Annotated in this window: 58 protein-coding genes (2 of these 58 cut by a window edge); 21 read left to right on the forward strand and 37 right to left on the reverse strand. The window is 65.4% G+C overall.

Annotated features, from left to right (window positions below):
• Both E1748_RS22935 and E1748_RS22940 read left to right on the forward strand, forming a co-directional pair.
• On the forward strand, positions 1-186 hold the end of the coding sequence (locus tag E1748_RS22935) for an isovaleryl-CoA dehydrogenase (protein WP_133649579.1). 1,503 nt of this gene lie to the left of the window's left edge; the window shows 186 of its 1,689 coding nt (coding positions 1,504-1,689); its start codon lies off the left edge, out of view; it ends in the stop codon at positions 184-186.
• A 76-nt stretch (positions 187-262) separates the two neighbouring features.
• Complete coding sequence (locus E1748_RS22940; protein WP_133649580.1) at positions 263-1,681, forward strand: coniferyl aldehyde dehydrogenase; 1,419 nt, start codon at positions 263-265, stop codon at positions 1,679-1,681.
• 14 nt (positions 1,682-1,695) lie between these two features.
• Here E1748_RS22940 and E1748_RS22945 read toward each other — a convergent pair whose 3' ends face one another.
• From E1748_RS22945 to fliE, 5 genes are all read right to left on the reverse strand, one after another.
• The gene (locus E1748_RS22945; RefSeq protein WP_133649581.1) at positions 1,696-2,019 is read right to left on the reverse strand and encodes an EscU/YscU/HrcU family type III secretion system export apparatus switch protein; all 324 of its coding nucleotides are present in this window, start codon (positions 2,017-2,019) and stop codon (positions 1,696-1,698) included.
• On the reverse strand, positions 2,016-3,629 hold the full coding sequence (fliK, locus tag E1748_RS22950) for a flagellar hook-length control protein FliK (protein ID WP_133649582.1): 1,614 nt from the start codon (positions 3,627-3,629) through the stop codon (positions 2,016-2,018). Before fliK ends, E1748_RS22945 begins: the two co-directional genes overlap by 4 nt.
• 51 nt (positions 3,630-3,680) lie before the next feature.
• Positions 3,681-4,013 (reverse strand): flagellar protein FliT, encoded by a 333-nt coding sequence (locus E1748_RS22955; RefSeq protein ID WP_133649583.1) that lies wholly within the window; start codon positions 4,011-4,013, stop codon positions 3,681-3,683.
• Positions 4,010-4,444, reverse strand: coding sequence for a flagellar export chaperone FliS (gene fliS, locus E1748_RS22960; RefSeq protein ID WP_133649584.1), 435 nt, complete (start codon positions 4,442-4,444; stop codon positions 4,010-4,012). The genes E1748_RS22955 and fliS overlap by 4 nt, the downstream gene beginning before the upstream one ends.
• Before the next feature lie 289 nt (positions 4,445-4,733).
• On the reverse strand, positions 4,734-5,078 hold the full coding sequence (fliE, locus tag E1748_RS22965; protein ID WP_133649585.1) for a flagellar hook-basal body complex protein FliE: 345 nt from the start codon (positions 5,076-5,078) through the stop codon (positions 4,734-4,736).
• A 257-nt stretch (positions 5,079-5,335) separates the two neighbouring features.
• Here fliE and fliF point away from each other — a divergent pair, with 257 nt between their 5' ends.
• From fliF to fliR, 13 genes are all read left to right on the forward strand, one after another.
• The gene (gene fliF / locus E1748_RS22970) at positions 5,336-7,102 is read left to right on the forward strand and encodes a flagellar basal-body MS-ring/collar protein FliF (RefSeq protein ID WP_133649586.1); all 1,767 of its coding nucleotides are present in this window, start codon (positions 5,336-5,338) and stop codon (positions 7,100-7,102) included.
• A complete protein-coding gene (gene fliG, locus E1748_RS22975) occupies positions 7,092-8,087 on the forward strand; it encodes a flagellar motor switch protein FliG (RefSeq protein WP_133649587.1) in 996 nt (331 codons plus the stop codon). The genes fliF and fliG overlap by 11 nt, the downstream gene beginning before the upstream one ends.
• The gene (gene fliH / locus E1748_RS22980) at positions 8,074-8,760 is read left to right on the forward strand and encodes a flagellar assembly protein FliH (protein WP_133649588.1); all 687 of its coding nucleotides are present in this window, start codon (positions 8,074-8,076) and stop codon (positions 8,758-8,760) included. The genes fliG and fliH overlap by 14 nt, the downstream gene beginning before the upstream one ends.
• Positions 8,754-10,334: a flagellar protein export ATPase FliI gene (gene fliI, locus E1748_RS22985; RefSeq protein ID WP_133649589.1), complete on the forward strand. Its 1,581-nt coding sequence runs from the start codon at positions 8,754-8,756 to the stop codon at positions 10,332-10,334. The genes fliH and fliI overlap by 7 nt, the downstream gene beginning before the upstream one ends.
• A gap of 2 nt (positions 10,335-10,336) precedes the next feature.
• On the forward strand, positions 10,337-10,786 hold the full coding sequence (gene fliJ, locus E1748_RS22990) for a flagellar export protein FliJ (RefSeq protein ID WP_133649590.1): 450 nt from the start codon (positions 10,337-10,339) through the stop codon (positions 10,784-10,786).
• A 72-nt stretch (positions 10,787-10,858) separates the two neighbouring features.
• Positions 10,859-12,370 carry a flagellar hook-length control protein FliK gene (locus E1748_RS22995; protein ID WP_133649591.1) on the forward strand — a complete coding sequence of 504 codons (1,512 nt, stop codon included), beginning with the start codon at positions 10,859-10,861 and terminating at the stop codon, positions 12,368-12,370.
• Positions 12,371-13,250: 880 nt separating this feature from the next.
• Complete coding sequence (fliL, locus tag E1748_RS23000) at positions 13,251-13,760, forward strand: flagellar basal body-associated protein FliL (protein ID WP_133649592.1); 510 nt, start codon at positions 13,251-13,253, stop codon at positions 13,758-13,760.
• A 53-nt stretch (positions 13,761-13,813) separates the two neighbouring features.
• Positions 13,814-14,812 carry a flagellar motor switch protein FliM gene (gene fliM / locus E1748_RS23005; RefSeq protein WP_133649593.1) on the forward strand — a complete coding sequence of 333 codons (999 nt, stop codon included), beginning with the start codon at positions 13,814-13,816 and terminating at the stop codon, positions 14,810-14,812.
• On the forward strand, positions 14,805-15,245 hold the full coding sequence (gene fliN / locus E1748_RS23010; RefSeq protein ID WP_133649594.1) for a flagellar motor switch protein FliN: 441 nt from the start codon (positions 14,805-14,807) through the stop codon (positions 15,243-15,245). The genes fliM and fliN overlap by 8 nt, the downstream gene beginning before the upstream one ends.
• Complete coding sequence (gene fliO / locus E1748_RS23015; protein WP_133649595.1) at positions 15,242-15,790, forward strand: flagellar biosynthetic protein FliO; 549 nt, start codon at positions 15,242-15,244, stop codon at positions 15,788-15,790. The genes fliN and fliO overlap by 4 nt, the downstream gene beginning before the upstream one ends.
• A gap of 65 nt (positions 15,791-15,855) precedes the next feature.
• Positions 15,856-16,602, forward strand: coding sequence for a flagellar type III secretion system pore protein FliP (gene fliP, locus E1748_RS23020; RefSeq protein WP_205965308.1), 747 nt, complete (start codon positions 15,856-15,858; stop codon positions 16,600-16,602).
• 47 nt (positions 16,603-16,649) lie between these two features.
• Positions 16,650-16,919 carry a flagellar biosynthesis protein FliQ gene (gene fliQ / locus E1748_RS23025; protein ID WP_133649597.1) on the forward strand — a complete coding sequence of 90 codons (270 nt, stop codon included), beginning with the start codon at positions 16,650-16,652 and terminating at the stop codon, positions 16,917-16,919.
• Positions 16,920-16,944: 25 nt separating this feature from the next.
• Complete coding sequence (fliR, locus tag E1748_RS23030; RefSeq protein WP_133649598.1) at positions 16,945-17,727, forward strand: flagellar biosynthetic protein FliR; 783 nt, start codon at positions 16,945-16,947, stop codon at positions 17,725-17,727.
• Between the two features lie 75 nt (positions 17,728-17,802).
• Here fliR and flgL read toward each other — a convergent pair whose 3' ends face one another.
• The 12 genes from flgL to flgB form a co-directional block, all read right to left on the reverse strand.
• Entirely contained in the window at positions 17,803-19,023 is a 1,221-nt protein-coding gene (flgL, locus tag E1748_RS23035) for a flagellar hook-associated protein FlgL (RefSeq protein WP_133649599.1), read from the reverse strand.
• Positions 19,024-19,034: 11 nt separating this feature from the next.
• Positions 19,035-21,059, reverse strand: a complete 2,025-nt coding sequence (gene flgK / locus E1748_RS23040; RefSeq protein WP_133649600.1) for a flagellar hook-associated protein FlgK — start codon at positions 21,057-21,059, stop codon at positions 19,035-19,037.
• Positions 21,060-21,185: 126 nt separating this feature from the next.
• On the reverse strand, positions 21,186-21,962 hold the full coding sequence (locus tag E1748_RS23045; RefSeq protein WP_133649601.1) for a flagellar brake protein: 777 nt from the start codon (positions 21,960-21,962) through the stop codon (positions 21,186-21,188).
• Between the two features lie 388 nt (positions 21,963-22,350).
• A complete protein-coding gene (gene flgJ, locus E1748_RS23050; RefSeq protein WP_133649602.1) occupies positions 22,351-23,280 on the reverse strand; it encodes a flagellar assembly peptidoglycan hydrolase FlgJ in 930 nt (309 codons plus the stop codon).
• An 11-nt stretch (positions 23,281-23,291) separates the two neighbouring features.
• Positions 23,292-24,464, reverse strand: coding sequence for a flagellar basal body P-ring protein FlgI (locus E1748_RS23055; protein ID WP_133649603.1), 1,173 nt, complete (start codon positions 24,462-24,464; stop codon positions 23,292-23,294).
• A gap of 2 nt (positions 24,465-24,466) precedes the next feature.
• Positions 24,467-25,096, reverse strand: a complete 630-nt coding sequence (gene flgH, locus E1748_RS23060; protein WP_240766826.1) for a flagellar basal body L-ring protein FlgH — start codon at positions 25,094-25,096, stop codon at positions 24,467-24,469.
• Positions 25,097-25,236: 140 nt separating this feature from the next.
• Positions 25,237-26,025 (reverse strand): flagellar basal-body rod protein FlgG, encoded by a 789-nt coding sequence (flgG, locus tag E1748_RS23065; RefSeq protein ID WP_133649605.1) that lies wholly within the window; start codon positions 26,023-26,025, stop codon positions 25,237-25,239.
• Between the two features lie 119 nt (positions 26,026-26,144).
• Positions 26,145-26,903 carry a flagellar basal-body rod protein FlgF gene (gene flgF / locus E1748_RS23070; protein ID WP_133649606.1) on the reverse strand — a complete coding sequence of 253 codons (759 nt, stop codon included), beginning with the start codon at positions 26,901-26,903 and terminating at the stop codon, positions 26,145-26,147.
• 23 nt (positions 26,904-26,926) lie between these two features.
• Positions 26,927-28,165: a flagellar hook protein FlgE gene (flgE, locus tag E1748_RS23075; RefSeq protein ID WP_133649607.1), complete on the reverse strand. Its 1,239-nt coding sequence runs from the start codon at positions 28,163-28,165 to the stop codon at positions 26,927-26,929.
• A 43-nt stretch (positions 28,166-28,208) separates the two neighbouring features.
• Positions 28,209-28,922, reverse strand: coding sequence for a flagellar hook assembly protein FlgD (locus E1748_RS23080; protein WP_133649608.1), 714 nt, complete (start codon positions 28,920-28,922; stop codon positions 28,209-28,211).
• A 10-nt stretch (positions 28,923-28,932) separates the two neighbouring features.
• Positions 28,933-29,358, reverse strand: coding sequence for a flagellar basal body rod protein FlgC (gene flgC / locus E1748_RS23085; protein ID WP_133649609.1), 426 nt, complete (start codon positions 29,356-29,358; stop codon positions 28,933-28,935).
• A 68-nt stretch (positions 29,359-29,426) separates the two neighbouring features.
• The gene (gene flgB / locus E1748_RS23090; protein ID WP_133649610.1) at positions 29,427-29,915 is read right to left on the reverse strand and encodes a flagellar basal body rod protein FlgB; all 489 of its coding nucleotides are present in this window, start codon (positions 29,913-29,915) and stop codon (positions 29,427-29,429) included.
• Positions 29,916-30,172: 257 nt separating this feature from the next.
• On the opposite strand from flgB, the gene flgA reads away from it, so the two are divergent.
• The 5 genes from flgA (at position 30,173) to E1748_RS23115 (ending at position 33,414) form a co-directional block, all read left to right on the forward strand.
• The gene (gene flgA / locus E1748_RS23095) at positions 30,173-31,543 is read left to right on the forward strand and encodes a flagellar basal body P-ring formation chaperone FlgA (protein WP_133649611.1); all 1,371 of its coding nucleotides are present in this window, start codon (positions 30,173-30,175) and stop codon (positions 31,541-31,543) included.
• A gap of 108 nt (positions 31,544-31,651) precedes the next feature.
• Positions 31,652-31,996 carry a flagellar biosynthesis anti-sigma factor FlgM gene (gene flgM, locus E1748_RS23100; RefSeq protein WP_133649612.1) on the forward strand — a complete coding sequence of 115 codons (345 nt, stop codon included), beginning with the start codon at positions 31,652-31,654 and terminating at the stop codon, positions 31,994-31,996.
• 103 nt (positions 31,997-32,099) lie between these two features.
• Positions 32,100-32,540, forward strand: coding sequence for a flagella synthesis protein FlgN (locus E1748_RS23105; protein WP_133649613.1), 441 nt, complete (start codon positions 32,100-32,102; stop codon positions 32,538-32,540).
• Positions 32,541-32,830: 290 nt separating this feature from the next.
• On the forward strand, positions 32,831-33,013 hold the full coding sequence (locus tag E1748_RS23110; RefSeq protein WP_133649614.1) for a type II toxin-antitoxin system HicA family toxin: 183 nt from the start codon (positions 32,831-32,833) through the stop codon (positions 33,011-33,013).
• Positions 33,010-33,414, forward strand: coding sequence for a type II toxin-antitoxin system HicB family antitoxin (locus E1748_RS23115; RefSeq protein ID WP_133649615.1), 405 nt, complete (start codon positions 33,010-33,012; stop codon positions 33,412-33,414). Before E1748_RS23110 ends, E1748_RS23115 begins: the two co-directional genes overlap by 4 nt.
• 31 nt (positions 33,415-33,445) lie before the next feature.
• Here the strand turns inward: E1748_RS23115 and E1748_RS23120 are convergent, their stop codons facing one another.
• The 20 genes from E1748_RS23120 to flhD all read right to left on the reverse strand — a co-directional run bounded on the left by E1748_RS23120 (position 33,446) and on the right by flhD (position 54,947).
• Positions 33,446-34,180 carry an RNA polymerase sigma factor FliA gene (locus E1748_RS23120; protein WP_133649616.1) on the reverse strand — a complete coding sequence of 245 codons (735 nt, stop codon included), beginning with the start codon at positions 34,178-34,180 and terminating at the stop codon, positions 33,446-33,448.
• Between the two features lie 27 nt (positions 34,181-34,207).
• Positions 34,208-35,092 carry a P-loop NTPase family protein gene (locus E1748_RS23125; protein WP_133649617.1) on the reverse strand — a complete coding sequence of 295 codons (885 nt, stop codon included), beginning with the start codon at positions 35,090-35,092 and terminating at the stop codon, positions 34,208-34,210.
• On the reverse strand, positions 35,085-36,812 hold the full coding sequence (gene flhF, locus E1748_RS23130) for a flagellar biosynthesis GTPase FlhF (protein WP_133649618.1): 1,728 nt from the start codon (positions 36,810-36,812) through the stop codon (positions 35,085-35,087). The genes E1748_RS23125 and flhF overlap by 8 nt, the downstream gene beginning before the upstream one ends.
• Positions 36,813-36,962: 150 nt before the next feature.
• Positions 36,963-39,071 (reverse strand): flagellar biosynthesis protein FlhA, encoded by a 2,109-nt coding sequence (gene flhA / locus E1748_RS23135; protein WP_133649619.1) that lies wholly within the window; start codon positions 39,069-39,071, stop codon positions 36,963-36,965.
• On the reverse strand, positions 39,068-40,288 hold the full coding sequence (flhB, locus tag E1748_RS23140) for a flagellar biosynthesis protein FlhB (protein ID WP_133649620.1): 1,221 nt from the start codon (positions 40,286-40,288) through the stop codon (positions 39,068-39,070). Before flhB ends, flhA begins: the two co-directional genes overlap by 4 nt.
• A 185-nt stretch (positions 40,289-40,473) precedes the next feature.
• Positions 40,474-41,700: a DUF3443 domain-containing protein gene (locus tag E1748_RS23145; RefSeq protein WP_205965310.1), complete on the reverse strand. Its 1,227-nt coding sequence runs from the start codon at positions 41,698-41,700 to the stop codon at positions 40,474-40,476.
• Between the two features lie 59 nt (positions 41,701-41,759).
• Positions 41,760-42,311, reverse strand: a complete 552-nt coding sequence (locus tag E1748_RS23150) for a DUF2844 domain-containing protein (RefSeq protein WP_133649621.1) — start codon at positions 42,309-42,311, stop codon at positions 41,760-41,762.
• A 176-nt stretch (positions 42,312-42,487) separates the two neighbouring features.
• Positions 42,488-43,213 carry a protein phosphatase CheZ gene (gene cheZ / locus E1748_RS23155; protein WP_240766767.1) on the reverse strand — a complete coding sequence of 242 codons (726 nt, stop codon included), beginning with the start codon at positions 43,211-43,213 and terminating at the stop codon, positions 42,488-42,490.
• Position 43,214: 1 nt separating this feature from the next.
• Positions 43,215-43,610, reverse strand: a complete 396-nt coding sequence (gene cheY, locus E1748_RS23160; RefSeq protein WP_133649623.1) for a chemotaxis response regulator CheY — start codon at positions 43,608-43,610, stop codon at positions 43,215-43,217.
• A gap of 61 nt (positions 43,611-43,671) precedes the next feature.
• Positions 43,672-44,760, reverse strand: a complete 1,089-nt coding sequence (locus E1748_RS23165) for a protein-glutamate methylesterase/protein-glutamine glutaminase (protein WP_166653644.1) — start codon at positions 44,758-44,760, stop codon at positions 43,672-43,674.
• A 5-nt stretch (positions 44,761-44,765) separates the two neighbouring features.
• A complete protein-coding gene (cheD, locus tag E1748_RS23170; protein ID WP_133649625.1) occupies positions 44,766-45,569 on the reverse strand; it encodes a chemoreceptor glutamine deamidase CheD in 804 nt (267 codons plus the stop codon).
• Positions 45,566-46,528, reverse strand: coding sequence for a CheR family methyltransferase (locus E1748_RS23175; RefSeq protein ID WP_133649626.1), 963 nt, complete (start codon positions 46,526-46,528; stop codon positions 45,566-45,568). Before E1748_RS23175 ends, cheD begins: the two co-directional genes overlap by 4 nt.
• A gap of 127 nt (positions 46,529-46,655) precedes the next feature.
• The gene (locus E1748_RS23180) at positions 46,656-48,497 is read right to left on the reverse strand and encodes a methyl-accepting chemotaxis protein (RefSeq protein WP_133649627.1); all 1,842 of its coding nucleotides are present in this window, start codon (positions 48,495-48,497) and stop codon (positions 46,656-46,658) included.
• 18 nt (positions 48,498-48,515) lie between these two features.
• A complete protein-coding gene (cheW, locus tag E1748_RS23185) occupies positions 48,516-49,037 on the reverse strand; it encodes a chemotaxis protein CheW (protein ID WP_133649628.1) in 522 nt (173 codons plus the stop codon).
• A gap of 51 nt (positions 49,038-49,088) precedes the next feature.
• Positions 49,089-51,467, reverse strand: coding sequence for a chemotaxis protein CheA (gene cheA / locus E1748_RS23190; protein ID WP_133649629.1), 2,379 nt, complete (start codon positions 51,465-51,467; stop codon positions 49,089-49,091).
• A 64-nt stretch (positions 51,468-51,531) separates the two neighbouring features.
• The gene (locus tag E1748_RS23195) at positions 51,532-51,909 is read right to left on the reverse strand and encodes a response regulator (protein ID WP_133649630.1); all 378 of its coding nucleotides are present in this window, start codon (positions 51,907-51,909) and stop codon (positions 51,532-51,534) included.
• A 31-nt stretch (positions 51,910-51,940) separates the two neighbouring features.
• Positions 51,941-52,915 (reverse strand): flagellar motor protein MotB, encoded by a 975-nt coding sequence (gene motB, locus E1748_RS23200; RefSeq protein ID WP_133649631.1) that lies wholly within the window; start codon positions 52,913-52,915, stop codon positions 51,941-51,943.
• A 21-nt stretch (positions 52,916-52,936) separates the two neighbouring features.
• Positions 52,937-53,797 (reverse strand): flagellar motor stator protein MotA, encoded by an 861-nt coding sequence (motA, locus tag E1748_RS23205; protein ID WP_133649632.1) that lies wholly within the window; start codon positions 53,795-53,797, stop codon positions 52,937-52,939.
• Between the two features lie 220 nt (positions 53,798-54,017).
• Positions 54,018-54,575, reverse strand: coding sequence for a flagellar transcriptional regulator FlhC (gene flhC, locus E1748_RS23210; protein WP_133649633.1), 558 nt, complete (start codon positions 54,573-54,575; stop codon positions 54,018-54,020).
• A gap of 51 nt (positions 54,576-54,626) precedes the next feature.
• Positions 54,627-54,947, reverse strand: a complete 321-nt coding sequence (gene flhD / locus E1748_RS23215; RefSeq protein WP_133649634.1) for a flagellar transcriptional regulator FlhD — start codon at positions 54,945-54,947, stop codon at positions 54,627-54,629.
• Positions 54,948-55,556: 609 nt separating this feature from the next.
• Between flhD and E1748_RS23220 the strand changes: the two genes are divergently transcribed.
• Positions 55,557-56,123, forward strand: partial view of a glycosyltransferase family 4 protein gene (locus E1748_RS23220; protein WP_133649635.1) — the 5' portion only. The gene runs 498 nt beyond the window's last position; the window shows 567 of its 1,065 coding nt (coding positions 1-567); the start codon lies at positions 55,557-55,559; its stop codon lies off the right edge, out of view.

Here is a 56,123-nt window from a genome sequence, read left to right on the forward strand (position 1 = left end):
ATCGCGCAGCAACTCGTACTCATCGCGCAGGCGACGTTGCTCGTGAAGCACGCGCCGTCTTACGTCGCCGATGCGTTCATCGCGACGCGGCTCGCGGATGGTGCCGGCGACAGTGGTCGCGTGTACGGCACACTGCCGGCGTCGTTCGATCATGCGGCGATTGTGGCGCGGGCGTTTCCGGCGTGATGTTGCAGCTTGACCAACGTAACGCAGGCACATGCGTTCGTCATAGAGATTCGAACAAGAGGAGGAGAGAGAACACATGAAAAACGATCTACCCGACACCGCCGCACTCGACGCACTGCTGCGCGAACAACGCCTCGCCTACCTGCGCGCACCGTTCCCGTCATGGGAAACACGCAAAGGTCATCTAAAGGCCTTGCGCGCAATGCTGCTCGACAACCGCGACGCACTCGCCGATGCGATGCACGCGGACTTCGGCAATCGATCGAAAGCCGAGGTGCTGCTCGCCGAGTTCTTCGTCGCGAAAGAAGAGATCGATGCCGCGCTACGACACGGCAAACGCTGGATGCGTCCGCAGCGTCGCAGCACCAACAAATGGCTGATGCCTGCGCGCGCGCGCGTGGTGCCGCAACCGCTTGGTGTCGTCGGCATCATCGTGCCGTGGAATTATCCGGTGCTGCTCGCGGCCGGTCCGCTGATCAGCGCGCTCACCGCCGGCAATCGCGCGATGATCAAGATGTCCGAACTCACGCCGCGCACGTCCGCGCTGTTCGAACAGCTGATCGGCCAGACCTTCGCGCGCGATCACGTCGCGGTCGTGAACGGCGATGCACAAATCGCCGCCGCGTTCAGCGCGCTGCCGTTCGATCATCTGCTGTTCACCGGCTCGACGAAGGTCGGTCACGACGTGATGCGCGCCGCCGCCGAAAATCTCACGCCGGTCACACTCGAACTCGGCGGCAAGTCGCCGGTGATCGTCGGGCCGCATGCGCGCTTCGACTACGCGGTCGACAGTCTGCTCGCCGGCAAGACGCTGAACGCGGGGCAGACCTGCATCGCGCCCGACTACGTGCTCGTGCAACGCGGCAAGGAAGCCGCGTTCATCGCGCGCGCGAAAGCGCGGATGGCGAAGCTGTACCCGGACTTCGCGCGCAATCCGGACTACACGTCGATCGTGTCGGACCGCCATTACGCGCGGCTGCAACGCCTCGCCGACGAAGCCGTCGAAGCGGGCGCGCAACTACATCCGCTCTCCGACGCGCCCGCCGATCCCACCGCGCGACGCTTTCCGCCGGTCGCGGTGACCGGTGCACCCGAGCACACGAGGCTGATGCAGGAAGAGATCTTCGGGCCGCTGCTGCCGATCGTCCCGTACGACACGCTCGACGATGCGATCGCGTGGATCAACGCGCGTCCCCGTCCGCTGTCGCTGTATCTGTACGACGACGACCGCGCGACAATCGAACGCGTCACGCGCGAGACGATCGCGGGCGGCATGGCGATCAACGAAACCTTGATGCACATCGCGTGCGAGAGTCTGCCGTTCGGCGGCGTCGGCGCGAGCGGCATGGGCGCGTATCACGGGTATGAGGGTTTCGCGGCGTTCTCGCAGATGAAGCCGGTGCTGACGCAGGCGCGCTTCAATGCGCGCGGGCTGATCTCGCCGCCGTACGGCAAGCGTTTTCATGCGTTGTTGAAGGTGATGCTGCGGTTCTAGAGCGCGGCGCGCGGTTATTTCCGCCGGTACGGCACAGGCACCGGTACAGGTGTCTGCGTCGCATCGTCCGGCGTGCCGCTTTCCAGCCGATGCAGCCACGCGAGCAGTTCCGCGACGGCCTGATACAGCTGCGGCGGAATCCGCGAATCGAGGTCGACCTGCATCAGCAGCGACACCATCTGCGGCGCCTCGTGCACGTAGAGGCCCGCTTCCTTCGCGCGCTGCACGATCATCTCCGCGACGAGCCCGTAGCCCTTCGCGACCACACGCGGCGCAGCGTCCGCGTTCTGCGCGTCGTAGCTCAGCGCGGCGGCGCTTTTTCGACTGGTGCGGCTCATTGCATGTCCCAGTCGAAATCGTCGACGTGCGGTATCGACGGGTCGGTTTGCGCCGCTGATCCAGCACGCGCTACACGAGCCGCTTCACCGGCCGCCGCCGAAGCCGAACGCGCATATGCGTTCGCAGCCGCCTGCGGCGTCACGCGCGGCGGCGCATCGTGCACGTCCTGCGCACCACCCGCGCCGCTCGCGTCGGTTCCACTCACGACCGTCGCTCCACCGCCGATCTCGCGAATCGACAGCGCCCCCAAAGCAATGCCCACCGCCGCGAGCCGTTGACGGAACGACTCCCCGTGCTCGGCGAGCCGCGTCGCGCCACCGGCGCTCGCCTGCACGCGCGCGAACAGTTGCGTGCCGGTGAGCGTGAGTTCGGCATCGACCGTGCCGAGCGTCGGCAGCGACAGCGTGAGGCGCGTGCGCCACGGAATATCGTCGGCCGATGCGCCATCCGATCCGTCGCGACCGCGTCCGTCGTCATCCTGTTCGATGGTCCAGTCGAGTCGCGCGCCGGGCCATGCCTCGCCGGTCCAGCGGAATTGTCCGGTCGCGAGCAGATCGAGCTGCTGACGCACGAGCGGAAGCGTCGCCGCATGAATCGATGCGGCAATCGACTGTGCAGGATCCGACTGCGCCGCCGCCTGATGCGCAGTGGCGTGCGGACTCGTCGCGAGCGCGGCCACATCGGCGGCGAGAAAACGCAGCGACGCGGGCGGCAAATTCGCGCTCGCCTGCGAATGCGCGGCAGCGAGCCCGGGCGCACCGGCCTGCGCTGCCTGGGCCGCGGTTTGCGCGGCGGTCTGCGCCGATGTCTGCATCGACGATGGGTTTTGAGCGGCGCCCTGGTTCGGTGTCTGCGGACTACCCGGCGGCGCAGAAGGCAATGAAGAAGAAGGCAACGGCAAACCCGCGCGCAACGCCGCAGCCGCATCCGACCACGCGGAACCATCCACGTTGCCGGCCCAGTCGAGCGGTAATTGCTGCGCGGCGGTCGCGAGACGGTTCTGCGGTTCGCCCGCCAGCGCCGCCGGCGAGCGTTGGCCCGCGAGCCACTGCACGAGATGCGCTTCGTAGAAGAGACCGCTGTCGGCGACCGTCTGTTCGAGCGCGGCGGCAAGCGCGGCCACCGGCCATTGCGCGGCGGCGGCAGCAGACACAGCAGCCGAGGCTGTCGTCGGCTGCGCGGTCGAAGCATTCAGTTGGGACGCCGCGGAAGAAGAAGCTGCCGCCTCGCCGGAAGAAGACGCTGCGCCGTCGAACAACGGCAACGGCACACTAAGCCGCGCAGCAGCGGCCAACGTCGACAGCGGGATAGAAGCCGGCACCGGCGCATTCGGCCACACCGGAGCCTGCCCAACCACAGCAGGCGTCGCTTCACCACCCGAGCGAACGATCGCATCGAGCGTCAGCGCAACCGCAGACAGCGCGGTCTGCGCGGACGCCTGCGGTCCGCCACTGCCCGAAAGCAGCGGCAACGAAACAGCAGGGGTATCGACGCTAAGAGAAGACGCACCGGTCCGCGACGCGAGCGCGTCGCCGGCGGCATTGCCGGACAACAGGCTGTCGACCCGGCTCGCGAGCAGCGAGGCGACGACCGTGTCGATTCCGTTCATGCCGAATTCCTTCGTCGCAAAAGTCGGTGCGTCGCGTGCTACCCAGCGAGGCTAGCGCGCGCCGTACAGTTCCTTCAGCACGCGAGCCGGACGGCCGGACGACGAAAACAGCGCACTCAGCTTCGCCATCCGCGGGCTGGCGAGATCGCGGATCGCTGCATCGTCCGACAGGATCTTGCGGATCAGGTCGTACTTGCGCAGCCGCTCGGTGTCGTTGAGGCAGACGTCGTGTTCGGCGTCCTTCAGCGCATCGACCAGATACCGGTACTCGTCCTCCAGATGCGCCAGCTCGGCCCACAACGAACGTCGGGCGGCGGACAGCATGAGGGTCGACAGTGCGGCGATCGCTTCGTAGCGGGCGAAATATTCTGTGTTCTTGTTCATCGGGCGTATTCCGCAGACGGCTGGGCCGCCATGCGCGCGACTTCGGGTCCAATTCCTAGCCATGCATCCTCGAGCGTGGCCAGCAGGCCGTCCACCTCGATCATCATCGTCTCGCTCTGCTTGAGGTTCGCCTCGAGCAGGCGTCGTGTCATATAGCTGTACAACCCGTCGAGCCGCTGCGCGATCTCGCCGCCGGCCTCGATGTTCAGCGCCGGCTGCAACCCGCTTGCGACGATCTGGATCGCCTTGCCGATCGCCTCGCCGCGCGCCGCGACGTTACCCTGCTGCAGATGCAGCCGCGCCTGCGCGATGGCCTGCCGTGCGCCCTGATACAGCATCACGATCAGACGATGCGGACTCGCGCCCATCACCCCTGTTTCGACTCCGACGCGTGCGTACGCATTGGCTCCAGAGTGTCCTGGGGAAAACATTGGCGCTCCTCCTGTCTAGACCGTTCCGATTCATCCGTGGCCATCCGTTCCGCTTACTGGTGCACGCGATTGGACAGCCTGTATCCGGGTTATCGGATAGCCATCTCAAAAGCTTTAGGCCGATGTAAGCAGGGAATGAAACGAAAGTTGCAACTCGAAAGGATTGCCGGGCGAACGCGTACCGATGCGCACCGGACGAGCATAAATGCACCGTCCGGCGGCATCGAAAGCAGCAGGGAAACATACAGAAACCGCCGACGAAACCGCCCGCCAGCGGAGACTCAGACGCTCAGACCGACGTCTGCATGATCTCGTTGTACGCGGACACCAGCTTGTTGCGGACCTGCAGGCCGAACTGGAAGCCGATACCGGCCTTCTGCATGTCGACCATCACGTCGTTCAGCGACACGTTCGGCGAACCCAGCTCGAACGCCTGAGCTTCGCCTCCCGCCTTCATCTGGTCGCCGCTGATCTTGTCGATCGATGCCTTCAGCAACGACGCGAAACCGCCGCTGCTTTCTGTGGACTGCGCGCCCACGGCGCCCGCGGCGCTCGTGGACGTGCCGCCGGCGGCCTCTGCCGCCATCGCCTGCATCTGCTGCAGGGCGGACGTAATCGGGTTCACGACAGTCATCTTCGCTCCAGAGGAAAAGGCAGTCCGGCGGCTCGCCGCCCGCCTCCGGACAGCCCTGCCGATCTGACGAAAAGCATAGCAGCGGGTCATTTTCGACAGTCGTCAAAGTAGGGGGGAAACCCGGCTCTATTCGGGCGATCGGCTTGCGACGCGCTGCGGATAATCCCCATCGTGAAAGTCTCTGTCCGAGCGCCCGTCACCCGTTCCTGGGTGGGTCGGCAGCCGGGAGACGCAAGGCACCCGGAGATACCCGACGCATGGATTCGTCAGCCAACTCGATCATCAACGCCGACGCCCGGATGGGCCTCGCCGGCACGCAGCCAGGCGGCGGCACGCCCGGCTCGGCCGGCGGCCAGTCAGGCGCCGACCTGGGCGGTCTGGGCGGCGGCTTCGCCCAGCGCATTCCGTCGCTCACGCAGATGCGCGGCAATCCGCGCGCGCCGCTGATTTTTGCGGTCGCACTGCTGGTCGCCGTGGTCGCCGCCCTCGTGCTGTGGTCGCGCGCACCGGACTACAAGGTGCTCTACAGCAACCTGTCGGACCGCGACGGCGGCGCGATCATCACCGCATTGCAACAGGCGAACATCCCGTACAAGTTCAGCGACGCCGGCGGCGCGATCCTCGTGCCGTCCGAGCAGGTTCATGAAATGCGCCTGCGGCTCGCGGCGCAGGGTCTGCCGAAAAACGGCTCGGTCGGCTTCGAGCTGATGGACAACCAGAAGTTCGGCATCAGCCAGTTCGCCGAGCAGGTGAACTACCAGCGCGCACTCGAAGGCGAGCTGCAGCAAACGATTGAATCGATCTCGTCGGTGCGTTCGGCGCGCGTGCATCTGGCGATCCCGAAGCCGTCGGTGTTCGTGCGCGACCGCGAGCAGCCGTCCGCATCGGTGATGGTGAATCTGTACCCGGGCCGCGTGCTCGACGAAGGCCAGGTGGTCGCGGTCTCGCATATGGTGGCGAGCGCGGTGCCCGATCTGCCGGTGCGCAACGTGACGATCGTCGACCAGGACGGCAACCTGCTGACGCAGCCGTCGTCGGGCACCGGTCTCGACGCGACGCAGCTGAAGTACGTGCAGCAGGTGGAGCGCAGCACGCAGCAGCGCATCGACGCGATCCTCGCGCCGCTGTTCGGCGCCGGCAATGCGCACTCGCAGGTCAGCGCCGACATCGATTTCTCGAAGCTCGAACAGACCGCTGAAACCTACGCGCCGAACGGCGCGAGCGCGCCGGCCGCGATCCGCAGCCAGCAGACGAGCACCGCGACCGAACTGTCGCAGGGCGGCGCGTCGGGTGTACCGGGCGCGCTGTCGAACCAGCCGCCGCAGCCCGCATCCGCACCGATCGTTGCCGCGAATGGCGCAAGCTCGGTGGCCGCGACGCCGGTCAGCGATCGCAAGGACTCGACGACCAACTACGAACTCGACAAAACCGTACGCCACTTCGAACAGGCCGGCGGCAACATCAAGCGGCTGTCGGTGGCGGTGGTGGTCAACTATCTGACGCAGGTCGACGCGAAAGGCCATGCGACGTCGCAGCCGATGCCCGCCGACAAGCTCGCGCAGGTCGAACAGCTCGTGAAGGACGCGATGGGCTACGACGCGAAGCGCGGCGACTCGGTGAACGTCGTCAACAGCGCGTTCATGACCGACGTCGATCCGGTCGTCAACGTACCGTGGTGGCGCACGCCGGACATGATCGCGCTCGCGAAGCAGGTCGCGACGTATCTCGGCATCGGCGCAGTCGCCCTGTTCCTCTACTTCGCGCTGGTGCGCCCGGCAATGCGCCGCGCGTTCCCGACGCCCGAGCAGGTCGCATCGCTGCCCGCCCCCGACGAACCCCTGCTGCTCGACGGCCTGCCGCCGTCGCCAGGCGCAAGCGACGTGGACGAAGGCAACAGCCTGATGTCGTTCGAAAACGAGAAGCACAAGTTCGAGCGGAACCTGGAATACGCGCGCACGATCGCCCGCCAGGATCCGAAGATTGTCGCAACCGTCGTCAAGAACTGGGTGTCCGATGAAAGCTGAAGGCGTGACCAAGAGCGCGCTCCTGCTGATGTCGATCGGCGAGGAAGAGGCCGCGCAGGTGTTCAAGTTCCTCGCGCCGCGCGAGGTGCAGAAGATCGGCGTCGCGATGGCCGCGCTGAAGAACGTGACGCGCGAACAGGTCGAGGAAGTGCTGCATGAGTTCGCGAAGGAAGCGGAGCAGCACACCGCGCTGTCGCTGGATTCGAGCGAGTACATCCGCAGCGTGCTGAACAAGGCGCTCGGCGAGGACCGGGCCGGCGCGATCATCGACCGCATCTTGCAGGGCAGCGACACGAGCGGCATCGAAGGGCTCAAGTGGATGGACTCCGGCGCGGTCGCGGAACTCATCAAGAACGAGCATCCGCAGATCATCGCGACGATCCTCGTTCACCTCGACCGCGACCAGGCCTCGGAGATCGTCGCGTGCTTCAGCGAGCGGCTGCGCAACGACGTGCTGCTGCGGATCGCGACGCTCGACGGCATCCAGCCGGCCGCGCTGCGCGAACTCGACGACGTGCTGACCGGCCTGCTGTCCGGCAGCGACAACCTGAAGCGCAGCCCGATGGGCGGCATCCGTACCGCGGCGGAAATTCTCAACTTCATGTCGAGCAATCACGAAGAAGCGGTGCTCGAAAACGTCCGCGCATACGACGCCGAACTCGCGCAGAAGATCGTCGACCAGATGTTCGTGTTCGAGAACCTGCTCGAACTGGAAGACCGCGCGATCCAGCTGCTGCTAAAGGAAGTCGAGTCCGAATCGCTGATCATCTCGCTGAAGGGCGCGCCCGCCGCACTGCGCCAGAAGTTCCTGTCGAACATGTCGCAACGCGCGGCCGAACTGCTCGCCGAGGATCTCGACGCACGCGGTCCGGTGCGCGTGTCCGAAGTCGAAACGCAGCAGCGCCGCATCCTGCAGGTGGTCCGCAATCTCGCGGAAAGCGGCCAGATCGTGATCGGCGGCAAGGCGGAAGATGCGTATGTCTGATCAGGATCCGTCGTCGGGAAAGACGGGCAGCGGCGGTCTCTCGGCGTATCAGCGCTGGGAGATGGCGTCGTTCGATCCCGTTGCCCCGCCCGATCCCGCCGACGAACACGCGTTCGAAGCCGAGCTGCAACGGCTGCGCGACGCCGCGCATCAGCATGGCGTCGCGTCCGGCCACGTCGCCGGCCAGGCGCTCGGCTATCAGGCCGGCTACGACCAGGGTCATGCGCAGGGCTTCGAACAAGGTCTCGCCGAAGCGCGCGCGGAAGCGGCCAGTCTCGCGGCGCTCGCGCAGTCGTTCAGAACCGCACTCGACGGCGCGCAGAGCGACGTGTCGGAAACGCTCGTCGCACTCGCACTCGACATCGCGCAGCAGGTCGTGCGTCAACACGTGCAGCACGATCCCGCCGCGCTGATCGCCGCCGCGCGCGAAGTGATGGCGACCGAGCCGGCACTGTCGGGCGCGCCGGCCCTCGTCGTCAGTCCGGCGGATCTGCCGGTCGTCGAGGCGTATCTGCTCGAAGAATTGCAGGCGCGCGGCTGGAGCGTGCGCACCGATCCGGCCGTCGAACGCGGCGGCTGCCGCGCGCAGGCCGCGACCGGCGAAGTGGATGCAGGCATCGGCACACGCTGGGAGCGCGTCGCCGCCGCACTCGGCAAGGTGAGCACATGGTGAAGCCGACGCTCGACGACATCCGCCGCGCCAGCGATCTGACGCCGCTCGAAAGAGAGCTGGCGCTGGCGTCGTTTGGTGCGGTCGAGTCTGCTTCGGGCACGGATAACACCGCAGAGATAGAAGCCGTCGCCGCACCTCATTCCGCAGTCCCCGCGAACGCTGCATCGCGTGCGTCCATTCAGCAGGAAACGCTGGACAACCCACACACCGCCGCATGGCGCGCACGGCTCGAAGCACTGCGCGCGCGCAACGCGATCGCGCGTCCGCTGCGTGCATGCGGACGCCTCACGCGCGCAGCCGGTCTCGTGCTCGAAGCGGTCGGATTGCGGCTGTCGGTCGGCTCGGAAGTGATGATCGAATTGCCGCTCGGCAGCACGCGGTCGATGGCCGAAGCGGAAGTCGTCGGCTTCGCGGGCGACAAACTGTTCCTGATGCCGACGACCGAAGTCGCAGGCCTGTTGCCAGGCGCGCGCGTCTATCCGCTCGAAAGCGCGCCGATCGCCGACCCGCTTGCCGGCGCGAAGCGTCTGCCGGTCGGCTGGGAATTGCTCGGCCGCGTGGTCGATGCATCGGGCCGCCCGCTCGACGGACTCGGCCCACTCGGCACGCAGATCGACGCGCCGCTGTCCGCACCGTCGATCAACCCGCTGAATCGCGAGCCGATCCACAAGGTGCTCGACGTCGGCGTGCGTGCGATCAACGCGCTGCTGACCGTCGGACGTGGACAGCGGATGGGCTTGTTCGCGGGTTCAGGCGTCGGCAAGTCGGTGCTGCTCGGCACGATGGCGCGCTACACGAGCGCCGAAGTGATCGTGATCGGACTGATCGGCGAACGCGGCCGCGAAGTGAAGGAATTCATCGAACAGATTCTCGGCGAGGACGGGCTTGCTCGCTCGGTCGTCGTCGCCGCGCCGGCCGACGTATCGCCGCTGCTGCGGATGCAGGGCGCCGCGTACGCGACGTCGCTGGCCGAATACTTCCGCGACCAGGGCAAGCACGTGCTGCTGCTGATGGATTCGCTGACGCGTTACGCGATGGCGCAGCGCGAGATCGCGCTCGCGGTCGGCGAGCCGCCCGCGACCAAGGGCTACCCGCCGTCGGTGTTCGCGAAGCTGCCCGCGCTCGTCGAGCGCACCGGCAACGGACGGGCGGGCGCCGGCTCGATCACCGCGTTCTACACTGTGCTGACCGAAGGCGACGACCAGCAGGATCCGATCGCCGATTCCGCGCGCGCGATTCTCGACGGCCACATCGTGCTATCGCGCACGCTCGCGGAAGCGGGCCACTATCCGGCGATCGACATCGAAGCGTCGATCAGCCGCGCGATGACCGCGCTGATCGACGACGCGCATCTCGAGAAGACGCGGCTCTTCAAGCAGATGCTGTCACGCTATCAACGCAACCGCGACCTGATCAACGTCGGCGCGTATTCGAGCGGGCGCGATGCGCTGCTCGATCGTGCGATCGCACTGTATCCGCGCATCGAGGCGTTTCTCCAGCAAGGGTTTCGCGAATGCGCGGAATTCGGCTCGAGCCTCGAAGCGCTCGATGCGCTCTTCAATCAAGGAGCCTGACGATGGGCAAGCACCTTCCGATCCAGACACTCATCGGCCTCGCGAAGGACGATGTCGACGCCGCCGCGCAGCGACTCGGCCGCGCGCAGCGCGACCGCCGCGACGTCGAGGCGCAGCTCGACGCGCTGATCCAGTATCGCGACGAATATCACGCGCGCTTCACGAACTCCGCGCAGGCTGGCATGGCGGCCGGCAACATGCGCAATTTTCAGGCGTTCATCGATACGCTCGATGCCGCGATCGAACAGCAGCGCGGCTTGCTGACGACCGCGACCGCGCGCGTCGAGGCCGCGAAGCCGGACTGGCAGCGGCAACGTCAGAAGCTTGGTTCTTATGAAGTGCTGCAGGCGCGCGGCGATGCGGCCGAAGCGCTGCAGATGTCGCGCCGCGAGCAACGCGATTCCGATGAGCATGCCGCGCGGATTTTGCGGATGCGGGCTGAGGGTGTGTAACGCCTGGCCGGCACGTTTTCACCATTTGCACAGTTAGCTTCGTTTGAACGGATCACCGTACAGGACCCACGTATGTCGACTCTCTCCATGATCGGATCGCTGCTCGGCACGAGCGCCGGCTCGTCGGGCTCATCGAGCGCCTCGTCCGCGTCGCAGGCCGCGCCGTTCTCGCAAACGCTGCAGCAGAGCATCGATGCGCAGAACAGTGCGTCGAATGCATCGGCGCAGCAGAAGGCGTCGTCATCTTCGTCATCGTCTTCGTCGAACTCGTCGAGCGTGCATGACGCGCCGCCGCCGAGCGACGATCCGTCGAAGGGCACGAGTGCAGCGAGCGGCAAGAGCGATTCGGGCAAGGGTTCGGACGGCACGGCATCGACGGGCTCGACAGGTTCGACTGACTCGAGTGGCAATACGCAGCAGGCCGGCGGCACTGACGCGACGAGTAAGCCGTCGGGCGGCGGCGCATCGAAGGCGCAGCAAGGCGCGGACGGCACGACAGCGCCGACGACCGCCGCCGATGCGGCAGCCGCTGCGGCTGCGGCGGCCGCCGCTGCTGCCGCACTCGCAGCGCAGGCCCAAGCTCAGGCCGGCGCGACGCAAACGACGACCACCGCCACCGATCCCGCCGCCGCACTGCAGGACACGACGCAGACGGGCACGGGCACATCGGCTACGACACCGGACAAGAAGACCAGCGATCCGAAGACAGTCCGCGACGCATTGCAGGCCGCGCTGAATGCGCTGGCGAATTCGCAGGGCGCCGTGCCGTTGCCGGTCGCAGGTGCAGCGACTGGTGGTGCAGCGGCGACGCCGCTCGCCGCGACTGCCGACACCGGCATCGCGCAGCGCGGCTCGATCGCGGGGAAGGGTCTTGCGCTCGGCGCCGCGTTCGCAGATGGCAAGAACGCGGGCACGCAGGCGAACGCGACGGCTGCGGGCGCGACGGCCACCCAGGATGCGACGGCCCTGCGCACTGCCGCCGACGCACTTGCTGCCGCAGGCGGCACGTCATCCGGCAATCCGCAGGGTACGCAGGCAACCAAGGACAACGCAGATGCCATCAGTGCGACGCTCGCTGCGGCGCAGGCGGCATCGAATGCACCGACGGCTGCGCAGTCGTCGCCTCCGCTGATCGCAGCGGCAGCGGCTGCGCTGGCGCCGCAGGTTGGCACACCGGATTGGGAAGATGCGTTGAGTCAGAAGGTGGTGTTCTTGTCGAATGCGCATCAGCAGACGGCACAGCTGACGTTGAATCCGCCGGATCTCGGGCCGTTACAGGTGGTGTTGCAGGTGGCGGAGAATCATGCGCACGCGCTGTTCGTGTCGCAGCATCCGCAGGTGCGGGAGGCAGTCGAGGCTGCGTTGCCGAAGTTGCGGGAGGCGATGGAGTCGAATGGTATCGGGTTGGGGAGTACGAGTGTCAGTGATGGGTTTGCGCGGCAGAGTGGGCAGCAGGGGCAGGAGGAGGCTAGTCGCGGAAGTAGTGGGCGTTCTGGCGGCGCCGGTGCTGTGTTGCCTGCGGGCGCAATTGTTAGTGGGGCGCCTGTGCGGCGGACTGTTGGGATTGTGGATACGTTTGCTTGAGATTTCGGTTCTTTCTGTCTTTTTGGTTTTCTGTTTTTCCGCGCGGCGGTGCTAAGTTGCGCCTCGCGGCGCAGGCGTTGCCCCTGTGCGGGGCGGCACCTACTTTTCTTTGCCGCGGCAAAGAAAAGTAGGCAAAAGAAAGCCGCTCGAAACGTTACCTTGTCCTTTCCGCGTGTTGCCTCGGTGGCACTCGCCTAAGTGGGCACCACGTTCACGTTGCGTAGCGGTCCGAGACGAGACCCGCCCTCGCACCGCTTGCCCTCGTGACAAGGCAGTCATCCGTTCCGGCGGGCTTCGCCGCCGATGGGCATAACACCCTTCGCTCAATAGAAGGGGGAGTGCCGCCACATCTTCGCTGGCGCGGTCACTGATTCGGCGGGCAATGCGATCACTGGTCCGCTCGCCGCCCTGTGCACTTCACTCTTCCACGTGGTTTCCCATGCAGACCGATCCGCGCGCACACAAGTGCGCCGCGGGATGTGCGGGCCCCTTGTCACTCCGGTTTGCGATCAGGGAGACGGTCTCGTCTCGGACCACTGTCCTACGTGAGCGTGGCGTCCACTTAGGCGAGTGCCACTGGGTCAACACACGGAAAGGAGAAGCTTCGTCTCGGCGGCTTTCTTTTGCCTACTTTTCTTTGCCGCGGCAAAGAAAAGTAGGTGCCGCCCCGCACAGGGGCAACGCCTGCGCCGCGAGGCGCAAAATCGCAGCCGCCAGCCCAGGCAAACAAAAAACCAAAAAGCAAACCCAATCAGGCGTAGCCAAACAAAAACCCAAAAGACTGAGATACCCCCAAATCCCCCCTCTTTTCACCCCATCGCGCGACGCGCCAATAGAGAACAATTCACCCTACCCGCACTGACGCACGCACAGACACCTCATGGCAACAACCACCACCGCAAACCAGCCGGCCATCGTCCCGACGAATGCCCCAGGCCCGATGAAGCGCATTCTCGTGATCGCGCTCATCGCGCTCGTCGCCGCCGCAGCCGCCGGCGCAGGCGTGTGGTTTTTCATGAACAAACGCCCGGCCACGCCCGCGAGCGCCACGGCGCCCGTCTCGCCGTCCGCCGTGCCGGTGTTCTTCCCGCTCGAACCGATGACCGTCAACCTGCAATCCGACGACGGCCAGCAACACTATCTGCGCATCGGCCTCACGCTGAAGCTCGCCGACCAGAAAACCCAGGATCACCTGACCGAACACATGCCCGAGATCCGCAGCCGCGTGCTGCTCGCCCTGTCGAACAAGCATCCCGACGATCTCGCGCCGCTCGACGGCAAACGCGCACTCGCAACCGAACTGAAAACGCTGATCGAACAGCCGAACGATGCCGGCGGTCAGCCCTCGCGCGTTCAGGATGTGCTGTTCACCGAATTCGTCGTGCAGTGACGCGTCACGCTGCGCCGCCTCTTAACCGCGAACGGATGCACGAGGAATAAGGAATGGGCCACGAAGAGTTCATGTCCCAGGAGGAGGTGGATGCACTCCTGAAAGGCGTCACCGGCGAAGCCGACGCCGAGGCCGAACAGACCGACCGCACCGGCGTCCGTCCGTACAACATCGCGACGCAGGAACGGATCGTCCGCGGCCGGATGCCCGGCCTCGAAATCATCAACGACCGCTTCGCGCGGCTGCTGCGCGTCGGCATCTTCAACTTCATGCGGCGTACGGCAGAGATTTCGGTCGGCCCGGTGAAGGTGCTGAAGTACAGCGAATTCACGCGCAATCTGCCGATCCCGACCAACCTGAACCTGGTCCACGTGAAGCCGCTGCGCGGCACGTCGCTGTTCGTGTTCGACCCGAACCTGGTGTTCTTCGTCGTCGATAACCTGTTCGGCGGCGACGGACGTTTCCATACGCGCGTCGAAGGCCGCGACTTCACGGCGACCGAGCAACGCATCATCAGCAAGCTGCTGAATCTCGTGTTCGAGCACTACGCGAATTCGTGGAAGAGCGTGCGTCCGCTGCAGTTCGAATTCGTCCGCTCCGAGATGCACACGCAGTTCGCGAACGTCGCGACGCCGAACGAGATCGTCATCGTCACGCAGTTCTCGATCGAGTTCGGCACGACCGGCGGCACGCTGCACATCTGCATGCCGTACTCGATGATCGAGCCGATCCGCGACGTGCTGTCGTCGCCGATCCAGGGCGAAGCGCTCGAGGTGGACCGTCGCTGGGTGCGCGTGCTGTCGCAGCAGGTGCAGGCGGCCGAAGTTGAACTCACCGCGGATCTCGCGGAAATCCCGGTGACGTTCGAAAAGATTCTCAACATGCGCGCAGGCGATGTCCTGCCGATCGACATTCCCGAGCACATCGTCGCGAAGGTGGACGGCGTGCCGGTGATGGAATGCGGCTACGGAATTTTCAATGGTCAGTACGCGTTGCGCGTCCAGAAGATGATCAGCGCAACCGACACGACGAAGGACGGTGGATATGAGTGACCTCAACGGCACGCCGGAAGCGCAACTGCCGGCAGGCGAACCGCAGGCCGCGGACCCCGCGATGGACGACTGGGCCAGCGCGCTCGCCGAGCAGAACAACGGCGCCGAAGTGAGCGCGGCGGCAGCGGGCGTGTTCCAGCCGCTGTCGAAGGTCGCACCGACGACGACGCGCAACGACATCGACATGATTCTGGACATCCCCGTCCAGATGACCGTCGAACTCGGCCGCACGAAGATCGCGATCCGCAATCTGCTGCAGCTCGCGCAGGGCTCGGTCGTCGAACTCGACGGCCTCGCCGGCGAACCGATGGACGTGCTCGTCAACGGCTGCCTGATCGCGCAGGGCGAAGTGGTGGTCGTGAACGACAAGTTCGGCATCCGTCTGACGGACATCATCACGCCGTCCGAACGCATCCGGAAACTGAATCGATGAAGTCTGCCGTGCGCGGGCGCGCGCAAGCCGCGCTCGCATCGCTTTCGCTCTGCATCGCAATCGTTGTCGTCTGTGCCGGCACCGCGCACGCGGCCGACATCAACGCGGTGAACAACGCCGCGCGCATAGCATCCGGCGTCGGCGCGGGCACAGCCGTTCCGTCGCTCGGCGTCGGTGCGGTACTGCAGACACTGGTCGGTCTCGCGGTCGTCATCGGGCTGGTGTTCGGCTTTGCCTGGCTCGCGCGACGCCTCGGCCTGCAGCCGTCGCAACGCGGCGGCCTCGTGAAGACGATCGGCGGCGCATCGCTCGGCGGCAAGGAGCGCGTCGCGGTCGTCGAGATCGGCGATACGTGGCTTGTGCTCGGCGCGTCGCCGGGCAATGTCCGTCTGCTGCATACGATGCCTGCGGGCAGCGCAGAAGTCCCCGGCGCGGATGCATCGTCCGCTGCCCCGCTCTCCGGCACGTTCGGCCAGCGCTTTCGCGAAGCGATGAAAGGCGAAGTCGGCAAACGCCTGAACCGCCCCGGCGGCGGAGACCAATGATGTCGTTCGTTCGAATCCCCGCGCAGTCCGAGCGCGCGACGCGGGCCGCCCTCGCCCACACGCTGATGCGCTACGCCGGACGCTACGCGCTGCCGCTGCTGATGCTGGCGCTACCCGCACTGTCGTTCGCACAGACCGCCGGCCTGCCCGCGTTCAACACGAGCCCCGGTCCGAACGGTGGTACGACCTATTCGCTGAGCGTGCAGACGATGCTGCTGCTCACGATGCTGTCGTTCCTGCCGGCGATGGTGCTAATGATGACAAGCTTCACGCGCATCATCATCGTGCTGTCGCTGCTGCGCCAGGCGCTCGGTACGCAGTCGACGCCGCCCAACCAGGTGCTCGTCGGTCTCGCGCTGTTCCTCACGCTGTTCGTGATGTCGCCGGTGCTCGACAAGGCGTACACCGACGGCTACAAGCCGTTCTCCGACGGCACGATCACGATGGACCAGGCCGTATCGCGCGGCCTCGCGCCGTTCAAGACGTTCATGCTGAAGCAGACCCGCGAGACCGATCTCGCGCTGTTCGCGAAGATTTCGCACGCGCCGCCGATGCAGGGTCCCGAGGACGTGCCGCTGTCGCTGCTAGTGCCGGCCTTCGTCACGAGCGAACTGAAGACCGGCTTCCAGATCGGCTTCACGATCTTCATTCCGTTCCTCATCATCGACATGGTGGTGGCCAGCGTGCTGATGTCGATGGGGATGATGATGATCTCGCCCGCGACCATTTCGCTGCCGTTCAAGCTGATGCTGTTCGTGCTCGTCGACGGCTGGCAGCTATTGCTCGGCTCGCTCGCGCAGAGCTTCACCTGACGACCGCAGCCTGCCACCGTAAGCGAACACACCAGGGACGCCCGACCATGACGCCAGAAACAGTCACCACGCTCGCGCACGAAGCGATGTACGTCGCGCTCGTGCTGGCCGCGCCGCCGCTGCTCGTCGGGCTGGTGGTCGGTCTCGTCGTGAGCCTGTTCCAGGCCGCGACGCAGATCAACGAATCGACGCTGTCGTTCATCCCGAAGCTGATGGCGATCGCGGTCACGCTCGTACTGATCGGCCCGTGGATGCTGACCACGATGCTCGACTACATGCGCCATATGCTCACGAGCATTCCGACGCTCGCAAACTGAACGCGCTCCTTCCTTCTTCTCCGAGATGTTCACCGTCACCTACGCCCAGCTGAACGCATGGCTCACTGCGTTCCTGTGGCCGTTCGTGCGTATCCTCGCGCTGGTGGCGACCGCGCCCGCGTTCAGCGAGACGTCGGTGCCGGTGCGTGCGAAGGTCGGCATCGCGGCGTTCGTCACGCTGATCGTCGCGCCGACGCTGGCGCCGTTGCCGCAGGTCACGGTGTTTTCGTCGGCGGGCGTGTGGATCATCGTCAACCAGTTCCTGCTCGGCGCGGCGCTCGGCTTCACGATGCAGATCGTGTTCGCCGCGATCCAGGCGACCGGCGACATGATCGGCCTCGGCATGGGGCTCGGCTTCGCGACGTTCTTCGATCCGCAGGTCAACGGGTCGAACGTGGTCGTGTCGCGCTACATGAACACCATCGCGATGCTCGCGTTCATCGCGCTCGACGGTCACCTGCAGATGCTGACCGCGCTACTCACGACTTTTCAAACCGTGCCGATCTCGGCGAACCTGCTGGGACCGGCCGGCTGGCGGATGCTCGCGGGCTGGGGCACGACCGTGTTCACGGCGGGGTTGCTGCTGTCGCTGCCGGTAGTCGCCGCGCTGCTGATCGCGAATCTCTCGCTCGGCATCCTGAATCGCGCGGCGCCGCAGATCGGTGTGTTCCAGATCGGTTTTCCGCTGACGATCCTCGTCGGCATGCTGCTCCTGCAGTTGATGGCGCCCAATATGATTCCGTTTTTTGCGCGGCTGTTTGACAGCGGGATCGATGAGATGGGGCGGATTGCGTTGGGGCTCAGATAACGCAAATAACGCGAGACCCAATGCAACGCGGCCGCCCGAAGGCGGCCGCGTTCATACGCTGTCGATACGTGCGGATCAGTTCAGATAATTAAACAACGACAGATTCTGAATCTTCGCAAACCCTTCCTGCGCCGCCTGCAACGCGTTCTGTTCCATCGTGTACTGGCTGACGATGCTCGTCAGGTTGACCGTCGTCAGATCCAGGAGATTGCTTTGCGTCTGCAGCGAGTTGGTCTGCGTGACAGTCTGCAGTGCCGCGATTTCCTGCTCCCGGCCACCAACGGATGCCTGCACGGTCACGACGTTGTTACGCGTGTTCGTCAGCTTCGCCATGCCGGTCGTCAGCGCGTTGGCGAGCGTCGCGGTCGACGTCGTGCCGGTCACCGGCGTTTGCAACGCGGCAACCAGCTGATCGATCGTCGCGAACACGTCGGTGCCTGCCTGCGAGGCCGGCTGGACCGTGAACGAATCGCCTGCCGCCGGCGCGCCGGTGATCGCCACCGACTGACCGCCGCCCAGCGCGATCGCCGAGCCTGCGGCGAACGTCTGCGGCGGGCTGACGGTCGGCGGGGTCGTCGACTGGTCGGTCACGGTGTAGGTCGTGCCGCTCGAAAACGAAATCGAGAACGTGTGCGAGTTCGTCGCGCTCGCGGCATTCGTCGTGGTGACCGCGCCGATCACGCCGGTGCCGGTGTTCGACGTGCTGCCCGACGGAACCGAGCTGGTGCCGGCGGTCGCGACGCTCTGGAACACCGATGCGCCGTTGTCCGCCGTCGAGATGTTGCGCGTGTCCGACACCTGCACGGTGCGGTCGCCGCTGTCACCGGTGTAGATCACCGAGCCGCTCGCGTCCACGCTGTACGGCGCGGCCGTGGTCTGGAATCCGGAGAACAGGTAGTTGCCCTGCGAATCGGTCGAGTTCGCGAGCGTCATCAACTGGCTGCGCAGTCCCTGGAGCTGCGTCGCGATCGCGCTGCGGTCGGAGTTGCCGAGCGAGCCGTCGCCGGCATGCACGATCAGCGTGTTGATGTTGGTCAGCACGCTGCTCACGCTGCCGAGCGTCGAGTCCTCGGCCTGCAGCGACGACGCGGCCGTGGTCTGGTTGTCGGCGTACTGCGACAGCGTCGCGCCCTGCATGCTGAGCTGCACCGCCTGCGCGGCGCCGAGCGGATTGTCCGACGGCGTCGCGAGGCTCACGCCGCTCGACAGCTGCTGGTACAACTGCGCGAGTGCGCTCTGTTGATCGTTCATCTGCTGAACGTTCATCGTGAAAAACTGCGTCGTCGAAATGCGCATGATTCAACGCCTCACTGGAAAATGCCGAGCAGCGTCTGGAACAGCGTCGACGCGGTCTGGATAACTTTGCTGTTCGCCTGATACAGCTGCTGGTACTGCAGCAGGTTCGCTGCTTCTTCGTTGGTATTGACGCCCGACACGGACTGCTGCGCGGACGTGATCTGCGACACGAGCGAGGCCTGCGCCTTGTTCTGCGTCTGCACCTGGTTCGTCTGGTTACCGATCGTGTTCACGTAGTTCGCGTACGCGTCGGTGAGCGTGTTCGAGCCGCCGTTCAGCGCCTTCGCGGTGACGAGGTTCGACATCGTGAGCGCGTTGCGGCCGTCGTTGCCGCCGCCGGTGTTGCTGGCGATCGAGAACGTGTCGCCGTTGTTCGGCGTGCCGCTGATCGTCACCGTCACCGCATTCATCGAGCCGGCCGGCGCGGGCGTCGTCGCGCTGTTGATCGTCAGCGTCGCGCCGGTGGCCGGGTTGTATGGCACGGGCGTCGTGCCCGCCGCGTTGATCGTGATGCTGGTCGGCGGCGAACCGGCGATCGTCACCACCGAGTTCGGCGGGAAGCCGGTGAACTGCGCGGGCGTCGTCGTGTTGTCATAGGTCAGCGTCGTCGTGCCGGTCGGCAGCGAATAACCGGTGCCGACCGTGCCCTGCGTGATCGATCCCGCGCCGCTGTTCGTGTTGCCCTTGCTCGCGAGCACCGGGCCCGCCGCCGCAATCGAGCCGCCGGTGCTGTCGGTAGACGCGAAGTTGTCGAGCGCGCCGCGCGTCGGCTGCACGGTGAACGAATCGCCGGCGTTCATCGTGCCGGTCACCGAGAACTGCAGATTGACCTTGTTCGTCGCGAGATTGGTGTTCAACGCGGCGAGGCTCGCTCCGGAGCCGACCACTGCAGACGTTTCGTTGTCGGTCAGCGTGTAGTTCGTGCCGTCGAACCCCAGCGTGTAGTCGCTCGTCGGCGGTTGCGCGGCGTTCGTCAGCGTCGCACCGAGCGTCGCGCCGCCGGTGTTCTTCTGGTTCGCGTAGATCGTCGGGTTGCCGACGCTGAACAGATTGCCGCCGGCATTGCCCGACAGATTGATACCGAGCGCGTTCTGTGCGTTCACCTGCGCGGCGAAGCTGGTCGCGATCGCACCGAGCTGCGCGGCGGCCGGATCGAGTGTCTGGCTGCGGAACTGCAGCAGGCCGCCGAGTGTGCCGCCCGAGACGCTGTCGTCCGACAGGGTCTGCGGTGCAGGTGCGGGCGTCGCGCCGGCGAGCCCGAGATAGGTCACCGATTGTTCGGTCGGGTCGCCCGGCGAGGTCGCCGTGCCGAGATTGAAGCTCTTGTCCGCGAGCACGAGCGGCTGGCCGTTGCTCATGAACAGGCTCTCGCTGCTGCCGTTCTGCACGACCTGCACGCCGACGAGCTGGGACAGGTTCGACACCGCGAGATCGCGCTGGTCGAGCAACTGGTTTGGCGGCTGGCCGGAGGCGCTCGCGGTCGTGATCTGCGCATTCAATTGTGCGATCTGCGCGGTGTAGCTGTTGACCTGCGACACGGTGCTCGACAGCTGCGTGTTGACGCTCGCGCGCAGCTGGTCGTATTGCTGGCCGGCTGCGTTGATCTGGTTTGCGAGCGTCTGCGCGTTGCTGGCTGCGGTCTGCCGCGCAGCCTGATCGGCGGGACTGTTCGCGACGCCCTGCAGGCCGGTGAAGTAACTCGTGATCGCGGTCGAGATGCCGGCGGTCGGGCTACCGACCAGGTTGTTCAGCTGTGCGATCAGCGTGTAGTACGTATTGAGCGAGCCGCCCGTCGACTGCGCGCTGTTCAGCTGGGCCGTCAGATACTGGCTGTACTGGCGCTGCACGGTCGTCGTCGTCACGCCGCCCGGCATATAGCCGGAGCCGGTGTACTGACCGCTCGCTTCCGAGTACACGGGACGTTCGACCGAATAACCGGGCGTCGTCGCGTTGCTGATGTTCTGTCCCGTCGTCGACAGTCCCCATTGCGCGGCGTTGAGCCCGCTGAGGCCGATGTTAAAGAGGTTGCTGGACATGCGTCATCCTGGAATGGGAATGGCGAGCGTCGGAAGCAGCAGCCCGGCGCGTTGCGTGAACTTTCTGTATATCGGCGCGGCGGCGGGAAAATTGAGGGCCGGCGCGGCTTGCGCGCCGGCATCGCGCTATGCGCGTACGAGCGACCGGCGCTTCATTTCGAGCTGCGTGATGAGTCGTTGCAGCGTGTTTTCTGCACTGCCCGGCAGCGCGAGAAAGCGCAGTCCGAGCTGATGGCGCTGCATGCCGTTCGGCAAGGCGACCGCGCGGTGCGACACCAGTTGCAGATCGAGCGACAGCGTGCCGAGCGAACCCAGGCTCAACTCGACGTCGGGCAGCGTGACGCCCAGCGGCAGTTCGGCCGCGCGGGTGTCGGTCGTGCGCACGCCCACGCCGCCGAGCGACAGGTCGTGCACTTCGAAGCGGAACGTGTCGCCGTCCGGCAGACAGCCACGGCAGACATACGGATCGAGCACCGGCGCATCGACGCGGAAATACTCGCGACGCTGCACGTGATAGAGCACGTCCGGGAAGTCGGCTTCGAATGCGGGTAGTCCTTCGAAATTGCGCTCGCGCGGCGCGGGCGTCGAGAACTCGATACGCACGCCTTCCGGCGCTGCGCGGAACTGACAGCGCGGCGCGGCGAGCAACGTGTGGTTCGCATCCTGCAGCGCGCCCCAGTCGAACGTGAAGGTGCGGCTGCGCACGTCGACTTCGAGAATCCGCGTGACCAGCTGGCCGCCCTTGTACTGCACCGTCAGGAAGTCGCCGCGATTCACGAGATTGCGCAGCTGCACGCCGATCTCCAGCGGATTGCGCCGGCCGAAATCGCGATCGTCGTGTTCGAGCGGGGCGTCCGGTGGGCTGATGGCTTCGTTCTGGCCGGTCGACTGGGTAGTATCCATGGGCTTGCCGGTGTGCGTGGTCATGCGCACGCGCAGCCATGCCTCTGAATTCCCGGACAGGCTGCCGCGCGCGTTCGGCCGGAATGGCAGCGAAGCCTTCCGGTCGTCGGGTCTTCCTGATTAGCGGCAGCGGGCAGCGAAAGTTTAGGGGATTCTCGCTAAATATTTCATACCATTTGGGCGGCAAGGCGCCTGCCGGCCGGGGGCAACGCGTGCGACAGGTTCGAGCGATGCGGTTAGGCCGACCGTCACGGGGACGGCCGGCGGTCCCGTCTTGTACAGCGACATGGCCCCGTCGCATTCCTGCCTCGTTCAGCTTTCCTCGTATGGACTGCATCGCGAACCCCGCTTCGGTGTCGTGTCGACACCGCCCTTCGTGGCCCATCCTTCAGGCCATTTTCTGCATGATCGAAATCAGCTTCTTCGCGTAGTGCGGATCGGTCGCGTAGCCCGCGCGCTGCATGCCGTGCGCGAAACCGGCGACGTCGTGCGACGAATTGAGCACCTGCGCGTAACGCGGATTCGCCTTCAGCATGCTCGCGTAATCGGTCATCGCGGCTTCGTACGAGTCGTACGCGCGGAACTTCTCGACGACGCGCTGCGGCTTGCCGTTCACGTACTCGGTCGTCAGCGTGGACACGGTCTTGCCGGTCCAGTCTTTGGTCGCCTTGATGCCGAACACGTTGTGGCTCGACGAGCCGTCGGTCTTCTTGATCTCACTCTTGCCCCAGCCCGATTCGAGCGCGGCCTGGCCAATGATGAAGCGCGCCGGAATGCCGGTCGCCGCGCTCGCGGCCTGCGCCGGTGCGGCGAGCTTGTCGACGAACGCATCGACCTTCTGCGACGTGCCGTCGCCACGCAGCGGCGGCGTCAATGCGCTGTTCGCCGAGTAGCCCTTGCCCGATGCGAGCGCGCCGTTCGCGGCGTTGTTGCCGTACGCCTTCGCGAGCGCGTTCAGCGCGGCGTTGTTACCCGAGTCCGCGTCGCCGCCCTGACCGGAATTGCGCATCAACTGCTTCAGCATCGCGTCCGCGACGCCAATCCCCTTCGACGACATCTGCTGCGACAGCTGCTGGTCGAGCATCGACGTGAACGTCGCGCTGTCGTGCGAATCGAACGGGCCGTCGGACGGCGTCGCTTCACGCATGCTCTTCAGCATCATCTGCGTGAACACCGCGTCGAACTGCTGCGCGGCCATCTTCATACCGGCCTGCGGCGATGCCTTGGCCTGCTCACGCAGCGCGTCGAAACCCTGCACGTCGAGCGCGAAGCGCTGCGTCAGGTCGTTGGCGGTGCGGGAAGGATCCGAGTTGTTCATCGTCGTCTTCCTTAGATGATTTCAAGGTCGGCGCGCAGCGCGCCCGCTGCTTTCATCGCCTGCAGTATCGACATCAGATCCGCAGGCGTGGCACCCAGTGCGTTGAGCGCCTTCACCACTTCGGCGAGATTCGCGCCGGCGGACAGCAGTTTCACTGCGCCGTTGTCCTGCTTCAACTGAATCTGCGACTGCTGCGCGACCACGGTCTGACCGTTCGAGAATGCGCCCGGCTGGCTCACCACCGGCGTCGTGTTGATCACGACCGACAGATTGCCGTGCGCGACCGCGCAGCTTTGCAGCGTCACCATCTGGTTCATCACGATCGAGCCGGTGCGCGCGTTCAGGATCACCTTCGCAGCGGCCAGCGCGGGCCGCACGTCGAGGTTCTGCAACTGCGCCATGAACGCGACCTGCTGTTCGCTGCCGGCCGGCGCGCGCAGCTGGATCGTGCGGCCGTCGAGCGCGGTCGCCGTACCGCTACCGAACGCGTTGTTCACCGCCGCGACGATGCGCTGCGTGGTGTCGTAGTCCATGTCGTTCAGTTCGAGCTGCATCATGCCGCCCTGCGACACTGCGCTCTGCACCGCGCGCTCGACGATCGCTCCGCCCGTGATACGCCCTGCCGCGAGCTGGTTCACCTGCACGCGGCTACCGTTCGCACCGGCACCCGCACCGCCGACCGCAAGGTTGCCCTGGCCGAGCGCGTAGACCTGACCATCGGCGCCCTTTAAGGGCGTGAGCAGCAGCGTGCCGCCGCGCAGGCTCTTTGCATTGCCGAGCGACGACACGGTCACGTCGATTGCTTCGCCGGGTCGCGCGAACGGCGGCAGCGTCGCGGTGACCATCACGGCGGCGACGTTCTTCAGCTGGATCGTCGACAGCGACGACGTGCCCGAATTGCTGCCGCCCGCCGACTGGTTGTTGATCGAGATGCCGAGGTTCGCGAGCATGTTCGCGAGCGTCTGCGTCGTGAACGGTGTTTGCGTGGTCTGGTCGCCGGTGCCGTCGAGGCCGACGACGAGGCCGTAGCCGATCAGCGGGTTGTCGCGCACGCCCTGGATCGACACGAGATCCTTGAGGCGCTCGGCGTGTGCGGCGGGCGCGACCGCGCCGGCCAGCGCGAGGCCCACGCAGACAAATCCGAGCGAGCGATGCAGCGATGAGAAAAGACGAGCGAAGTTCATGATTACCACGGCGCCACGTTAAGGAAGAAACGCTGCAGCCAGCCCATGCTTTGCGCTTCGTTGATGTAGCCCTTCGCCGAGTATTCGATCTTCGCGTCCGCGACCTGCGTCGAGAACACCGCGTTCAGTCCGGAGATCGTGTTCGGATTGACCACGCCCGAGAAGCGGACGAATTCGTTGCCCTGGTTGATCAGCATCTGCTTCTCGCCGCTCACGGCGAGATTGCCGTTCGGCAGCACGTTGGTCACCGTGACGGTGATCGTGCCGTTGAACGTGTTCGACGCGTTCGCGCCGCCTGCCGCGTTGAACGTGTTGTCGCCCTTCGCCGCGAGGTTCGCCTTGCCGAACAGTCCACCGAGGAAGCCTGCGGTCGGCACGCTGAAATCGGTTGCGGTCGTGCGGTTGGTATTCGCACCCGACGACTTCGTCGCGTTGATGTTCTCCTGGATCACGATCGTCAGGATGTCGCCGATGTTGCGCGGGCGCTGGTCTTCGAACAGCGGCCGGCCGGCGTAGCCCGGGTTGTAGATCGAACCCGGCGTCTGCGCCTGCGGCGGCACCGGCGGATAGGCCGTCATCGGCTGCTGGGTGATCGGCTGCTTCGGCACGAGCGCGCAGCCGCCGAACGTCATGACGACGAGTCCGGCCGCGACGAGCCGCGTCGCCGCCCCGAGGCCGAAAGCCCCGGAACGTGCTACCTGGCGCGAAGTACGGATGAAGTGCGACATCTTGATTACCTTGCGGATATTCCCCGACTGCTCTCGTGCCGTTTTTATACTGGCATCTGGCTGAGCGTCTGCAGCATCTGGTCGGACGTGGTCACGGCCTTGCTGTTGATTTCGTACGCGCGCTGCGTCTGGATCATGTTCACCAGTTCCTGCACGACGTTGACGTTCGATCCTTCTACGTATCCCTGATTCAGCGAACCCGCGCCGTTCAGTCCCGGCTGCGTGACGTTCGGCGTGCCCGACGACGACGTCTCCGCGAACAGGTTTTCGCCCTTCGCGTCGAGGCCCACCGGGTTGATGAACGTGACGAGCTGGATCGCGCCGATCTGCACGCTGTTGCTCGACCCGGCCTGCGTCACCGACACCGTGCCGTCGCTGCCGATCGTCAGACCCGTCGCGTTCTGCGGGATCGTGATCGCCGGGATCACCTGATAACCGCTCGACGTGACGAGCTGCCCCTGCTGGTTGGTCTGGAACGAACCGTCGCGTGTGTACGCGAGCGTGCCGTCGGGCATCTGCACCTGGAAGAAGCCCTGCCCGTTGATCGCCACGTCCTTCGAGTTGCCGGTCTGCGACAGCGCGCCCTGCGTGTACAGACGTTCGGTCGCGATCTGCTGCACGCCGGTGCCGAGCTGGATGCCGGACGGCAGTTCGGTCTGCTGCGTCGAGTTCGCGCCCGGTTGCCGCACGGTCTGATACAGCAGATCCTCGAACACGGCGCGCGAACCCTTGAAGCCGTTCGTGCTGACGTTCGCGAGGTTGTTCGAGATCACGTCCATCTGCGCCTGCTGCGCGTTCATGCCGGTGGCGGCGATATACAGTGAGCGGTTCACGGTGTTTCTCCTGGCTGGGCCTGGGTACTGAGTAAGTCTGGGTGAATCCGGTGGAGCGATGCTCGTGCGCCGCGCCGCCGTTCGTTCTTTATTCGTTGCTGCGTTGCTGCGTTACTTCATCAGCTGAAGTTGAGCAGCTGGTTCGCGGCCTGCTCGTTCGTATCGGCGGATTCGAGCAGCTTCGTCTGCATCTGGAACTGGCGTGCGTTGGTGATCATCGAGACCATCGCCGCAACCGGGTTCACGTTGCTGCCTTCGAGCGATTCCGGCGCGAGCACGACGTTCGGATCCGCGTCCGCCGGATTGCCGTCGACCGTGTGAAAGAGACCGTCGTCGCCCCGTTGCAATGCGGACGGATCGGGGTTCACGAGCTTCAACTGATCGACGACGGCGATTGCAGTCGGCGGGTCGCCCGGCACCAGCGCGGACACCGTACCGTCCTTGCCGATCGTCACTTCCGCGCCCGGCGGCACCGACAGCGGGCCACCGTTGCCGATCACCGGCAGGTTCGAAGCGTTGACGAGCTGGCCGTTCTGGTCGACGTGCAGGTTGCCGGCGCGCGTGTACGCCTCGTTGCCGTCGGCGGTCTGCACGGCCAGCCAGCCCGGACCCTGCACCGCGACGTCGAGCGGATTGCCCGTGCGTTGCAGCGGACCCGGCGTGTAGTCCGCGCCCGGCGTCGACGCGAGCACGAACGTACGGGTCGTGTCCGTGCCGCCCTGCGTGCCGTCGCCGAAGTTCATCGGCACGGCGCGAAAGGTGGCCAGCTGCGCGCGGAAACCCGTCGTCGATGCGTTCGCGAGGTTGTTCGCGACCACGGCCTGCTGTTCGAGTGCCTGCGTGGCACCCGTCATCGCGGTATAGATCAGGCGGTCCATGATGTGCTCGGTCGGTCCGGCGCTTACAGGTTGATCAGCGTGCTGTCGACGGTCTGCTGTGTCTTGATCGTCTGCGCGTTCGCCTGATAGTTGCGCTGCGCGGTGATCAGGTCCACCAGTTCGCTCGTCAGATCCACGTTCGAGTTCTCGAGCGCACCGCCCTGCAGCGTGCCGTGGTTCGTGCTGCCCGGCGTCGAGATCTGCGCGACGCCCGATGACGCAGTCGCTTCGTACTGGTTGCCGCCGAGATTCACAAGGCCGTTCTGGTTCGCGAAGTTCGCGAGCACGATCTGACCGAGCGCCTGCGTCGCGCCATTCGAATAGTTGCCGGTGAGCGTGCCGTCGGTGCCGACCGTGAAGTTGGTCAGCGTGCCGGCCGAGTTGCCGTCCGGCAGCATCTTGGTCACGCCGTCGGGGCTGCCGAACTGCGTCGTGCCGGCGATCGCGAGTTGCAGCGCCTGCGGCGTCGCCGAGCCGTCGGCGTTCGGAATCGTGAAGTTGAACGTGAGCGGCGGCGTGGTCGCGGCGCCGGCGGCGTCGGTCGTGCCGGTGAGATTGCCCGACGTGTCGAACGTTGCGGTGCCGACCTTCGACGTCGTGCCGGTCGCCGTGCCTGCGTACACGTCCCACGTGCCGGTCGCCGACTTCACGAAATACATGTTGACCTGCTGCGAGCCGCCGAGCGAGTCGTACACGTTGGTCGACGTCGAGTAGCTGTAGGTCTTGTTGCTGGTCGGGTCGAACGGCGTGACGGTCGGCACCGTGTCCTGTGCGTTCAGGTTCAGGCCGGCGGTGATGGTCTTCGTCGCGACCGGCGGAATGTTGCCGGTCGGGATCTGCAGCGGCACGGTCTGCGCGGTGTTGATGACACCGTTCGAGTTCGCTGCATAGCCCATCAGTTGCAGGCCGTCCGAGCTGACGATGAAGCCGTTCTTGTCGAGCTGGAACACGCCGTTGCGCGAATACGTGAGCGAGCCGTTGTTCGACATCTGGTAGAAACCGTTGCCGTTGATCGCGACGTCGAGCGCCTGGTTGGTCACCGTGATCTGGCCTTGCGAGAACTGCTGCTGCACCGACGCGAGTCGTGTGCCGAGGCCGATCTGCGTGTTCACCGCGGTCGCGACCGAGTTCGCGTAGACATCGGCGAACTGCGCCTGACCCTGCTTGAAGCCGACCGTGTTCGCGTTCGCAATGTTGTTGCCGATCACGTCCAGATCGTTCGATGCACCTGCCAGCCCGCTCAAACCTTGTTGGTAACCCATGACGGTCTCCGTATCCGATGTAACTGAAAAGCGCTAGAAAGCGTTAGAGAATCGCGCCGACCTGCGTGAGGCCGATCGTGCTGCCGTTGGACAGCAGCAGGCCCGTCGAACCGTCGGCCTGCTGGACCACGCTCGCCACCGTCGACGCGGACAGCGTCGTGGCCGTGCCGGCCTTGCCGTTGACCGTGCCGGTCGCCGAAATCGTGTAGTTGCCGTCCGGCAGCGCGGTGCCCGACGCATCGCTCGGCGTCCACGAGAACGGCGTCGAGCCGGCCTTCACGCTGCCGAGGTTGATCGTCTCGACGATCTGCCCCGCCGAGTTCTTCACCGACACCTGCACGTTCGACGCATCGCTCGTGAACTGCAGACCGAACGGCGTGCCCTTGCCGCTCGCAACCGACACGGTGCTGCCCGGCGTGAGCACGGTCGAACCGATCAGCAGCGACGCCTGCGGCTGCTGGCTCGCCGACAGCTGCGTCGCGAGCGACGTCAGCGACGTGTTCAGCTGGCTGATGCCGGTCACCGTGTTGATCTCGGCGAGCTGCGACGTCATCTGCGAGCTGTCCATCGGGTTGGTCGGATCCTGGTTCTTCATCTGCGCGATCAGCAACTGCAGGAATGTGTTCTGCAGATCGCTGCCCGACGTGGCGCTGCTCGTGCTGGAACTGCTGCTCGAGCTGCTCGTGCCGTTCATCGTGTCGAGCAACGTCGGCGAAACGGTCGTGCCGTTGTTGCCGATAGTGGTCTGGGTGGTCACGGGGTTCTCCTCAGGTACCGATCGTGAGCGTCTTCAGCATCAGCTGTTTCGCGGTGTTGAGCGTCTCGACGTTGGCCTGGTACGAGCGCGACGCCGAAATCATGTTGACCATTTCTTCGACCGGGTCCACGTTCGGCAGCGTTACGTAGCCGTCGGCGTTGGCGGCCGGGTTGCCCGGGTCGTAGGCAGTTTTCATCGGCGACGGATCGTCGATCACGCCGGTCACCTGCACGCCGCCGACCTGCTGGCCGGATGCGGTGCGCGCGCCGCCGAGCGGATCGACCGCGAACACGACCTGCTTCGCCTTGTACGGCTGGCCGTCGGGGCCGGTCGTGCTGTCCGCGTTCGCGAGATTCGACGCCGTGACGTTGAGCCGCTGCGACTGGGCGGACATCGCCGAGCCCGCGACGTTGAAGATGTTCATCAGGGATGGCATGGCTGGTCTCTCTGTGTGGTCTCTTGCTTGCGTTGCTCCGGGTGCGGCTTCGCTTGATCGATGTGCACTTACGAGCCCGACGTGATCGCCGACAGCATCGACTTGATCTGCGCCGACAGCACCGTCATCCCCGATTCGAAGTGCAGCGCGTTGTCCGCGAACTGCACGCGTTCGGTGTCGAGATCGACCGTGTTGCCGTCGAGCGAGGGCTGCGTCGGATTGCGGTACTGCGGCGTGCCGTAGTCGTCGCTCGGACCGCCGGTTGCGACGAGGCGCGACGTGCCGGTCATGTGACCCGGCTGCGTCGACACCATCGACATGCCGCTCGTCACGCCGGCCGGCTGCGTCATCGCGAGCGGCCCAGCGTTCGACGCGCCCGGCGTGCCGCCGCTGTTCTTCAGCGCGCCGGCCAGCGACGTCGCGAAGTCGACGTCGCGAGCCTTGTAGCCCGGCGTGTCGGCGTTCGCGATGTTCGACGACAGCAGTTCCTGACGGTACGCACGCACATCGAGCGCCTGGCGTCCAAAGGCGAATTCGGCATCGAGTTTGTCCAGCATCGATCTCTCCGGGGAACGGTTTAAAGCCTTGTGCGGCGACGCGATGCGTACTCCCGCACCCGACGCATACCGCAGAGGCCTTTTGCCATGACGTGCATCTTATGAGCCGGACGCAAGCGGCAATCGGACGAATAACCGGGGAAGGCGCCCTCTATTCGACGTTTGCGCGAGAGGCCGCGTCTCTAGAATGCAAGTCGTACTGTTGTCTGCGGCTGTGTTGTCCGCTGCTGGTTTCGATGTCGACGGAGAAAGAACCCATGTCCCAGTCCGCTCTCGCTGTCCGGTCCCGCGCATGTCGCGCGGCGCGGCTGCTGCGCATCGCGGCGCTGGGGTTACCGTTGTTCGTCGTCGCGCCTTCGGTTGCTTTTGCGCAGGACAGCGGCGGTCCGATCGTGATCCCCGGACCCGGTGAAAAGAATCCGGCCGCACTCGCCGAGCTGGCGAATCACATGACGAGCGCCGCACCCGCGAAGACGACGGCTTCGATGCCTTCTTCGGCTGCGCTTTCCGCTGCGCTCGGTCCGTCGACACCGCGTAGCGACGATCGCTTCACGCAAGCCGCGAATGCGAGCGGCGCGATCGTGATTCCGGGCACCGGCGATGTCGTGGCACAGGCAACGCGTGTGCTGCCGCCGGCAATGCCTGTGGCACAGGTAACGCGTGTGGCACCGACAATGCCCGTGGCACCGGTAACTCCCTCCGCACCCGCGATCCGCCGTGTGAGCTTCACACCAGCCGCTGCCGAACCGCCGATCCTTCCCGAACCTGCCGGCATCGTTCGCGCGAACCTGGCCGCCTCGTCGCGCGACGTGATGCCGGTCGTGGTCGCGCCGGCCACCGCACAACCCGGCGTGCGGGCCGCGCCGATCGCCGCGAACCCAGCGCGTGCGGTGCTACCTGTTCAAGTCGCCGCGCTGAAGCCGCAGCCCGCCGCGCTCAAACAAACCGCACCCGTGTCGCAACCCGTCGCGGCTACTGTCAACGCATCACCTGCCGGCGCACCCGCGATGCAGGACGGCGAAACGATCCGCCGCGCTGCGCTCGCGTGGTTGCAGCAGCAGGCAGCCGGACTGCCAGGCAAGGTCGAGATCACCGTCGCGCCGGTGTTTCCGCGCGGACTCGCCGCGTGCACAACGCTGTCGCCGTTCATGCCGACCGGCGCCCGGCTGTGGGGCCGCACGACCGTCGGCGTACGCTGTGCAGGCGAACGTCCGTGGACGCTTTATCTACAGACGAAGGTGTCGATCCACGCGACCTACTATCTGGCCGCGCGCGCGCTCGCGCCCGGCGACGTGCTGACCTCCGCCGATCTCGTCGCGCGCGACGGCGATCTCACCGTGCTGCCGATGGCGATCGTCACCGATCCGTCACAGGCCGTCGGAGCGGCAGCGCTGACGCGTGTCGCGGCGGGCATGCCGCTGCGTCAGGACATGCTGCGCAGCTCGGCATCGGTATCGATCGGACAGACGGTGCGGGTCGTCGCGCAGGGACAGGGTTTCGCGATCTCCGCCGAAGGCAGTGCGATGAACAACGCAGGGCCGGGCCAGCAGGTGCGGGTGAAGACCGCCAGCGGCCAGATCATCAGCGGAATCGTGAAAGACGGCTCCACGGTGGAGATCCAGCTGTGAACGGTCGCATCCGCCCGGACGACGGTTTGCAGACGGCGCGCACCGGTTGCGCTAAAGTTTTGATTCGTGCATGCCGTTATCACGATCAAATCGTTCAGGAAGCCAATCGTGAAAGTCGATTCCACCACCAGCACCAGCTTGCAGACGTTGAAAGACGGTCTGCCGCGCACCCAGCAGAACGACGCTGCGACCACCGGCACAGCCACGCAGGGCACAGCATCTGCCCCGCAGACGGCGTCGGGCGACGCGAACGTGAACCTGTCGGGTTTGTCCGCACACCTGCGCAGCCTTGCGGCATCGGGCGCGGCGGATATCGATATGGGGCACGTCGAGTCGGTTCGTCAGGCGATCAAGGACGGCACGCTGACCATCGATTCGAGCAAGATCGCGGACGGCGTACTGCAGACCGCGCGCGACCTGCTGCAGAACAAGACACCGACGAGCGGCAGCTAAACGCCGCGTCGTTCTACACACCGGCGGCTGTGCCGCCGGACGGTATTCATCCATCCGGCCCGCGTGCTTCACGCGGGCCGGTTTGTTTTTGCGAGTCACAACGATGAGAGACGCCCTGCTGGCCACCCTGATCGACGAGCATGCGAGCGTCGAAGTCTTCGCCTCAGTGCTCGCGCTCGAAGAGCAGGCACTGACGGTCGCGCATCCGCTCGAGCTGCTGCCGCCGATCGTCGAGAAGAAAACCGAGCTGATCGAACAGCTCGCCGCGCTCGAACAGGTGCGCGATGCGCGCCTCGCCGAGATGGGCTTTCCCGCCGGCACGCAAGGGATGACGCTCGCCGCCGAGGCCGACAAGCGCATCGCCGCGCAGTGGTCGCTGCTGCAGCAGGCCGCGCAGCGCGCGTGGAGCCAGAACACGACCAACGGCGTACTGATCCGCACGCGGATGGACTACAACCGCCGCGCGCTCGAAGTGCTTCAGGTGATGCCGCAGAACACCGGCTTCTACGGGCCGGACGGGCGGATTCCGGCATACGGGGTGTAACCCACCGGGGTGCCCCGACGTAGCAGTTCCGTCGTGGATGAAAAATGAAAACGGCCCGCAAGGGCCGTTTTCATTTGCACGACGACACATCGTGCCTACCCACCTTATCTCCCAATACAGGCCGATCGGCTGAGTAGTTTCGCCGACGCACCCCCGGTCAAATAACCGGGCCGGCTGCGTCTGCGTGCGTGTCCATCCCGGATAGCAATTCGCGGCCCTTACTCACCCTCAAGTCGCCTCGGCGCACTGGAAAAGGTGTGTATTCGTGTGTAGCATAAGGGTCATGCCGCGTGAAAAGTGCCGATGTCGTCAAGCTGCTCGAAAGCGATGGATGGTTCATCGTGAGAATCTCGGGTAGCCATCATCACTTCAGGCACCTGGTGAGGCCTGGCCTCGTCACGGTCCCTCATCCGAAGAAGGATCTTCCTGTCGGCACGCTCAACAGTATCCTCAGACAGGCTGGCTTCAAATGAAAAATCTGACCTTTCCGATCGCGATCGAACCCGGCGATGACGGGCATGCATTCGGTGTCGTGGTCCCCGATATTCCGGGCTGTGTGTCGGCCGGCGATACGCTCGATGAAGCGTACGCGAACGTGAAGGAAGCGATCGAAGCCCATCTGGGTACGCTGGTCGACGAAGGTATGCCGCTGCCCGTTCGGCGTCCGATCGAAGAACACCGTCGCAACCCGCACTACGACAAATGGATCTGGGGCATCGTCACGGTCCGGCATATCGCCGTGCTGAGAAAAGCCGTGCGTATCAACATCTCGTTGCCCGAGGTGCTCGTCAACGACATCGACCGTTATGCGACCGAACGCGGCATGTCGCGCTCGGCGTTTCTCGCGCTCGCGGCCGAGCACGAGATGGAATAGCGTCAGCGGGCCTGCCGAACTTCAACCCGCCTCAGCTCGCTTCCGCATTCGCCCACGCCATCTCGCGCAACCGCGTACGCAGCCGTGCCACCGCCTGGCTGTGCAACTGACACACGCGCGATTCGCTCACCTCCATCACCGCACCGATCTCGCGCAGGTTCATCCCGCGTTCGTAGTACAGCGACATCAGCAGCTTCTCGCGTTCGGGCAGCCGGTCGATCGCCTCGACCAGCGCCGAGCGCAGGCAGTCGTCGAGCAGTGCGGACAGCGGGTCCGAGTGATCGACGCAGTAGCGGTCGAGGAACGGCTCGTCTTCCGCGGACCGATCGAAGTCTTCGTAGTAGATCAGCTGGCTGCCGTGCAGGTCCTGCAGCATCGACTGGTATTCGTCGAGCGGCATCTTCAGATGCTCGGCGATCTCGGCTTCGGTGGCTGGGCGGCCGAGGCGCTGCTCGACGCGATGCACGGCCGTTTCGACTTCGCGCGACGTGCGGCGCAGGCTGCGCGGCAGCCAGTCGTTGCTGCGCAGTTCGTCGAGCATCGCGCCGCGAATGCGCTGGCTCGCGTATGTCTCGAACTGCGCGCCCTGGTCTTCCTTGTAGCGACTCGCCGCATCCAGCAGACCGATCATGCCGGCCTGGATCAGATCGTCGAGGTCGACGCTCGCCGGCATCTTCGCGACGAGCTGGAGCCCGAGCCGTCTCACGAGCGGCGCGTACTTCGTCAGAACGTCAGCCTGGGAGATCTTTCCCTGAGCGTTGTACATCGTGATCCCCTTGTCCGCGAGGGCGCGCTACGCGTGTTGCGCGGACGGTTGGTCGGCGCGGTGCGCCGCTGTTACGGCCGCGTTCGCCGTCCTCGGCGCACGCGACGACATCGCTGGCCGCATCGGCCAGTACTGCAGTTCAGCTGCGAGGTACCGATAGCCTCGCGCGGCCGGCGTCGACGGAAACGCATCGACGACACAGCGCGACAACTCCAGCGCCCGCACGATCCGCGCATCGGCGGCGATACAGCCCACCGCCTCCAGCGCAACCGACAGATACCGTCCCGCGACACCCGCGAGATTTTCAAATGCGATCCGTGCGTCCGCGACGCTCTGCACGTGATTCACCAGCACGCGGAACTGCGCGATCGCATGCTCGTAATGCAGACGCTTCATGCACGCGTACGCGTCGGTGATCGCCTGCGCTGCAACGCGCGTGACGATCAGCACGTCGTGCGCATGCATCGCGAGCGTCGACAGCGCGCCGTTGCGATCAAGCTGCGCGTCGATCAGCACGACGTCGGCAGGACCCTGTAGCAATGTCGCCAGTTGCGCGGGCGTGCAGCGTTCGCGATTCGCCCGCGACGCGGCCAGCACCGCAAAACCCAGCGGATGCCGCGCAACCGCCCGTTCGAACGACACTTCGCCACGCGCGAGCGCTGCGAAACTATCCGCGCCGCCGGCACCGCGCGTACCACCCACACCGAGCGTCGCACTGACCGATCCCACGCCCGGCTGCTCGTCGATCACGAGCACATCCTTGCCCTGCCCGGCGAGCGCCGCCGCGAGGTTCACGACAGTCGTCGTGCAGCCCGCGCGCGGCGAACCGCCCGTTACCGCGATCACGCGCGCGCCGCTGCGTGACAGCAGCCGGCGCAGTCCTTCTGCCTGGTCGGGTACGACCTTATCCAAAGTGGACCTCATGCAGATCGGCGGTCGAACGCGCCGACAGCGCCGACAGCAGCGGCGGAATGTCTTCTTCGAGCGGCACGAACGGCGAGCTTTCGCGCGGAATGCAGAACGCGCTCTTGATCAGGAACTGCTTCGTCGCGACGTACAGGTTCTCGGGCACTTTCTGTCCGGTCGATACGTAGTGCACCGGCAGTTGATAGCGGATCACCGTATCGAGCGTGCTGCCGAGATTCGTCGCTTCGTCGAGCTTGGTCAGGATGCAGCCGGCGAGCGGCTGCTGATCCGGCGCGCGCTGGTACGCCTGCACGACTTCGTTCAGCGTGTCGCCATGGCAGGTTGCGTTCAGCAGCAGCAGACGCTGCACCGGCTGACCCGCGCGGCACAGCATCGAGATCTGGTCGGACACGAGACGGTCGCGCTGGCTCATGCCGATCGTGTCGATCAGCACGATGTGTTTGTTGCGCAGTTCGGAGAGCGCGAGCTGCAGGTCAGCGCCGTCTTTTACCGCGTGCACCGACACGCCGAGAATCCGGCCGAAGATGCGCAGCTGTTCGTGACCGCCGATCCGGTAGCTGTCGGTCGTCAGCAGCGCGACCTTGCTCGCGCCGAAGCGCATCACGCAGCGCGCGGCGAGCTTCGCAGTAGTCGTCGTCTTGCCGACGCCGGTCGGGCCCATCAGCGCGAACACGCCGCCGCGCTCCATCAACGCGTCTTCGTCTTCCATCACCGGCAGGTTCGCGTCGAGCACGGAGCGCACCCATTCCATGCCGGCGTCGAGTCCGTCGACCTCGGGCATGTTGTCGACCATCATCCGCACCAGCTGCGCGGAGAAGCCGGCCGCGAACAGATGCCGCGTCAGCGCGGCGTGCGTCGGACCGCGACGCTGGCGATCCGCCCACATGAGGCCGGCGAACTGTTCTTCCATCATCCCGCGCATCGACGCGAGTTCGCTCATCACGGTTTCGTTGACGACCTGCTCGACGCGCAGCTTGATCGATTCGGTCATCGACGCTGCGGCACCGGCGGGCAATGCGCCGGCGGATGCGTAAGTCGCGGGGCGGGCGGTATCGATCGGTGCCGCAGTCGGCGCAACGCGCTGCGCCGCACGACGTGCAGCCAGTTGTGCAGCTTCGCGCGCCCATTCGGGCGTGTCGGCGGTCTCGGCAGCGGGGCTCTGCAATTCGCCCGGCGTGCCCATGCCCTTCGCCATCGCGACGGCCGGCGTCAACGTCCCATGCCTCGACGTGTGCACGGTCTGCTGCACGGCGACCTTGCGGGCGTGATCGATCAGCCACGGATTCGATTCGGCGAGCGTGCGCGGTGCGGACGACGCAGCAGCATCCGGACGCACAGCGGGTTCCTTCGCAGGCGCGGCGAACATGTCGTCGGCGTTGCTGTTCGACATGCGTTCGGTGCCCGCTTCCGGGCTTGCGCCGAACACCGACGAAAACACGTCCGGCATTCCGCTCGCGTACGGATTCGCGGATGCCCCGACGGGCATGGATGCACGCGGCGCAGCCATCGCAGTCTCACCAGCGGCGGATGCAGCGGACGCAGCAGGCGCAATCGACGCGAGTTCGCTGTCGGCGAGCGCGACGATCTCGACGGTGCCGTCGTCGATGGTGCGGTTCGACAGCACCACCGCGTCCGGGCCGAGCGCCTCGCGCACGAGACGCAATGCGTCGCGGGTGGTGGCACCGCTGAATTTTCGGATGTTCAAGCTGGACTCCCGGCGAGATGATCGGAGCGGCAACGTACCGTTACCCTATGCATCGATTATTCCGAAACACGCCCATCGACGATCGATGGATAAGGGAGGGGAAACGCAGGCAATTCGACTGATCGGCGACCGCGCGCGCGGCCGCCGGCTTCAGTGCTGCCCGCCGATCAGGTTGACGACCTTGATGTTGCGGGTGTCGGGGACTTCAGCGTAGGACAGCACCTTCAGCTGCGGCAGGCTGCGGCGCAGGAAGCGCGCGAGCATCGCGCGCAGCGAATGCTGCACCAGCAGCACCGGCGCGAGGCCGAGGTTCTGCTGGCGCGTCATCGCCTTCTGGGTTTCGGTGAGCAGCGTGTGCGCGAGGCCCGGTTCGAGACCCGGATTCGCGCCGGTCGCGAGCGCCTGCGACAGCACACGTTCCAGATTCGAGTCGAGGCCCATCACCTGCATGTCGCCGCTGCCGGGGAACCACTGCTGCGTGATCGCCCGACCCAGCGCGAGCCGCACGGCCGCAGTGAGATCGTGTGCATCCGACATCTTCGGCGCATGTTCGGCCAACGCTTCGAGGATCGTGCGCATGTCGCGGATCGGCACGCCTTCTTCGAGCAGGCTTTGCAGCACCTTCTGCAGCGTCGTCAGCGACAGCGTCTTCGGGACGACGTCCTCGACGAGCGACGGCGTGTCCTTCGACATCCGTTCGAGCAGCGACTGCACCTCGTGACGCCCAAGCAGTTCGGACGCATGCGTGACGACCAGATGGTTCAGGTGCGTCGCGACGACGGTGCTCGAATCGACCACCGTGTAGCCGTACACCTGCGCCTGTTCGCGCAGGTTCGTATCGATCCAGATCGCCGGCAGGCCGAATGCGGGATCCTGCGTCGGTGTGCCGGGTAGCGCGGCGGTTACCTGACCGGGGTTGATCGCGAGCCATTGACCCGGATACGCGTCGCCGACGCCGACCTCGACGCCCTTCAGCGCGATGCGATAGCCGTTCGGCCGCAGTTCGAGGTTGTCGCGGATGTGGATCACCGGCGGCAGGAAACCGATTTCCTGCGCGAACTTCTTGCGGATGCTCTTGATCCGCTTGAGCAGTTCGCCGTCGGAGTTCTTGTCGACGAGCGGGATCAGCCGGTAACCCACTTCGAGACCGAGCGTGTCGATCAGCGTCACGTCTTCCCAGCTGGCTTCGGCGCCTTCGACCGGCGTCATCGCGGCCGGCACGACGTCGACCAGCGCGGACGCCGTCTTGCGATCGGTGGCGCGCTTCCTCATCACACGGCCGAGCTGGATCAAGCCGGCGCCGAGCAGCACGAACGCGAAGTGCGGCATGCCGGGGATCAGCCCCATCAGCACGAGAATGCAGCCGGTGATGGTCAGCACGCGCGGGTTCGTGAACAGCTGGCCCGTGAGCTGCGTACCAATGTCCTCGTTGGTCGCGACGCGCGACACGATCACGCCGGCCGCCGTCGAGATCACGAGCGACGGGATCTGCGCGACGAGACCGTCGCCGATCGTCAGCAGCGTGTAGTTCTTGCCCGCCGCCGCGAAACTCATGTCGTGCTGCACCATCCCGACGATCAACCCGCCGAGGATGTTGATCACCATGATGATCAGCCCGGCGATCGCATCGCCGCGCACGAACTTGCTCGCGCCGTCCATCGAGCCGTAGAACTCGGCTTCCTGCGAGACTTCGAGACGTCGCTTGCGCGCCTGCTCTTCGTTGACGAGGCCGGCGTTCAGGTCGGCGTCGATCGCCATCTGCTTGCCGGGCATCGCGTCGAGCGTGAAGCGCGCGGACACTTCGGCGATCCGGCCCGCACCCTTCGTGATCACCATGAAGTTGATCACCATCAGGATGATGAACACGACGATACCGACCGCGAAATTCCCGCCGACGAGGAAGTGCCCGAACGCCTCGATCACCTGACCGGCCGCGTCCGGACCGGTATGCCCTTCGAGCAGCACGACGCGTGTCGATGCGACGTTCAGCGACAGCCGCAGCAGCGTCGAGAACAGCAGCACGCTCGGGAACGCGGCGAAGTCGAGCGGCTTCATCGTGTACATGCTGACGAGCAGCACCATCACCGACAGCGCGATGTTGAACGTGAACAGCAGATCGAGCAGGAACGGCGGCAACGGCAGGATCATCATGCCGAGGATCATGCAGATCAGCACCGGTCCCGCGAGCGCGCGCAGGTTGTTGCCCGCGAGCGCGTCGGGCCGCCGCGACAGGAAACCGCCGGTCCGTGGCGTACTCATGCGTTACCTCGCGGCTTGTTTTTGCGTTCGTTCTTGCCTTCGTCGAGCACGTCGGCGGCTTCTTCCGCCGCTTCTTCGTCGGAGACCGCGCCCTTGTCGAGTTCGGGCGGCACGTCGAATACGGTCGGCGCCGTCGGTTCGACGCCACCTTCCTTGCCGAAGCGGCGCAATTGATAAACCCACGCGAGCACTTCGGCGACCGCGCCGTACAGCGGGCCCGGAATCTCGCGGTTCAACTGGACGTTGTGATACAGCGCCCGCGCGAGCGGCGGCGCTTCGAGCAGCGGCACGTTGTTTTCGGCGGCGATCTCGCGGATCCGCGCCGCGACCAGGTTCACGCCCTTCGCGACGACCTTCGGCGCGCGCATCTCGCCGTCGGTGTATTGCAGCGCGACCGCGAAGTGCGTCGGGTTGGTCACGACGACGTCGGCCTTTGGCACCTGGGTCATCATCCGGCGGCGCGCCATCGCGCGCTGCTGCGCACGGATGCGCCCCTTCACCATCGGATCGCCTTCGTTCTCGCGATGCTCGCGCTTCACTTCTTCCTTGGTCATCCGCAATTTCTTGTTGTACTGCCAGATCTGGTACGGCACATCGAGCGCGGCGACGACGAACATGCCAGCCACCGTCATCGCACAGCACACGGCGATCACGTGACCCGCGCTCGCGAGCGCGGTGCCGAGCGGCTGCATCGACAGCGCGAGGATCTCGTCGCGGCGCTGCCAGATCGCCACGCCGCCGACGATGCCGACCACCAGCGTCTTCGCGAGCGACATGCCGAGCTGGATCGGCCCGTTGATCGAGAAGATGCGGCCGAGGCCGGTCAACGGATTGAGCCGGTTGAAATTGGCTTCGAGCGATTTGGTCGACAGCAGCCAGCCGCCGAGCGCCATCGGTGCAAGCAGCGCGGCGGCGCCGGTCAGTCCGAGTATGGGCAGCAGCGCGTACAGGCCTTCGCGGCCGGCAACGCCTGCGCCGATCAGCATGCGGTGCGAGTCGAACGCGCCGGCGTGGTCGAACATGAACGCGCCGCGCAGCATCGCGGTGAGATGGGTACTGATCGGACCGGCGAGCGCCCACGTGCCGAAAAAGCCCGCCGACAGCAGCGCGAACGACGCCAGCTCGCGCGAACGCGCGACCTGCCCCTCCTCGCGTGCCTTCTGGACACGCCGGGGGGTGGCTGCTTCGGTCTTTTCGAGGTCGCTGTCCTCTGCCACCAGGCTCTCCGCACAAAGACGGCACGATGCCGTTTTCCAGTGCAGCGATTATTCCTGTAGAGGTCGAGCGCCCATCGGCGGATAAGGATGGGGAAACGGGGGTATTTCGGCGGATCGGCCGAGAGGGACGGCGCACGGGGCGCCGTTCGGAGCGGGCAGCCGGTTACCCGGCCGCCCTTCGTGGATCAGAACGCGACGTAAGGCGCCGCGCCGCCGGTCGTACGGCGATCCATCCCGTAGAAGATCGTCCGGCCGTAGAAGAACGGCAGGCCGATGTCGAGCGTCGTCGAGTCGCTGAGCTGGCCGGCGAGGTCGTTGAACGCGAAGTTGTTGCCGTTGCCGAACAGCGTCGCCGCGCTGGTGATGTTCAGCTGGATGGTCGCGGTCACGCCGTTGACGCCGACGAGCGTCGCGTTACGGATCTGCGGCGACGACGGGCAATAGAAGCCCGCGAAGGCGCTGCTGCAGAGCGCCATCGAGCTATCGAGGAAGAACAGCCCGTTCGATCCCGAGTCGAGGAACGCGGTCACCGTCTGGTCGTTGAACGAGCTGTTCACCATGTTGCCCGACGCGTTCGTCGTGAACTGATTGGCTGCGGTCAGCGAGTTGTTCGACTGCGTGCCGATGCCGAACGTCACCGTGCCCGTGGCCGACGCCGCGCCCGAACTGGAGATCGACTGCATCGCGACGATCACGCCGTTGTTGTCGACCGGGAAGTTGTGGACCGGATTCGCGACCTGCTGGTTGACCGGCAGCGCGGTGCGCGCGCAGTTCGCGCCGTTCGGGCAGAGGTAGTAGTTGCTGCCGAGCGCCGACGCCGCGCAGCCCGCGCCGCAGTCGTTCGGTGCGACGCCGATGCCGAGAATGCCGTTCGCGCCCAGATCGCTTGCGGTGTTCTCCGACGAACCGGACGCGCACGCCGACGGCACCGTCGACGATGCGAGGTCGCCGATGATCTGGATCGGAATGCTCGACGCGGTCTCGCCGGCGATCGTCACGTTCGCCGTGCGGACGGTGCCCCACGTGAAGCCGTCGGCGAAGTTCGCGCATTCGGCCACCTGTGCGCTGCCGATCGTCGTGGTGGGCAGTGCGCCGGACAGCGAGCTGTTCAGCACCGACCCAACGACGCGCAGCCCGTACGAACCGGTGTCGAGCTGAACATTGTTGATGGTCTGGCAGTTGGTGTTCGAGCCGGGCGCGCACACCGTGACGCTGACGGTCGGAATGTTGATCACGCGCGAGACGCCGGTACCGACCGACACCGCGACCTGGTTGCCGCCGCTCGGCACGAACGGCGTGCCGCCGCTGTTGTTGTTGTCGCTGCCGCCTCCGCCGCCGCACGCGGCGATGCTCACCGCGACGAGCGCGAAGCACGCTGCCTGGAAGCCGCGAACGAATGGAACGTAAGGGATCGAAAACGGAATGCGAAAACGTGTCGACTGGAATCGTTGCACTGTCTGCCTCCCGCTGATTATTGAATGTTGGAGCCGCTGACGCCGGCAGGCAGCGCCTGCGGCAGCCAGGCCTGGCCGGAGAATGCGCCCATGTGGCCGCCGGAGCGCACGATCAGCGTGCTGCTTTCGACTGCCGCCGGACCGTGGCCGCCGCGCGTTGCGCGCAACGTATCGAGACCGGCGACGTATTGCGGGAAGTAGCTGCCGAGCAGGCTGCCGAGGTCGGGCATCTGCGGGCCGGTCCATGCGATGCCGAACACCGTGCCCGCCTGCGACAGGTATTCGCGCACGACGGTGCCGCTGGCCAGCGTGGTCTCGCGAACGGTGTACGACGTCGCCGCAGAAGACGACGATGCAGCCGACGTTGCAGAACGCATCACGGCCTGACTCTGATCGGCGGATGAATTAACGGAAGAAGGCTGCACGACCTGGGTCGTCGCGCCTTGCGGGGTGGTCATCGGATTGCCGCCGAGTGCCGCGAAAGCAGCAGGGGCAGGAACAGCGCACAGCAGCGCAACGCAGACTCCGAACGCCGTCGTGATGACGGATCGGCTGGTACGACTCGGCATGGCCAGGCTCCTCCAGATCGTCGGTCGCGCGCGCAGGCCTTCCGCGCTGACGCGACATGAAAGCCGCACCGGTCTCTCAGTCCCGGTGCGAGATATTCGTAGTATGCCTGTGCCCGGCAGTATCACCCAACTCTGCAACGCAGAGGTGACACTGCGGAGGGATGCTCAGAAGCCCATCAGAAGCCCAGGCTTGCGAGCAGATCGTCCACCTGCGCCTGGTCCTGCATCACGTCTGGTTTGCCTTCGGGGTTGATCTGCGGCCCGTTCAGCAAGGTTTCGGCGGGGTTCGATGCCGCCGCAGCGGCCGGGTGATCCGCGACGAGCGCAGCCGCCGTCGCCGCAAACTGCTCGCGCCGCTCGGGCGCGATGTTCTCGACCAGCACGCCCAGCAGTTGCTGCTCGATCAGATAGACCACATCCATGATCTTCTTGATCACCTGCCCGGTAAGATCCTGAAAGTCTTGCGCGAGCATGATCTCGAGCAGCTGTGCATTGGTCGCGGTCGTCGCCTCGGGCAACGCGCGCAGGAAGCCGCGCGTGTCGCTCATCAACGCGCGCACTTCGGTGCGCTCGATCGGCGCCGAATACCACTCGGCCCAGCGTCCGTCGAGTTCACCCGCGTCTTTCTGCAGCCGTTCCTGAATCGGCTTCGCCACTTCGATCGCGGTCAGCACGCGCTCGGCGGCCTGCTCGGTCATGTCGGCGACGTACTTCAGACGGTCGCGTGCATCGGGCACGGCTTCGGCCGCGCGCTCGACGTGCTTGTCGAGCCCCAGCTCGCGCATCGAGTCGCGCAGCGTGCGCGTGAGTTGCCCGATGCGGGCCAGAATGCGGTCGCTCGCGAAATCGCTGCCGCTCTCTTCTTTCAGGTCTGTGCCTGGCGCGTTGATCGGCTGGTCCACATCAGCTCCCGGCTTTGGCCATCTTCTCGAGAATCTTATTGAGCTTCTCATCGAGCGTCGCGGCGGTGAACGGCTTCACCACATAGCCGCTTGCGCCGGCCTGCGCGGCCGCGATGATGTTTTCCTTCTTCGATTCGGCGGTCACCATCAGCACCGGCAGATGCGTGAGCGCCGCATCCGCGCGGATCGCTTTCAGCATCGCGAGGCCGTCGAGATTCGGCATGTTCCAGTCCGAGATCACGAAGTCGAACGTGCCGCTGCGCAACCGCGAGAGACCGGCCTGGCCGTCTTCGGCTTCGTCGACGTTCGAGTAGCCCAGCTCCTTGAGCAGGTTGCGGACGATCCGGCGCATCGTCGGAAAATCGTCCACGACCAGAATCTTCATTCCCTTATCCATAGCCATTCCCTTTCGCTAATCCAGTTCCTGCGGCGCAATGCCGTCCGTCAGACGGCACGCATCATACTCGTTGCACCCGTTCGCCCAATGCGGCGAGGCTCGCCATCACGCGACGGCTCATCTCGGCGAGCGGCGCGACTTCGGAGGCGGCACCCATCGCGATCGCCTCGCGCGGCATGCCGAACACGATGCAGCTTGCTTCGTCCTGCGCGAGCGTGTGCGCGCCCGCGTTCTTCATGTCGAGCAGACCGGCCGCACCATCTCGGCCCATGCCGGTCAGGATCACGCCGACCGCGTTCTTGCCCGCGTGCTGCGCGGCCGAACGGAACAGCACATCCACTGAAGGCCGATGCCGGTTCACCGGCGGTTCGTCCGACAGGTGCGCAATGTAGTTCGCGCCGCTGCGAGCCAGTAGCAAGTGCGCGTGACCGGGCGCGATGTACGCATGACCCGGCAGCACGCGCTCGCCGTGCTCTGCTTCTTTAACGGTAATCCGGCACAAACCATTGAGCCGTTGCGCAAAAGATTTCGTGAAACCCGGCGGCATGTGCTGCGCGATCAGCACGGCGGGCGCATCGGGCGGCAGCGGCACGAGCACTTCGCGGATCGCCTCGGTGCCGCCCGTCGATGCGCCGACGATGATCAGCTTCTCGGTACTGACGAGAGGATTGTTGAGCATCGGCGCAAGCGACGCGTGCGCATGCGCGGCGGCCGTCGCAGCCGGAACAGCGGGCGCGGTCTGACGCACCCGCGCACGGGCCGCTGCGCGCACCTTGTCGGCGAGCTTTTCCGCGTAGTCGAGCATGCCGTCGCGAATGCCGACGCGCGGCTTCGTGACGAAATCCACCGCGCCGAGTTCGAGTGCGCGCAGTGTGATCTCCGAGCCGCGTTCGGTCAGCGACGACACCATCACGACCGGCATCGGCCGCAGACGCATCAGCTTCTCGAGAAAATCGAGGCCGTCCATGCGCGGCATTTCGACGTCGAGCGTCAGTACGTCCGGGTTGTGCTGCTTGATGAGTTCGCGTGCGACGAGCGGATCGGGCGCGGTCGCGACCACCGTCATGTCGGCCTGACTGTTGATGATCTCCGTCATCAAGCTACGAATCAGCGCCGAATCGTCGACGCACAATACCTTGATCTTTTCCACAGCGGTCACGCCTCCTCGGCAGTTCTGGCGTTGTTCGATTGGTCGGGCTTCGGCGCCGTGCCGAACAGTTCGATGCGCGGCTTCGTGGCGGTCGGCGTGGCGGGTGTGTTACCTCCGCCCGGACGGCCGAACAGTTCGATACGGGGCTTGCTGGCCGCCGCAGCAGGCGCTGCGGGCGTGCCGGCCGATGCGAACAGCTCGACCCGTTCGCGTGCCCGTGCAAGACGTTCGGCGCGTGCCTCCGCGGTCTGCCGCGCGAGTGCGTGTTCGCGCTCGGCGACGCCTGCCTCCTGTTGCAGTCTCAGCTTCTTCACCATCACCTGGCCGGTGCGCGGCATGTACGCGACCTTGCGCGGATGCGTGCCCTGCAGGTCTTCGGCGAGGATCGGAATCTTTTCGAGCGCGAGATAGCGGCGCACGAACACCGAGTTGCGGTCGCCGATGTTCATCGTCGTCATGCCGGCGAGCACCGCCGCGCCGCCGAACACCTTCGCCTCGAAGCGTTCGCGCCGGCCGCCGGCCTTGATCATCTCGTTGATCAGCACCTCCATCGCGTACGCGCCGTAGCGCATCGCATCGGATGCGGCCTGGCCGGCGTCGATGCCGTCGTCGGGCAGCATGAAGTGATTCATCCCGCCGATGCCTGCGGTGCGGTCCTGGATGCAGGCCGCGACGCACGAGCCGAGCACCGTGACGAGCACCATGTCCGCGCTCGTCATGTAGAACTCGTTCGGCAGCAGCTTCACGCCGGGACGCTTGAAGTGATTGTCGAAGTAAAGATTCGTGGCGATCGGCAACGAGCTGCTCATACGCTCACCCCGCTATGCGGTACACCGGCCGCATGAGGCGCGCGGCCCTGCGCGGACGCGCGTGCGGCACCGGCGGCACCAGCGCCATCGCGCGTCAATTCGTAGACGGTCTGCCCACGCAGGCGGAACGCCTGGCTCACGTACGTGAAGTTTTCCGAATGACCGGCGAACAGCAGACCGCCCGGCTTCATCAGCGGATCGAAGCGCGCGAGCACCTGCGCCTGCGTCGGCTTGTCGAAATAGATCATCACGTTGCGACAGAAGATCGCATCGAATGGCGTACGCAATCCGTAGTCGCGGTCGGTCAGGTTCAGGCGGTCGAAGCGGACCATCGCGCGCACTTCCGGACGCACCTTCACCATGCCCGCGTGCGCGCCGGTGCCCTTCAGGAAGAAGCGCTTCAACCGTTCCTGCGACAGATGCTTGACCTGTTCGAACTGGTACACGGCCGTGTCGGCTTTCGCGAGCACCTGGGTGTCGACGTCGGTGGCGAACACCGTTGCCTGACGCGCGGCCTGTTCGCCGAGCGCTTCGATCAGCGTCATCGCGATCGAGTACGGCTCCTCGCCGGTCGATGCCGCCGAGCACCACACCGACACCGGCGCCGGACGCCGCGCGGCGAACTCGGCGAGGATCGGGAAGTGATGCGCTTCGCGGAAGAACGCGGTGAGGTTGGTCGTCAGCGCGTTGGTGAACGCCTCCCATTCGGCGGGATCGGCTTCGGATTCGAGCTGGTCGAGGTAGTCGCGGAAACTGTCGATCCCGCGTGCGCGCAGTCGTCGCGCGAGACGGCTGTACGCCATGTCGCGCTTGTGGTCCGACAGCGAAATGCCTGCACGCTGATGGATCAGACCGCGAATGCGTTCGAAGTCGGCGGACGTGAATTCGAAGTCACGACCCGGATCGGCCGTGCGCGACTCGGTCGCGTCGGCGCGCTGCCGCGCTGTGGTCGGTGTCATGATGCGTTCCGCCGCAGCGTGTGTGCGCAGCGCGTGCGGACACCGTCGCGTGCGCTATCTGCGCGCATCGCGATGAGGCGCCCGTCGAGGGGCGAGGTGTCGAGGGTCCGCATGAGCTTCATCCTGCCTAGAACGTTTCCCAGTCCGCGTCCGCGCTGGCAGCCGAGCCAGCGGGCGCGGGGCGCTTCAGCGGTTCGGTCGCGGCGGCTTTCGGTGCGGCGAGTACGGGTTCGGTGCGGCGCGGTGCGTCGTGCTTCGCGGCGACGGGGGCTGGTGCGTGGCTCGGTGCGGGTGCCGCTGCTGTTGCGTGAGCAGTAGGACTCGCCGCTTGCGGTCTTGCTGCTGCAGGCGCTGCCTTCGCGGTAACCGTCGTGGCCCGCGCCGGCGCAACTGCACGCGCAGCAACACGTTCGTCGTTCTCGACATGCCAGCCGCTCACGACCGTCTGCAGCTGACGCGTCTGCTCTTCGAGCGATGCCGCCGCAGCCGCCGCCTGCTCGACGAGCGCGGCGTTCTGCTGCGTGACTTCGTCCATCTGCGTGACGGCGCGGTTCACCTGCTCGATGCCGGTGGACTGTTCTTCGGATGCGGCGCTGATCTCGCCCATGATGTCGGTGACGCGGCGCACGGCCTGGACGATCTCGTCCATCGTCGCGCCGGCGCGACCCACAAGCGCGGAGCCGCTCTGCACCTTGTCGGTCGAATCGCCGATCAGTTCCTTGATCTCTTTCGCCGCGCTCGCGCTACGTTGCGCGAGGCTGCGCACTTCGCCCGCGACAACCGCGAAGCCCCGACCCTGCTCGCCTGCACGCGCCGCTTCGACGGCTGCGTTCAGCGCGAGGATGTTGGTCTGGAACGCGATGCCTTCGATCGTGCCGATGATGTCGACGACCTTGCCCGAACTCGTCGCGATCGCCTGCATCGTATCGACGACTTCGCTCACCACCTGGCCGCCGCGCGTCGCGATGTCCGATGCGTTGACCGCGAGCTGGCTCGCCTGACGCGCGTTCTCCGCGTTCTGCCGCACGGTGCCGGTGAGCTGTTCCATGCTCGACGCGGTTTCCTGCAGCGATGCGGCCTGCTGCTCGGTACGCTGCGACAGATCGGTGTTGCCCATCGCAATTTCGCGCGCGCCGGTATCGATCGATTCGGTGCTCACGTGCACCGCCTTCACCATCTTCGACAGGCTTTCCTGCATCCGCTTGATGCCGCCGAACAGCCGGCCGATTTCATTCTTGCTGAACACCTCGACACGTTGCGACAGATCGCCTGCGGCGATCCGTTCGAAGCACTCGATCGCGTCGTTCAGCGGCTTCACGATCAAACCGCTCAGCGCGAAGCGGATCGCAATCACCATCACGAACGCGATGCCGACGACCACTGCGATCAGCGTCGTCATCAGCGAGACCTGTGCGTTCGCGTCGGCGCGGCCACGCTGAGCGTGGTCCTCGAGCGCCTTCACGACCGGCGTCGCCGCCTTGTCGTAGTCGACGAACATCGGGCTGATCTTCGTGTCGGCGATCGCGTGATAGCTGCTCAGATCGCTGTTACGCAACGCGGCGAACTCGGGCTCGACGCCGTCGTGCAGCAGCGTCGCGCGGCGCGTGGCCGCCGCGTCGACGAGCGACGGGTCGATACCGCGACGTGGTGCGGCAAGAAACGCCTGCCAGTTTTCGTTCGACTTTGTGAACAGCTCCTGCGCGCGATCGAGCGCGGTCTTCGCCTGCTCGATTTCGCCCGCGGCGGTCAGCATGTTGACGCGATCGAGCGCGATGCGCGAGCGCAGCAGGAACGACGACGCATCGTTCAGCGAACGCATCGCGGTCATATCGCCGCCGGCGATTTCGTCGAGCGAGCGGCTCGCGCTGTTCAGCGCAAAGAGCCCGAGCGCGCCGACCGCAACGGTCAGCGCGACGAGAATGACGCCGACCGCGGTAAGCGTCGTGCGGATCGACCATTTGCCCAGCATCGCGTATCTCCCTTAAGCCTACTCAACCAGCGCGTCGGTCAATGCCATTTCCCGACTCGTCATCAGCTTCTCGATGTCCATCAGGATCAGCATCCGGCCATCGACCGTGCCGAGGCCGGTCAGATATTCGGTCGTCAGCGTCGCGCCGAATTCGGGCGCGGGCATGATCTGGTCGGCGGTCAGCGTCAGCACGTCGGACACACCGTCGACCACCATCCCGAGCACGCGATGCGCGACGTTCAGGATGATCACGACGGTCTGATGGTCGTACTCGACGCGGCCCAGATGAAACTTGATCCGCATGTCGACGATCGGCACGATGATGCCGCGCAGATTGATCACACCCTTGATGAACTCGGGCGCGTTCGCGATCCGCGTGACGTTGTCGTAGCCGCGAATCTCCTGCACCTTCAGGATGTCGATGCCGTACTCTTCGGCGCCGAGCGTGAAGACGAGAAATTCCTGACCGCCCGCGTCGGCCTGCTGTACGCCCCGGCGACTTGCCGTGCCGCTCGATTGAATGGATTGGACTTCTGCCACGTTAGCCCCCAAACGGTTGGGATGAGTTGATCGAGGTTCGCCGCGCCGCGTTCATGCGAGCGCAGGTACACCGTTGTTCGCGTTGTTAACGTTGTGCGAGCCGTGCGCCGTCCGCGTTTCGCGGTTCAGCGCTGCGACGTCGACGATCAGGGCGACGCTGCCGTCGCCGAGAATCGTCGCGGCGGAAATGCCGTGCACCTTGCGATAGTTCGTTTCCAGATTCTTCACGACGACCTGCTGCTGCCCGACCAGCTCGTCGATCAGCATCGCGAAGCGTCGCCCTTCGGTCTGCATGATCGTGACGATCCCCTGTGTCGGATCGGTGCGCGCATCCTGAACGGTGAACACGGAATGCAGCGCGACGAGCGGCAGGTATTCGCCGCGCACGCGCACCACGCGTTCGCCGTTCGCGACCGTGTAGATGTCTTCGGCGCGCGGCTGCAGCGACTCCATCACGAAGTTCAGCGGCAGGATGAAGATCTCGCTTCCGACCTTCACCGACATGCCATCGAGAATCGCCAGCGTGAGCGGCAGGATGATTCGCGTCGTCGTGCCGCGACCCGCGTACGACGTGATCTCGACGTGACCGCCCATCGCCTGGATGTTGCGCTTCACGACGTCCATGCCGACACCGCGACCGGACACGTCGGTGACCTGCTCGGCCGTCGAGAAGCCCGGCATGAAGATCAGGTTCCAGACTTCGTCGTCGGTCATCGTGTCGCTGACCGACATGCCCTGCTTCAAGGCCTTCGCGAGAATCTTGTCGCGACGCAGACCCGCGCCGTCGTCGCTGACTTCGATCACGATGTTGCCGCCGTGATGCGCGGCTGACAGCACCAGCTGACCGGTCGCGTCCTTGCCTGCGGCACGACGCGCCTCGACGGTTTCGATGCCGTGGTCGAGGCTGTTGCGCACGAGGTGGGTGAGCGGATCGATGATGCGTTCGATCAGGCTCTTGTCGAGTTCGGTCGCCTGACCGAACGTGACGAGTTCGACGTCCTTGCCGAGCTTCGCCGCGAGATCGCGGACGAGACGCGGGAAGCGGCTGAACACGTAATCCATCGGCATCATGCGGATCGACATCACCGCTTCCTGCAGATCGCGTGCATTGCGTTCGAGCTGCGCCATGCCGTTGAACAGACGATCGTGCAGCGCGGGGTCGAACGTGCTGGTGGTTTCGGCGAGCATCGCCTGCGTGATCACCAGTTCACCGACGAGGTTAATCAGCTGGTCGACCTTCTCGACACCGACGCGGATCGAGCTGCCTTCCGCGCCGCCTGCTGCTGCGGGACGCGCCTTGCGTTCGGTGTCGCCAGCGGCCTGTGCTGACGCCGGTGCGGCAGCCTGCGATTGCGCGGCGGCCTCGGTGGCGGCGGCCAGCATCGCCTGCACGGCGGCGACGGCGTCCTGTTCCTGCGGAGCCGCTGCCGGTGCTGCCTGCGCGGCCGGTGTTACTGGTACGTTCGCGGCCGGTGCGGACACCGGGTCCGCCGGCTGCACGAACGCAGCCGGCGCCGCAACCGCGGACGATGGCGCAGCGTCGGGCGTTCCAGGTTCGCCTTGCTGTGCGTCGTCCGTCGGTGCTTCGCCGCGACCGATCGAGATCTGACTTTCGTCGATCACGAAGCAGCACACGGCGACGATGTCGTCGGAGGGGACGTCGGTGTCGACCCACAGCGTCAGATCGCTGCCTGTCTTCACCTGTCCGACGATACTGCCCAGGTTGCCGAGCTCTTCGATCAGCAATGCCTGGTCCTTCTCCCCCACGCCCCGTAGCGTAATTTTTAGATGCGATCCGGCGGGTGCTTCGCCCGCTTCATTCGCTGGGTTGTTCTCTGCGTGTTGTGCCGTCGGCGCGCTGTCGGACGCGTCTCCGTAAGTCGTGCTGCCCGACCATTCGCCGGCCGCTTCGAAGGCCTGATCGACGACGTGCACCGGCGCAGCCGATGGATGGTCGAACGCGGGCTCGGCGGTTGCCGGTGCTACCGGTGCGGCCGCGGCTTCAACTGCACCGGCGTGAACCGCGTCGCCGCCGAAACGGTTCTCCGTATTCAACCGTTCGAGCTTCGCGCAGATCGCGGCGGCCACCGCCGTGTCGGGCTCGGCACTCGCGCGGTAATCGGCGAGCTGGCCGGACAGCACGTCCTTCGTTTCGAGGAACGTGTCGATCATGTCCTTGCGCAGCACGAGTTCGTTGTTGCGCGCGCGGTCCAGCAGCGATTCGAGGATGTGCGTCGTTTCGGTCAGCGCGGTGAAGCCGAACGTCGCCGCGCCGCCCTTGATCGAATGCGCGGCGCGAAAGATCGCCGCGAGATCCTCGGGGTCCGGATGCGCGATGTCCAGATTGAGCAGCAACTGCTCCATCTGCGCGAGCAGTTCGTCCGCTTCGTCGAAGAACGTCTGATAGAACTGAGTGATATCGAGTGTCATGCCTGGGTCACCACGAGTGATTCTGTCTGGGCTGCGCGCCGTGTCGCCGATGCGACGTCGTCGCTCAGGCCGGCCCTTCTCCCGCCAGCGCCGCGACGAGCTCGGTCAGCATGTCGGGGTCGAGCGGTTTTTCGATCCATCCTGTCGCACCGGCGGCTCGCGCCGCCGCCTTGAACGGTTCGCCGGATTCGGTCGTCAGCACGAGGATCGGTGTCGCGCGGTAGGCCGGGTTGCCGCGTAACGCGGCGATCAGATCGAGGCCCGTCTTGCCGGGCATGTGCTGGTCGGTCAGCACGAGATCGAACGGGATCGCCAGCGCGTTCTCGAGCCCTTCGTCGCCGTCGGCGGCTAGCGTCACCTCGTAGCCGGCCGTCGTCAGCGTCACCGAGAGAATCTCCCGCATCGCCGCCGAATCGTCGATCGCCAGAATGTGCCTGATCATGAAAGAGCCTCGTTGCCTTGCGTAGTGCGCATTACTGTTTGCCCGACGACTCGAATTTCTGCAGCATCGGCCGCGCCGAACCGGCCGCGTCGTCGGACAGGGTCGTCGTGGTCGTGTCGTCGCGCATCATCGCGTCCTCGGATTTCCTGTTCAGCACGATGATGCTGATCCGGCGGTTTTCCGGATCCAGCGGATCGGCCTTGTTCAGGTTCTGCGACGACGCGAGGCCGAGCACGCGCAGCACCTTCGTCTCATCCATCCCGCCGGCGACCAGCTCGCGACGCGATGCGTTCGCGCGATCCGCCGACAGTTCCCAGTTGCTGTACCCCTTCTCGCCGCCGGCATACGGCACGGCGTCGGTATGACCCTGCACGACGATGCGGTTCGGCACGTCGTTCAGCGTGTGGCCGATCTCGCGCAGAATGTCGCGCATGTACGGCTCGACGACGTCACGCGCGGTCGCGAACATCGGCCGCTTCTGCGAATCGACGATCTCGATGCGCAGGCCCGTCAGCGTCGAGTCGATACGGATCTGCTGCTTGAACTGACGCAGCACCGGATTCGCTTCGATCGCGGCCATCAGCTTCACCTGCAGGTCGTGCAACCGTACCTGCTCGCGGCGCTCCAGTTCGCCCTGCAACTGGCTGACCGCGTCTTCCTCGCCGTGCAGCGCGCTCTTTTCTTCACGCGTCGACTTGCCGTCGCTCGCACGCGTGACGGCCATCTGATTGGTCGAGATGTCGCGACCGCCGCCGCGGATCACGCTCGATTCCTCCGCGCTGCGATCGCCGCCCCACAGCGCCACCTTCAGCGGCTGGTTGAAGTAGTCGGCGATGCCCTTCAACTGCGCCGAGTTCGCCGAACTCAGCAGCCACATCAGCAGGAAGAACGCCATCATCGCGGTCATGAAGTCCGCGTACGCGAGCTTCCACGCGCCGCCGTGATGCCCCTTCTTCATCGGCGCGGAACGCTTGACGACGATTGCGCGATCTTTGTCCTTGCTCATCGACGAGGCTCCGGGCGCGCGTTACTTGGCCTTCACGCGGCGCACGTGCTCTTCAAGCTCGGTGAACGACGGACGTTCGGTCGAGAAGAGCACCTTGCGGCCGAACTCGACCGCGATCGCCGGCGCATAGCCGTTCAGGCTCGCGAGGATCGTCACCTTGATGCACTGGAACATTTTGGTCGACTCGGTCACGCGCTGTTCCGCGAGACTCGCGAGCGGGCCGATCAGTCCGTACGAAAGCAGAATGCCGAGGAAGGTGCCGACCAGCGCCTGCGCGATCATTTCGCCGAGCACGGCGGGCGGCTTGTCGGCCGATGCCATCGTGTGAACGACGCCCATCACCGCCGCGACGATCCCGAATGCCGGCATCGCGTCGCCGACCTTCGCGAGTGCATGCGCCGGCGCCTCGCCTTCCGCGTGATGGGTTTCGATTTCCTCGTCCATCAGGCTTTCGATCTCGAACGCATTCATGTTGCCGCCGACCATCAGCCGCAGGTAGTCGGTCAGGAACTCGACGATGTGGCGGTCGGCCAGAATCTTCGGGTACTGCGTGAAGATCGGGCTCTTCTGCGGATCGTCGATGTCGGCTTCGAGCGTCAGCGTGCCTTCCTTGCGTGCCTTCGCCAGCAGGACGTAGAGCAGCGCCATCAGCTCCATGTAGACGTCCTTGTTGTATTTCGATCCCTTGAAGAGCGTTGGGATGACCATGACCGTGGCACGGATCGTCTTCATCCCGTTGCCGAGAATGAACGCTCCGAGACCCGCGCCCGCGATCATCAGCACTTCGACCGGCTGCAGCAGCGCGGCGAGATGCCCGCCTGCCAGCGCATAGCCGCCGAAGACGGACAACAGCGTTACGAGTGTGCCCACGAAAATCAACACTGCCGAGCCCTCACAAAAAAAGCGACGATGACCGTCGTTATTTGGGTTTACGGCAAACGGGCGAAAAACTTTGGCGGAAAAGCAGCCGGGCGACACGGTGTAAACCATGCTCGCCGGATCGCTTCAGAGCCGCGCCGGGCTTACGTCAGACTAGAGTCGGGCTGGTGTTGTGGTGAGTGCCGGATCGTCGGGTTCGGGACGGTTTCGCTGCCCGCCCCGGTCAGGCGGCAAGCGCCGGTGCGTGACGGGCCTTCGCTTCTGCGGACTTGCGCGTCTTGCCGGCCCGCGACGGTGGCTGGCACAGCCCGCAGACGTAGCCGTGCCGCGGGTCATGCGCATGCGCGACGAAATGGCCGCCGCAGCGCGAACACTCGGTCATCTGCAGCATGTGGGAATCGAAGAAGCGCACGAGCGTCCACGCGCGCGTCAGGCTGAGCACCGGTTCGTCGTCGTGCAGCTGCACGTGCTCGAGATACAGCCGGTAGCTCTTCACGATCGATTCGATGTTCTTGCAGCCACCGTGGTCCGTCATGAAACGGTAGATGTTGTAGAACAGCGACGAGTGAATGTTCGGCTGCCACGTGATGAACCAGTCGGCGGAGAACGGCAGCATGCCCTTCGGCGGCGACACGCCCTTCAGCTCCTTGTAGAGCTTGATGAGCCGGTCGCGCGACAGGCTGGTCTCGGCCTCGAGCAGCTGCAAACGCGCGCCGAGTTCGATCAGTTCGATGGCCAGGGTGATCTCCCTGACCTCGAGTACTACGCTTTTCTGTGCCATCCGCTCCGCTTCCCGGGTCCTGGTGCAGTGCCTGGTGATGCAACGACGGCGTCAGCCGATCTGTTCGACGGGCTGGCTCGCCATCAGGATCGCGGAGTGCGCCTGGGCCACGGCGCTGGTCTTGCCCTTGTCGGCGAGCGACGAAAGAATCGCGTGATCGTCGAAGCGGAAGCGGCACAGCACCTGGCTCGATGCAGCGAGCTTGACGGTCTGCGCAAGCGACAGGTTGCCGAGCACGTCGGCGAGCTGGTCGGAGATTCCCATCCGGAACATGCCGGTCTGCTTGTCCTCGCGCAGCAGGCGTTGGGCGAGAAGCAGATAAGACAGGTTTACTTCCCTGATCTCATTGAGCATTTCAGTGGTGGTGCTCATGATTCCCCCGAGTCGATCTGGCTGGTCAGGCCGTTACGGAAACGTTTGCTCACCCGCACGCATCCCGCCATGCGGTATGGCCCGTTTATGGTCATGCCTGAATTGTGGCTAAAGGGGAATAGAACGGAAATCGGACAGACACCCCGCGACACTGCAGAAAACAACCATTAATGCTGTCGGAATTTTTCCTACAGAAAGGCGGCGCGGCGGAGCGAGCGGGAGGGGTTTGAAGACAGCCGGAAGGGGCTGCGGGAAATTATAGAGCGTTTTCATCGGGGCGCCATATGAAGCGGATAAGGCGCCGCGTAATACTCCAGGATGTCTCTCGAGGCCCGTTTGAATCGCCCGGGAGCCTTATTCCGTATGGGTTTGCGCGACGCTATAGAATTCGGTGCGCATCATGTTTCGCGCTGTAACAACATTAAGCGTTTGAAAAATAGCTCGAATTGCGACGCTTGATCCCGATAATGAAACCTAAGGGATTACCCCATCCGGTTGCGGGGCACCCTCGGGCGGCAGCCAACCGCGCCCTTCCGTCCGACGGCCTGTCGCTCTCGTCCGCACTGATGCGGCGTCACGCGAAGCCCCTTTGAAACAAGGAGATTACGCATGCGAATCGCACAAATCGCGCCGCTTTACGAAGCCGTTCCGCCGAAACTGTACGGCGGTACCGAGCGCGTCGTGTCCTATCTGACAGAAGCGCTCGTCGACCTCGGTCACGACGTGACGCTGTTCGCGAGCGGCGATTCGGTGACGTCCGCGAAGCTCGATGCGGCATGGCCGCGTGCGCTGCGTCTCGACTCGACGATCCGCGACCCGATGGCGCCGCACATGCTGCTGCTCGAAAAGGTCCGCCGCGTCGCGCACGAATTCGACGTGCTGCACTTTCACCTCGACTATCTGCCGTTCTCGCTGTTCTCGAGCCTCGACACGCCGTTCGTGACGACGCTGCACGGTCGACTCGACCTGCCCGAACTGCAGCCGCTGTTCGACACGTTCTCGCAGGCGCCGGTCGTCTCGATCTCGGACTCGCAGCGTCTGCCGCTGCAGCAGGCGAACTGGCTGAACACGATCTATCACGGCCTGCCCGATCAGCTGCTCACGCCGCAGGCGCATCGCAAGCCGGAATACCTCGCATTCCTCGGCCGCATCTGTCCGGAAAAACGCGTCGATACA

Source organism: Paraburkholderia flava, assembly GCF_004359985.1.
GTDB lineage: Bacteria > Pseudomonadota > Gammaproteobacteria > Burkholderiales > Burkholderiaceae > Paraburkholderia > Paraburkholderia flava.

What these genes read in the sequence shown, in the direction of transcription:
- fliP (WP_205965308.1), top strand. Translation starts at nt 15,856, where the DNA reads ATGCGCTACGCCGGACGCTACGCGCTGCCGCTGCTGATGCTGGCGCTA.
- E1748_RS23120 (WP_133649616.1), bottom strand. Translation starts at nt 34,180, where the DNA reads ATGTACAACGCTCAGGGAAAGATCTCCCAGGCTGACGTTCTGACGAAG.
- fliE (WP_133649585.1), bottom strand. Translation starts at nt 5,078, where the DNA reads ATGACTGTCGTGAACCCGATTACGTCCGCCCTGCAGCAGATGCAGGCG.
- flgL (WP_133649599.1), bottom strand. Translation starts at nt 19,023, where the DNA reads ATGCGCATTTCGACGACGCAGTTTTTCACGATGAACGTTCAGCAGATG.
- E1748_RS22995 (WP_133649591.1), top strand. Translation starts at nt 10,859, where the DNA reads ATGTCGACTCTCTCCATGATCGGATCGCTGCTCGGCACGAGCGCCGGC.
- flgA (WP_133649611.1), top strand. Translation starts at nt 30,173, where the DNA reads ATGTCCCAGTCCGCTCTCGCTGTCCGGTCCCGCGCATGTCGCGCGGCG.
- fliR (WP_133649598.1), top strand. Translation starts at nt 16,945, where the DNA reads ATGTTCACCGTCACCTACGCCCAGCTGAACGCATGGCTCACTGCGTTC.
- E1748_RS23055 (WP_133649603.1), bottom strand. Translation starts at nt 24,464, where the DNA reads ATGAACTTCGCTCGTCTTTTCTCATCGCTGCATCGCTCGCTCGGATTT.
- fliJ (WP_133649590.1), top strand. Translation starts at nt 10,337, where the DNA reads ATGGGCAAGCACCTTCCGATCCAGACACTCATCGGCCTCGCGAAGGAC.
- E1748_RS23150 (WP_133649621.1), bottom strand. Translation starts at nt 42,311, where the DNA reads ATGCCGAGTCGTACCAGCCGATCCGTCATCACGACGGCGTTCGGAGTC.
- fliL (WP_133649592.1), top strand. Translation starts at nt 13,251, where the DNA reads ATGGCAACAACCACCACCGCAAACCAGCCGGCCATCGTCCCGACGAAT.
- E1748_RS22945 (WP_133649581.1), bottom strand. Translation starts at nt 2,019, where the DNA reads ATGAGCCGCACCAGTCGAAAAAGCGCCGCCGCGCTGAGCTACGACGCG.
- E1748_RS22940 (WP_133649580.1), top strand. Translation starts at nt 263, where the DNA reads ATGAAAAACGATCTACCCGACACCGCCGCACTCGACGCACTGCTGCGC.
- fliF (WP_133649586.1), top strand. Translation starts at nt 5,336, where the DNA reads ATGGATTCGTCAGCCAACTCGATCATCAACGCCGACGCCCGGATGGGC.
- E1748_RS23175 (WP_133649626.1), bottom strand. Translation starts at nt 46,528, where the DNA reads ATGACACCGACCACAGCGCGGCAGCGCGCCGACGCGACCGAGTCGCGC.
- flgH (WP_240766826.1), bottom strand. Translation starts at nt 25,096, where the DNA reads ATGACGTTCGGCGGCTGCGCGCTCGTGCCGAAGCAGCCGATCACCCAG.
- cheA (WP_133649629.1), bottom strand. Translation starts at nt 51,467, where the DNA reads ATGACACTCGATATCACTCAGTTCTATCAGACGTTCTTCGACGAAGCG.
- flhA (WP_133649619.1), bottom strand. Translation starts at nt 39,071, where the DNA reads ATGAGTACGCCACGGACCGGCGGTTTCCTGTCGCGGCGGCCCGACGCG.
- flgC (WP_133649609.1), bottom strand. Translation starts at nt 29,358, where the DNA reads ATGCCATCCCTGATGAACATCTTCAACGTCGCGGGCTCGGCGATGTCC.
- fliQ (WP_133649597.1), top strand. Translation starts at nt 16,650, where the DNA reads ATGACGCCAGAAACAGTCACCACGCTCGCGCACGAAGCGATGTACGTC.
- fliO (WP_133649595.1), top strand. Translation starts at nt 15,242, where the DNA reads ATGAAGTCTGCCGTGCGCGGGCGCGCGCAAGCCGCGCTCGCATCGCTT.
- E1748_RS22955 (WP_133649583.1), bottom strand. Translation starts at nt 4,013, where the DNA reads ATGAACAAGAACACAGAATATTTCGCCCGCTACGAAGCGATCGCCGCA.
- E1748_RS23180 (WP_133649627.1), bottom strand. Translation starts at nt 48,497, where the DNA reads ATGCTGGGCAAATGGTCGATCCGCACGACGCTTACCGCGGTCGGCGTC.
- flgB (WP_133649610.1), bottom strand. Translation starts at nt 29,915, where the DNA reads ATGCTGGACAAACTCGATGCCGAATTCGCCTTTGGACGCCAGGCGCTC.
- fliH (WP_133649588.1), top strand. Translation starts at nt 8,074, where the DNA reads ATGCGTATGTCTGATCAGGATCCGTCGTCGGGAAAGACGGGCAGCGGC.
- cheY (WP_133649623.1), bottom strand. Translation starts at nt 43,610, where the DNA reads ATGGATAAGGGAATGAAGATTCTGGTCGTGGACGATTTTCCGACGATG.
- E1748_RS23115 (WP_133649615.1), top strand. Translation starts at nt 33,010, where the DNA reads ATGAAAAATCTGACCTTTCCGATCGCGATCGAACCCGGCGATGACGGG.
- E1748_RS23105 (WP_133649613.1), top strand. Translation starts at nt 32,100, where the DNA reads ATGAGAGACGCCCTGCTGGCCACCCTGATCGACGAGCATGCGAGCGTC.
- flgJ (WP_133649602.1), bottom strand. Translation starts at nt 23,280, where the DNA reads ATGAACAACTCGGATCCTTCCCGCACCGCCAACGACCTGACGCAGCGC.
- cheD (WP_133649625.1), bottom strand. Translation starts at nt 45,569, where the DNA reads ATGAGCAGCTCGTTGCCGATCGCCACGAATCTTTACTTCGACAATCAC.
- flhD (WP_133649634.1), bottom strand. Translation starts at nt 54,947, where the DNA reads ATGAGCACCACCACTGAAATGCTCAATGAGATCAGGGAAGTAAACCTG.
- motB (WP_133649631.1), bottom strand. Translation starts at nt 52,915, where the DNA reads ATGAGCAAGGACAAAGATCGCGCAATCGTCGTCAAGCGTTCCGCGCCG.
- flhC (WP_133649633.1), bottom strand. Translation starts at nt 54,575, where the DNA reads ATGGCACAGAAAAGCGTAGTACTCGAGGTCAGGGAGATCACCCTGGCC.
- fliS (WP_133649584.1), bottom strand. Translation starts at nt 4,444, where the DNA reads ATGTTTTCCCCAGGACACTCTGGAGCCAATGCGTACGCACGCGTCGGA.
- fliN (WP_133649594.1), top strand. Translation starts at nt 14,805, where the DNA reads ATGAGTGACCTCAACGGCACGCCGGAAGCGCAACTGCCGGCAGGCGAA.
- fliI (WP_133649589.1), top strand. Translation starts at nt 8,754, where the DNA reads ATGGTGAAGCCGACGCTCGACGACATCCGCCGCGCCAGCGATCTGACG.
- flgE (WP_133649607.1), bottom strand. Translation starts at nt 28,165, where the DNA reads ATGGGTTACCAACAAGGTTTGAGCGGGCTGGCAGGTGCATCGAACGAT.
- fliM (WP_133649593.1), top strand. Translation starts at nt 13,814, where the DNA reads ATGGGCCACGAAGAGTTCATGTCCCAGGAGGAGGTGGATGCACTCCTG.
- fliK (WP_133649582.1), bottom strand. Translation starts at nt 3,629, where the DNA reads ATGAACGGAATCGACACGGTCGTCGCCTCGCTGCTCGCGAGCCGGGTC.
- flgF (WP_133649606.1), bottom strand. Translation starts at nt 26,903, where the DNA reads ATGGACCGCCTGATCTATACCGCGATGACGGGTGCCACGCAGGCACTC.
- E1748_RS23045 (WP_133649601.1), bottom strand. Translation starts at nt 21,962, where the DNA reads ATGGATACTACCCAGTCGACCGGCCAGAACGAAGCCATCAGCCCACCG.
- flgK (WP_133649600.1), bottom strand. Translation starts at nt 21,059, where the DNA reads ATGTCCAGCAACCTCTTTAACATCGGCCTCAGCGGGCTCAACGCCGCG.
- fliG (WP_133649587.1), top strand. Translation starts at nt 7,092, where the DNA reads ATGAAAGCTGAAGGCGTGACCAAGAGCGCGCTCCTGCTGATGTCGATC.
- E1748_RS23195 (WP_133649630.1), bottom strand. Translation starts at nt 51,909, where the DNA reads ATGATCAGGCACATTCTGGCGATCGACGATTCGGCGGCGATGCGGGAG.